Origin of the sequence: Streptomyces diastatochromogenes, from assembly GCF_002242805.1 — a bacterium.
In the GTDB taxonomy this organism is placed as follows: Bacteria; Actinomycetota; Actinomycetes; order Streptomycetales; family Streptomycetaceae; genus Streptomyces; species Streptomyces diastatochromogenes.
This window is the reverse complement of sequence record NZ_MCGQ01000012.1, coordinates 1-56,619: the sequence shown is the minus strand read 5'-3', so window position 1 is coordinate 56,619 and position 56,619 is coordinate 1. Positions and strand designations below refer to the sequence as shown.

The window sequence follows — 56,619 nt, the reverse complement described above, 5'->3', positions numbered from 1 at the left end:
GCCATGAACACCACCGTGTCGGCGACCTCGCGGGCGAAGGCGATCTCGTGCGTGACGACGATCATCGTCGTGCCCTGGCTCGCCAGGTCCCGGATGACGTCCAGGACTTCGCCGACCAGCTCGGGATCCAGCGCCGAGGTCGGCTCGTCGAACAGCAGCAGCTTCGGCTCCAGCGCGAGCGCCCGCGCGATGGCGACCCGCTGCTGCTGACCGCCGGACAGCTGCCGCGGGTAGGCGTCGGCCTTGTCGGCGAGCCCGACCCGCTCCAGCAGCCGGCGCGCGCTCTCCACCGCCTCCTTCCGGGGCCGCTTCAACGCCGAGACCGGTGCCTCGATGACGTTCTCCAGCACGGTCAGGTGCGGGAACAGATTGAAGTTCTGGAAGACGAAGCCGATCCGTGTGCGTTGCCTGAGCACCTCGCGCTCGGGCAGCTCGTACAGCCTGTCGCCGGAGCGCCGGTAGCCGATCAGCGCGCCGTCCACACTGATCGCACCGTGGTCCACCTTCTCCAGGTGGTTGATGGCGCGCAGCAGTGTCGACTTGCCGGAGCCGGAGGGGCCGAGGACGACGGTGACCTCACCGGTGCGCACCTCCAGATCGATGCCCTTGAGGACCTCGAGCGAGCCGAAGCTCTTGTGGACGGACCTGATGTCGACCATGACGCTCATCGTGGAATTCCTTGGAGTCAGGGGGGTCATGCGGCCGCGCGGAGGGCGAGTTCGGCCAGGAACCGCAGCGCGGCCCGCGCCGTCGCGTCGTTCTGCCGGAACGCGGGCCCGCCGGTGCGCGGCCGGGTGAAGGCGCCGGGGGTGCGGCCGTCGGTGAAGGGGCCGAGGGCGAAGCGCCGGGGATGCGGCCGCCCCGCCCCGTCGAGGATCCGGCCGTCGGCGGGGTCGATGCGCAGCAGCCCGTCGGGGGTCTCGGCGGCCCCCTCGGCGTGCAGCTCCCGCAGCAGGGTGTCGCGGGCCCGTCCCACGGTCGGCTCGGGCAGCCGGGCCTCGACCAGCGCCCGCGCCTCGACGGAGAACCCCGGCACGGTGGGGCTGGCCGCCCGGAACACGCCGTCCTCGGCGGTGACGGTCATGTCGGCGCCGACGAACCGCAGGAGCCCGGCCCGGGACAGGGCGAGCAGCTGCCGCAGCCGGGGCCCGGGCGGCCCGGACGCCAGGTAGCTGAAGAAGCCGTGCCACCAGGGGCCGACGTTCCCGAGCCGCACCAGCTGCCCGTAGACGGAGAGCAGCCCGAGGAAGACGCCCAGGTCGGCGCTGTGTTCGGGATCGTGACGACGGCTCAGGTCACCCTCGACATAGCCGCGCAGGCCCTCCTGGAACTCCTCGTGCGAGGTGTACCGCACCCCGTCCAGGGGGTGGTCGAGCGCGGCGAGGTCGAGGCGGTCGGCCGGGTCGGGTACGGCGGCGGCGACGAGCGCCGCGGTCTCGGCGAGGTCGGCTGCGGCCGCGTATTTCTCCTCGAAGTCGGTCCAGGTCATCGCCGTACGCTCGGCATGGGCGGTGAACAGCCGGTGGTAGTGGGCGAAGCCCAGCTCCTTCTCCACCAGCGGCCACACATCGCTCCGGAAGTCGAAGCCTTCCGGCCTGGCCAGCAGCGCCTCGACCTCGGGCGGGCCGAAGAAGCGGGGCAGCCGCGGCCGGTCGCCGGTCCAGTCGTAGCCGATCTTCGAGTGGTACGGCACTCCGCGCCGCGAGCCGACGTACAGCACCGGCTCGCGGCCCGAGGGGACGTAGGTGTCACCCTCGTAGCGCCCGCCCCGGCCCTCGGTGAGCAGCACCATCAGGTCGACGAAGGCCAGCCCGAAGCCGCGTACCAGGACGGGTTCGCCGGCCCGCAGCGGGGACAGGTCGCTGTCGGCGGTGAAGTCGGGCGGCAGGTGGACCAGGTCGTGCTCCCGCGCGCACGCGGCCAACTCGGTCTGGTCGTCGTCGAGTTCGGAGTCGAGGTGGCCGAGGGCGAGGACGACCAGGTCGGCGAGCAGGGGGCGCGGGCGGCCCTCCAGCCACACCTGCTGGCGCCCCTCGCGCGGGCCGCTCACCCGCAGGGCACGCCGGGCGTGGTGGTGGACGGTGACGTCCGGGGGCAGCTCGGCGAGGGCCCGCTCGTACACGTGGCGCAGGTAGCGGCCCTGGATCTGCCGGTCGGCGAAGGTGCGGCCGTCCAGCTCCGCCCACTCGTGCAGGGTGGGGCCCTCGCGCACCGGGCCGGCCATCTGCACCGTCTCGTCGGTGAACATGGTGACGTCCTCGGCGTGCGAGTTCATCCACAGCAGCGGCGACTGCGCGGTGCGCCAGATGCGTCCGCCGCCCGGCGGATGGGGGTCGACCAGATGGATGTCGAGTCCCGAACCGGCATACAGGCCGGGTGCGTTGGCGGCGATGCGTTCGAGGAGTCCGGTCCCCCGCGGCCCAGCTCCCACGATCACCAGCTGCGGCCTCATCGGGCGGACTCCGTCCCGCGCGCGTAGTGCTTCTCGACGTAGTACTGCCCGACGCCGAGCACCGAGGTGACGAGGGTGTACCAGAGGGTGGCGACCATCAGCAGCGGGATGACCTGGTACGTGCGGTGGTAGATCAACTGCGCCGAGAACAGCAGGTCGTTGACGGCGATGACGCTGACGATCGAGGTGCCCTTGAGGGCGCCGATCAGCATGTTTCCGGCGGGCGGCACGATGGAGCGCATGGCCTGCGGCAGCACGATCCGCCGCCAGCGCCGCCAGCGGCTCAGGCCGAGCGCCTGGGCGGCCTCGATCTGCCCGCGGTCGACGGAGAGGATGCCGCCCCGGACGACCTCGGCGGCGTAGGCGGCCTCGTGCAGGGTGAGACCGACGACGGCGACGGCGACCGGGCTGAGCAGGTTGACGGTCTTCACCCCGAGGATCTGCGGGTACAGCGCCCCGATGTTGAACCACAGCAGCAGCTGCACCAGGATCGGGATCGACCGGAAGAGCCAGACGTACCCCCAACTGACCGCCCGCAGCACCGGGTTGGCGGAGAGCCGGAAGGCGGCGAGCAGGGCGCCGAGGGCGAAGCCGAGGACCATGACGACGGCGGTCAGCCACAGCGTGAGCCACAGGCCGCGCAGGACGGAGTCCGAGGTGAAGTAGTCGGCGACGACGTTCCACTGGAACGCCTTGTTGCGCAGGACCGAGTCGACGGCGAGGCCGAGCAGGACGAGAACGGCGACAGCGGCGATCCACTGGCCGAGCCGGCGCTGCGGGACGATCGTCAGGGCGTCCGCACGCTCGGGTATTTCCGGTGCGGCGGGGACTTTGGCGAGGGTTTCGGATGACATGGGAAGGCTCCGTGACGATGGGGGTCCCTCCCGCTCGAGCGAAGTCGAGAGTGGGGGACGAACACGGTGGGTGCCTTCACACGGCCGAGCCCCTCAGCAGGGCCGTTCATCGAGAGTACGTGGGCGTTTCGGTGCACTGTCAAGGCCGTCCACACTGTGAGCCGTACGTCTCAACTCAGTTGACGCAGAACCGGATGCCTGTTCCACTTGGCCCATGCATCCACAGCAGTGGCTGGTCACCCGCTCCCACATCGACTTCGGTCGCGTGTGGTCCTCCTCCTGTTGAGCTGACCCCCTGCGCGCCCGCCTCCGAGCGGGCCCATGCGTTCTTCCTGTTCTCTCTTTCGTCTTCGCCTTCACACGCGCACCCCCTCCCCTCGCGCTTCTTCACGCCTTCCGCTTCCAGGAGACCGCTTTCGATGCGTACGCCTGCCCATCGCCATTTCCTGCCCTTTGCCGTCATCACGTCGGCCGCTCTGCTGCTCACCGCCTGCGGCTCCGGGTCCGGTGGCTCGGGCGGGACGGACGCCGCCGACGTGGCGGCCGCCTCGGACAAGGTGCCCACCACGGACGTGATCTCCGCCGTCAAGAAGGACGACGCGGCCGCGAAGCTGCTGCCGGCGGGCGTCACGAGCCTCACCGTCGCGGTCAGCGTCGGCGGCACCCCGCCCGGCACCACCTACCTGAACGACGGCAAGACGCTGACCGGCCAGGACGTCGACTTCACCAAGGCGGTCGCCAGGGCGCTCGGTATCAAACTCAAGGTGGAGCAGGCGAGCTTCGAGGCGATCCTGCCCGCCCTGGACAGCGGCAAGTACGACTTCGGCGCGAGCAACTTCGGCGTCACCGACGAGCGCCGCAAGACCATCGACTTCGTCACCTACATCAACGACGGCCAGGGCTTCGCCGCCCGCAAGGACAGCAAGCTGTCCCGGATCACCGACCTGAAGCAACTGTGCGGCCTGAACGTCGCGACCGGCGCGGGCACGACCTTCGAGGCCACGCTGGAGGACAACAAGCACGTGTGCACCGACGCCGGCAAGAAGGCGTACCAGGTGCAGACGTACTCGGAGCAGGGCGCGATCTGGTCCTCGGTGCAGCAGGGGCGCAGCGACGTCGTGATGTCCACGATCAACGGCCTGCGTTACGCGGTCGCCCACCAGCAGGGGGTGAAATTCCTCAACGAGTACCACCGCCTCGACGTCGGCTTCGCCTTCAAGAAGGGCACCAAGCTGGCCCCGGCCTTCCAGGCGGCGGTCAACGAGCTGATCGCCGACGGCACGTACGACAAGATTCTCAACAAGTGGGGGACGACGGGTTCGGCGATCGGCAAGTCGCGGATCTCCCCGCCCGAGCTGAAGAACTGACGTTCATTCACCCGTACGCTCCGTGGCTCACCCATCCGCCTCCGACAATCATATTTCACTCTCAGTCAGCAGCCGTATGAGTCAGGACCCTTGGGACACAAGGACTCTCGACGGATCGCCTCTGCACCAGTACCGTCACAAACCCCCCGCGCGGCGTCTATCCACTTGGCGCGCCGTCCGCATCATGGATGACCATAGGGATGCGGAAGCAAGAAGGACCGCTGTGAGAGGAGGCGTCCATGGGATCGGTACGCAAGGCGAGTGCGTGGCTCGGCCTCGTCGACGACAACGATGACGAGCGCTACTACGACGACGACTACTCCGAGGGCACCGAGTCCGGAGACGCCTGGGTCACGGACCCGCGGGTGAAGGTGGCCACGGACACGGCCGAGGAGAAGGGCCGCCGGATCGGCACGGTCACCCCGGACAGCTTCCGGGACGCCCGCGCCATCGGCGAGCTGTTCCGGGACGGTGTCCCGGTGATCATGAACCTCACGGTGATGGAGCCCGCCGACGCCAAGCGCGTGGTGGACTTCGCGGCCGGACTGACCTTCGGCCTGCGGGGCACGATCGAGCGGGTCGCGAACCGGGTCTTCCTGCTGACGCCGGCGAACACGGAGATCATCAGCGGGGAGCCGGCGGCGCGGCGCGAGGACGGATTCTTCAACCAGAGCTGAGGCAGGGCCGCTCACCGGCCCTGCCCCGCTGCTCAGGTCAGCGGAAGGCGTCGAGCCCGGTGAGCGCCTTGCCCAGCACGAGCTGGTGCATCTCGACGGTGCCCTCGTAGGTGAGCACCGACTCGAGGTTGGTCGCGTGCCGCATCACGGGGTACTCGAGGGAGATCCCGTTGGCACCGAGGATCGTCCGCGCCGTACGGCAGATCTCGATGGCCTCGCGGACGTTGTTGAGCTTGCCGAAGCTGACCTGCTCGGGACGCAGGCGGCCGGCGTCCATCCGCCGCCCCAGATGGTGGGCGAGCAGGATTCCCTTGTGCAGTTCGACCGCCATGTCGGCGAGCTTGGCCTGGGTCAGCTGGAAGCCGCCGATGGGCCGCCCGAACTGCTCCCGCGTCTTCGCGTACTCCAGGGCCGCCTCGAAGCTGCTGCGCGCCGCGCCCATCGCGCCCCAGACGATGCCGTACCGGGCGTGCGAGAGACAGCTGAGCGGTCCGCGCAGACCGGTGACCTCGGGGAGGACGGCGGTGGCGGGCAGCCGTACGTCGTCCAGGACGAGTTCGCTGGTGACGGAGGCGCGCAGGGACCACTTGTGCTTGATCTCGGGCGCCGAGAAGCCGGGGCGGTCGGTCGGTACGACGAACCCGCGGATCCCGTCCTCGGTCTGCGCCCAGACGACGGCCACCCCGGCCACGGACCCGTTGGTGATCCACATCTTGCGGCCGTTGAGGATCCAGTCGTCGCCGTCGCGCTTGGCGTGGGTGCGCATGGCGGCGGGGTCCGAGCCGTGGTCGGGCTCGGTGAGCCCGAAGCAGCCGATCACCTCGCCGGAGGCCATGCGGGGCAGCCACTCCTGCTTCTGCTCCTCGCTGCCGAACCGGTGGATCGCGTACATGGCGAGCGAGCCCTGCACGGAGACCAGCGAGCGGATGCCCGAGTCGGCGGCCTCCAGCTCCAGGCAGGCGAGGCCGTACTGCACGGCCGACGCGCCCGCACAGCCGTACCCGGTGAGCGACATGCCGAGGGCGCCGATCCCGCCGAGTTCGCGCGCGAGTTCCCGGATGCCGGGCAGCTCGCCCTTCTCGTACCAGTCGGCGACGTAGGGCAGCACGCGGTCGGCCGCCCAGCTGCGGACCGTGTCCCGTACGGCCAGGTCCTCCGGCTCCAGGAGGTCGTCGATCCCGAGCGGGTCGGCGGCGTCGAACGGGGGCAACTTCGCGGACATGGAACACCCTCCGGCACACTGAGGCACGGTGAAAACTAGCAACGCTAGTTACGACTGTGCAGCCGACGTTACGGTGCGCTGTCCCGCACGTCCAGAGCCGCCACGGCGACCCTCGGCTTCTCGGCCTCCCTCGGGGCCGGCAGCTCCACCTCGGCGGGCTCCTCCCCGCACTGCATGATCCGGGGCAGCCGCAGCGCCATCACCGCGCCCAGCAGCAGCAGGCCCGCGCTCACCAGCAGGGTCACATGCAGCCCGTGCACGAAGGAGTCCCGCGCCGCCCGGCGCAGGGCTGCCCCCACCGGCCCGCCGAGCCGCCCGGCGACCTCGTAGGCCTCGCCCAGCGAGTGGCCCGCCGCGTCCGACGCGTGCGGGGGGACGCCCGGCACCGACGCGAGACCGGGCGCGTAGGCCGCGTTCATCACGCTGCCGAGCAGCGCGATCCCGATCCCGGCCCCGAGCTGGTACGACGTCTCGCCGATCGCCGCGGCTCCGCCGGCCTGCTCGGCCGGCGCCTCGCTCAGCATCGACTCGTACGCCCCGAAGAGGGTCATCTCCAGGCCGAACCCGAGCAGGACGAAGCCGAACAGCAGCAGGCCCGCGTTGTCGTTCGCGCCCATCGCCGTCAGCGTCAGCACCGCCGCGGCGGTCAGGCAGAAGCCGAAGCACACCATCCGGCGCGGTCCGAAACGGCGCAGCATCCGCGCGCCCGCGAGGCCCGCCGCCATCGCCGCGACGGTCAGGGGCAGCAGCCTGAGGCCCGTCTCCAGCGGCGACAGGCCGAGCACCAGCTGCAGATACTGCGCCGCGATCAGCTCCAGGCCCACCAGCGCGAGCATCGCCAGCACGATGCAGCCCACCGACGTGCTGAACGCCGGGCGTCGGAACATCCGCAGGTCCACCAGCGGGTGCGGGCGCCGCGCCTGCCGCCGTACGAAGAGGAAGAGCAGCGCGGCACCGGCCAGCAGCGGCACCAGGGTGAACGGGCTCGCGGGCGGCTCACCGCCGCCGAGCCGCTTCACGCCGAGCACGACCCCGAACAGGCCGACCGCCGCCATCAGCGCGCCGACCACGTCCCACGGGCCGCCCCGGTCACCGCGCGACTCGGGCAGCAGCATCCGCCCGACCGGCAGGCTGACCAGCATCAGCGGGATGTTGACGAGGAAGACCGCGCCCCACCAGAAGTGCTCCAGCAGGAAGCCGCCGAGCAGCGGACCGACCGCCGCGCCGACGGCCGCGACCGCGCTCCAGACACCGATGGCCAGCGCGCGCTCGCGCCGGTCCGGGAAGACCTGGCGGAGGATCGACAGCGTCGCGGGCATGATCATCGCGCCGCCGACCCCGAGCAGCGCCCGGGCGAGGATCAGCGTCTGGGCGGTCGGTGCGAAGGCGGCCACGGCGGAGGCGACACCGAAGAGGGCGTAGCCGAGGAGCAGGATGCGCCGGCGGCCGACCCGGTCGCCCAGCGTGCCGAACAGGATCAACAGGGAGGCGCAGACCAGCGGGTAGATGTCGACGATCCAGAGCAGCTCTATCGCGTCGGGCCTGAGGTCCTCGGTGACGGCGGGAACCGCCACGTGCAGCACGGTCGCGTCGAGGGCGACGAGCAGCAGGCTGACGCAGAGGACGACGAGGACGACCCAGCGGTTGGCACCGGCCCCGGCCTCCCGACGGCGCGGCCGTACGGCAGCCGTGGTCGTCCCGGACATGTACTACCTCCCAGATGATCCCTCGCGAGCTGCGGATCGGCGGGGTGGGGACTCCCCGTCGTACGGCCGGAGAGGAGCGGTGTCTCCGGCCCGCGCAAACCCACGCGGGTGACTCGTCAGCGTACGCGAGTTCGTCGCGGGGGCACGTGGCGGACCTCTCACACGCAGGAGCGAACCCGTGTGGCGTACGCCACCCCGCCCGCTCTTGACCACGCCCCGGCGGGCGGCCCGGTTCCCCGTCCGGTCGATAATCGAGCCCGTGACCGATCTTGACACGTGCGTGGCACCACCCCGCACCCCCGCCCTGCGCCGGGCGGCGCCGGCCCTCCTCGGGTACGCGGCCGTCCGCGCCCTGGGCCTGGTCGTGCTGGCCGTGTGGAGCGGCGCGCGCGACAAGAGCGCGTACACGCTGCTGACCGCGCGCTGGGACTCCCTCTGGTACACCCGGGTCGCCGAGCTGGGCTACGGCTACGAGGTCCGGCTGCCGAACGGCGACGTCCACTCCAACCTGGCGTTCTTCCCGCTGCTGCCCTGGCTGGAGCGGCTGCTGCACGCGGTCACGCCGCTGTCGTACGCGGACGCCGGTTTCGTCGTCGCCCTGCTCGCCTCGCTCGCCGCGGCCTGGGGGATCTTCGCGGTCGCGGACCACGTGTACGGGCCGAGGGTGGGTGTCTGCGCGGTGCTGCTGTGGGCGGTGCTGCCGGTCGGGGTCGTGCAGTCGATGGCGTACAGCGAGTCCCTGTTCACGGCGCTGGCCGCGTGGTCGCTGTACGCGGTGCTGACCGGCCGGTGGGTGAGCGCGGGGGCGCTGGCCGCGCTGGCGGGGCTGACCCGGCCGGTGGGGCTCGCGGTGGTCGCGGCGGTGTGGGTGGCGGGCGTGGTCTCGTTCGTGCGAGATCGAAGCGCGCGAGGCGCGCACGGCGCGCGAAACGGCGAACGCGCCCCCACTCCGGCGGACACCACGCACGCCGAGCGCAGCCCTGCCACCGGCGCACCCGCCTGGCGTCGCGCCCTCGGCATGCTTCTCGCGCCCCTGGGCGCCGCCGGCTATGTCCTCTGGGTCGGCCACCGCACCGGCAAGGGTCCGCTCGGGTATCTCGATGTGCAGGCCGGGTGGCGCAACGGGTTCGACGGCGGGTACGCCTTCGCACGCTTCGTAATCGACAAGTTCACGTCATTTCCGTCGGCTCTCGCCGGCGCGGGCCTGATCATCGGTGTGGCCCTGCTGATCTGGCTCTACGTGACCGGCGTCCGCCAGGGCCAGCCCGTCCCGCTGCTGGTGTACACGGGTGTCGTCCTGGCCCTCGCCCTGTGCGCGTCGAGTTACTTCGGGTCGAAGCCGCGGCTGCTGATGCCGGCCTTCCCGGTGCTGTTCCCGCTCGCCCGCGCTCTGGCCCGGCTGCGGACGTCCAGGTCGGCGCTGGTCACAGTGGGTGTGGCGGTGGCGACGGCGGTCTACGGCGCCTTCTGGCTGAACGGCTCCGGTCCCCCATGATCAACTTCAGCGGTTCGATGAGCACGCTCTGAATTCCATCCCATGATTCGGTGAACGAATTCATAAGCGCCATAAAACCGGACCCCCCGGCATGATCAAAGGAATTGCAGGAAGCGACCCTCGCAGGATTCGGAATCCCAGGAATTCGGATGGCTCCTGAGAGGTTTCCCACATCACATCGTCATCACAAAGCCGCTGTTTCGACCGGGAACAGAGCTCACTCGCTGTAACGTCGATTGGGTGCGTACCGAACGAAACCTCACCCGGAGTCTGGACCGGGTGTTCGCCAGGCTGGACCGTGAGCCGGAACGACCGGCTCACATCGATGTGCCGCGGATGAGCCGGCACCGGGTCGTGCTGTTCACCGCGACCCTCGCCTTTTACCTGGCGATCGTGTGGGCCGTGGTGATCACCTCCTGGCTGGTCCGGCTCGACTGGCAGGTCATGTTCTTCCGGCCGTACCAGCAGTGGCCGCAGATCCACGCCTTCCTCGACTACTACGTGGTGCTCGGCCAGCGCGGCCCCACCGCCGTGATGGTCGCGGCCTGGCTCGGCTGGCGCTCCTGGCGGCAGCACACCCTGCGCCCGCTGCTGACCCTGGCCGCCTCGCTGCTGCTGCTGAACATCACGGTCGGCGCCGCCAAGCTCGGCATGGGGCGGCTCGGTCCGCACTACGCGACCGTGATCGGCTCGAACGAGATGGGTCTGGGCGGCGATATATTTCCCAGCGGCCACACCGCCAACGCGGTGGTGACCTGGGGAATCCTGGCGTATCTGGCCTCCTCCCCGAGGGCGCGCCGCTGGCTGTCCGCGCTCTCCGCGGTCACCTCGCTCGGCGTCGGCCTCACCACCGTCTACCTCGGTACGCACTGGCTGAGCGACGTGCTGCTGGGCTGGGCCGCCGGCCTGCTGATCCTGCTCGCCCTGCCCTGGTTCGAGCCGCTGATCACCATGGCCGAGACCGCGCTCTTCGACCTGCGCGACCGCTGGCGCGCCCGCCGCGGCCGTACGGTGCCCGCGCCGGCCGTCCCGGTCACGCCCTCGCCGGTGCTGCTCAAGCCGCGCCCCGCCGAGCGGGCCGCCGCCCCGGCGCGCGAGCCGGTGCGCGGCTCCCGGGCCCCGATCCATCTGGCCCCGGGCCCGCACACGGCCCGTTCGGAGCGCACCCCGGTCACCCCGGCGGGCAGCCGCCGCCCGCCGCACGCCGACCGCCTCCCGCGCGGCACCTCCCAGCCGGCCCGCCCCCTGACGGGCAACTGACGCTCCACCACGGCGGCGGGGCCGGTACGCACAGCCAACCCCCGCCATGACGAAGGCCCCGCTCCCGGCAAGAGGGAGCGGGGCCTTCGTCGTGCACGCGAGGAGTCTCAGCCCTTCCAGGCGCGGGTCACCCGGCCGTTCCGTACCTCGAAGTTGAGCCGGCCCACCCGGTACTCCATGGTGATGATCGTGCCCGGCGGCAGCGACCGTACCGTCGACCACCCGCGCTCCCGAGCGATCCGCTCGGCGCTGGCGGCGTCGAGGCCGACGTACCCGTCCGGACTGTCCTGGGGCTCCGCTGGCGGAGTGGGAATCGGTGGCATGCGGCCACGCTAGGCCGCATCGGCCGGCGACGGAAGCCGGAACCGGCGGACCACGTCATGGGTCCCCTTCCGGTCACGCTTCTGTCACAGGTTCCCGACACGCGTTTCCCTCGAACTCCGTCACACGTACGGGGGTTTCCATACCGCTCACCGGGGCAATCGAACAGAATTCCCGCGTGCCGGAGCAGCCCCTCGAATTGCCCCGCGGAATGCGACGCGGCCCGGATCGGAACGGGTCCGGGGTGCGATTCCCCGCGGAATCCGGCGCCATGCCGGACGAGCTGACACCGCATAGGAAATTCACGGATTCAGCACACAACCGACGTACACCCCGTCGTCACCCGGTGCCCGGGCCGGGTCCGGCGGCCCGCGCCAGTGCGGCGTCCAGCCGGTCCCGCACCCTCCTGATCACCTCGTTCAGCTCGACGGGCTCCAGCACCTCGAAGGGGACGCCCGTCATCATGATGTGAATGACCATCACCTCCAGGTTCGGCGCACCGCTGCGCAGGATGCACGCGTCCTCGCCGTCGGCCTCCAGCATCCCCGCGGACGGCGAGATCCGCTCGGCGGCCTCCCGCAGCGGGACCAGCAGCCGGACGGTGGAGTGCGTGGCGTACGCGCTCGTCGAGACGCCCTTCGACACATAGGCGGCGAGATCCTCGGCGGGCGGCTCGCGCGGGACGAAGCGCGGGCCGTGCGGCGGCTTCGGCGTGATCCGGTCGACGCGGAAGGTCCGCCAGCCCTCCCGGTCCACGTCCCAGGCGACCAGGTACCAGCGCCGCTCGGTGCACACCAGCCGGTGCGGCTCGACGGTACGGCGGCTGGCGGCGCCCGCGTGGCTCAGGTACTCGAAGCGCAGCCGCTCGGCGTCCCGGCACAGATGGGCGAGTTCGGTGAGCACGGCCGGGTCCACGGGGGTCGACGGCGGACCGCCGCGCAGCATCGGCACGGTGAAGGCGTTGAGGGCGCCCACCCTGCGGCGCAGCCGGTCCGGCAACACCTGTTCCAGCTTGGCGAGGGCACGTACGGAGGTCTCGCCGATGCCCTCGATGCCCTGTCCCGCCGCGGTGCGCAGCCCGACGGCGACGGCGACGGCCTCGTCGTCGTCCAGCAGCAGCGGGGGCAGTTCGGCACCCGCGCCGAGCTGGTAGCCGCCCCCGGTGCCGGGGCTCGCGTTGACCGGGTAGCCCAGCTCGCGCAGCCGGTCCACGTCCCGGCGGACGGTGCGCGGGGTGACGCCGAGCCGCTCGGCGAGTTCGGCGCCGGACCACTCGCGATGGGCCTGGAGCATCGAGAGCAGGCGCAGCAGTCGTGCCGAGGTCTCCAACATGGGGCCGAGTCTGCCAGCGGATGCGGACAGCCGCTGTCCTCATTCAGGACAGCGGCTGTACCGGTCAGGTGGCCGGGGTGACCGGCACCCGTCGCGTGCTTCAGAGCGCGAGGCGCTGGCCGGGCACGATCAGGTTCGGGTCGTCGCCGATGACCTTCTTGTTGACGGCGTAGACCCGCTGCCAGGTGGTCCCGTGCCGGGCGGCGATGGCGCTCAGGGTGTCGCCCTCGCGGACGGTGTAGTCACCGCGGGACGCGCTGCGGTCGGTGTGGCCCGCCGGGCGCTCCGGCGCCTTCGCCGGTACGGACTTCGCGGGGGCGGACTTCGTCGGCGCGGACTTCGTCGTCGCGCTGTTCTCCGAGGCGCTCGTACCCGAGGAAGCGGTCGTCGGGGCCGTGCCGGAGGCTCCGGCCCGGGCCGAGCAGACCGGCCAGGCGCCCCAGCCCTGGGCGTGCTGGACCTTGGTGGCGACGGCGATCTGCGCGCTCCTGGAGGCCTGGTCGGCCGTCGGGGCGTAGGCGGTGCCGCCGTACGCGCGCCAGGTGCCGGCGGAGAACTGGAGCCCGCCGTAGTAGCCGTTGCCGGTGTTGATGTGCCAGTTGCCACCGCTCTCGCACTGGGCGATGCGGTCCCACACTCCGTTGTCCGCCGCGGCGGCGTTGCCGGTCGCGGCCAGCAGCCCCAGCGGGGCCAGCAGCACTGCCCCGGCGAGGGCGGCCGTCGTACGGCCCTTGCGGGCGCTGTCGTGACGAGCGGTGTTGCGGGTGGTATCGGCACACTCGGACATGTAATTCCCTCTCCACGAACCCGGGCTCCCCCAGGCGGAGCGCGTCTCGCCGCGCAGGACCGCGGTTCCTCGCGCCCGCCCCGTCCGCCGCGGCCGGTGCCTGATCGTGCTCTGCCTGGTGCCGGCCGGCGGACGTACCCGAGCGGTGCTCGTTGCACACGGCGGAGGAATCTAGGGAGATCGGGCCGCCGATATCAACCAACTCCCTGTCATTCCAGGCCAGTTCGTGGTTACCCTCGGTATCGGCAATTTTCGGCCAGCCGTTTCATCCACTGATTTCCTGATTTTTCGACCACCCGTTCAGGCGATCTGTGACTCACTTCACCCTTTCAAGTTCCTTGACTACGAACACAGTTGACCGTGAGTGGCCAATTCCGTACCGAAGGTGACCCTGTGCGGTGGATGGTTCGATTCCGTTCTCCCCTGGGCGTGACCACCACCACAGGACGCCCGTTGTCTTCTTCATGAGCCCGGAACCCCGGGGCTCAGGGGCCGGGAGCCACCCGGCCGACCCAGCACCGCATCCCGAGGGAGCCACCGTGCCGCGCATGCTCGACGTCAGTGACGCCGTACGCGCCGAGATCGGCGACGAAGAAGCCGACCGGCTGCTCGCCGGAGAGAACGCCCCGGGCAGTTACGACTGCACCTCCTGCCGCACCCCGGGCGACTCCGAGCAGGAGCGCACCAGCACCGTTCTGTTCGTCGGCGACGAGACCGCCGTCCTCGCCTTCGCCCACGCCGGCTGCCTGCCCTCGCAGGTCGTCCAGGTCACCGAGGAGCAGCTGCAGGGCGCGGTGCGCTCCATCGGCGGCAGCGCCCCCGGCGTGGGCGAGTCGCACAGGGCGGTGCCCGAGCAGGCCGTGCTCGGCGTGACCAGCGGACTCGTCCTCATCGAGGGTGAGTTGCACCCCGCGCTCGTGGTCGAGCCGACCGCGCCCATCGTGCGTCCCGGCTCCACCGCGGCCGGCGACGACTTCCTTCCGCTCCTCATCGAGCAGGGCTACATGCCGGTGACCGAGCTGGTGACCGTTCCGCCGGTGCTGCACGGCTGGTCGGTGCTGCTCGCCGTCGGCCAGCTGCACGCGGTGCTGCAGCCGGGCACCAACGGTGGACAGCCGGTCGCCTGGTGGCAGGCGCATCAGCCGCTGCAGGTGACGGACAGCTGGCGGGCCGCCGCCAACAAGCACCAGCAGGTGCTGATGTTCGCGGCGCCGGTGGGGTCCATCGGGCGGCAGCCTCGGGAGGACCTGCTGCGGGCGTCTCTCGACAAGGCGGCGGCGAACGGGAAGTTGGTGGCGGCGGCGCTGCCGCTCGCGGGTACGTGACAGTCGCCCAAGGGGCGGGGGTCGCGGGTGTCCGGCGGCCGCGGGTGGTACGTGGCTTGTCGCGCCCACGCGGCGGAGCCGCAAATTGATGCTGCCCCGCGCCCCTATTTGTCGGACCGCATCTCTTTAGGGTGCCCGTCGTTTGGACATACGTGCACGCATACGACGCTCCCCCGCCTCTCCGGTCCGGCTTCTCCTCCATTCCGTCCGCGCGGGCGGGGCAGGAGGTTGTGGGCGCATCGGCCACGCCGATCTACGACTCGCTCTACGCGGAGTGGGTCAAGACCTTCCGTACGCTGCCGGGTGACCGCAGCGGTGAGGAGGGGCTGGACTTCACGGCCTTCGGGAACATGCCGCACAGCACGGGCTCGTACGGCGGACACCGGCCGGGGTCGTTCAGCAGTTCGTACAGTGCCTACAGCGCGGGGGCCTACAGCGCGCGGCAGCAGTCGCAGTGGCAGCGGGTCGGCACCCTCGGGCGGCAGCAGGACACCGGGATGCACCACGTTCCGGCGGGGCTGCCACCGGCTCCGCGCCGGAGTGTGTGACGTACGGCGAAGGGCGGCCCCTGGAGCAGGGGCCGCCCTTCGTCATGCGCCGGGGAGGTACTACTTCTTCTTCGCGCCGCGCTTCTCGCGCACCCGCACCGAGATGTGGATCGGCGTGCCGTCGAAGCCGAACTCCTCGCGCAGGCGGCGTTCGATGAAGCGGCGGTAGCCCGCCTCGATGAAGCCGGAGGCGAAGAGGACGAACCGCGGCGGCTTGGTGCCGGCCTGGGTGCCGAACAGGATGCGCGGCTGCTTGCCGCCCCGGACCGGGTGCGGGTGGGCCGAGACCAGTTCGCCGAGGAAGGCGTTCAGGCGGCCGGTCGGCACGCGGGTCTCCCAGCCGGCGAGCGCGGTCTCGATCGCCGGGACCAGCTTCTCCATGTGGCGGCCGGTGCGGGCCGAGACGTTGACGCGGGGTGCCCAGGCGACCTGGCCCAGCTCGGTCTCGATCTCCCGCTCCAGGTAGTAGCGGCGCTCCTCGTCGAGGTTGTCCCACTTGTTGTAGGCGATGACCATCGCGCGGCCGGCCTCGACCGCCATGGTGATGATCCGCTGGTCCTGCACGGAGATGTTCTCGGAGGCGTCGATCAGGATGACCGCGACCTCGGCCTTCTCCACGGCCGCGGCCGTGCGCAGGGAGGCGTAGTAGTCGGCGCCCTGCTGGAGGTGGACACGCTTGCGGATGCCGGCGGTGTCGACGAACTTCCAGGTGACGCCGCCCAGTTCGATCAGCTCGTCGACCGGGTCGCGGGTGGTGCCCGCCAGCTCGTTGACGACGACGCGCTCCTCGCCGGCCACCTTGTTGAGCAGCGAGGACTTGCCGACGTTCGGGCGGCCGATCAGGGCGATCCGGCGCGGTCCGCCGACCGCGCCGCCGAAGGTCTGCTCGGGTGCCTCGGGCAGCGCCTCCAGGACGGCGTCGAGCATGTCACCGGTGCCGCGGCCGTGCAGCGCCGAGACGGGGTGCGGCTCGCCGAGGCCGAGGTTCCACAGGTAGGCCGCGTCGGCCTCGCCGCTCGGGCCGTCGACCTTGTTGGCGCACAGCACGACCGGCTTGCCGGCCTTGCGCAGCAGTCGTACGACCGCCTCGTCGGTGTCGGTGGCGCCGACCTTGGCGTCCACGACGAAGACGACCGCGTCGGCCGCCTCGATCGCGTACTCGGCCTGGGCGGCGACGGAGGCGTCGATGCCGAGGACGTCCTGCTCCCAGCCGCCGGTGTCGACGACCTTGAAGCGGCGGCCGGCCCACTCGGCCTCGTAGGTGACGCGGTCGCGGGTGACGCCGGGCTTGTCCTCGACGACCGCCTCGCGGCGGCCGATGATCCGGTTCACCAGGGTCGACTTGCCGACATTGGGGCGGCCGACGACGGCGAGCACGGGCAGCGGGCCGTGGCCCGCCGCCTCGATGGCGCCCTCGACGTCCTCGATGTCGAAGCCCTCTTCGGCGGCGAGCTCCATGAACTCCGCGTACTCGGCGTCGCCGAGCGCCCCGTGCTCGTACTCGTGCTCGGCCGAGCCGTCGGGCTGGATCTGGTCGCTCATGAAGTCCGTACCTCGTCGTTCATCGTGGTGATCGGTGGAACGGCCCTTTATGGGCTGATCCACTACTCAAGTGTCGCCTAGCGCCCGGTCAGGCGCCTGGCGTTTTCCAGGTGGCTGGTGAGCTGCTTCTGGATGCGCTCGGTCGCCTCGTCCAGCGCCTTGCGCGTACGCCGTCCGCTGCCGTCGCCCGCCTCGAACGGGTCGCCGAAGACGACGTCGACGCGGGAGCGCAGCGGGGGCAGTGCCTTTATCAACCGGCCGGGCCGGTCGGAGCTTCCCAGGACCGCCACGGGCACGATCGGTGCCCCGCTGCGGACCGCGAAGTAGGCGAGCCCGGCGCGCAGCGAGGCGAAGTCGCCCTCGCCCCGGGTGCCCTCCGGGAAGATGCCCAGCACTCCCCCGTCCCCCAGGATGCCGAGGGCCTGGGTGATCGCCGTGCGGTCGGCCGAGGCGCGGTCCACCTTCACCTGGCCGATGCCGGTCAGGAAGGCGTCCAGCGGGCCGATGAACGCCTCCTTCTTGATCAGGAAGTGCGTCGGCCGGGGCGCCACCCCCATGACCATCGGGCCGTCGACGTTGTGGGAGTGGTTCACGGCGAGGATCACCGGACCGGTCGCGGGCACCTTCCAGGCGCCGAGCACGCGCGGCTTCCACAGCCCGTACATCAGGCCGACGCCGATGCGCCGGCCGACCTCGGCGCCCCGCTCGGACGGAAGGCTCACTTCCCGGCCCGCTTCTCCTCGACCAGGGTGACGACGCACTCGATGACCTGGGCGAGGGTGAGCTCGGTGGTGTCCACCTCGACGGCGTCGCCGGCCTTGGCTAGCGGCGAGGTCTTGCGGCTGGAGTCGGCCGCGTCCCGCTTGATCAGCGCCTCGCGGGTGGCGTGGATGTCCGCGCCCTTCAGCTCGCCGCTGCGGCGGGCCGCGCGGGCCTCCGGGGAGGCGGTGAGGAAGATCTTCAGGTCGGCGTCCGGCAGCACGGTCGTACCGATGTCGCGGCCCTCGACCACCATGCCGTACTCGGCGCCGGAGGCCAGCGAGCGCTGCAGCTCGGTGATCCGGGAGCGCACCTCGGGCACCGCGCTGACCGCGCTGACCTTGGAGGTGACCTCCTGGGTACGGATCGGGCCGGCCACGTCGATGCCGTCGACCGTGATGGTCGGGGCGGCCGGGTCGGTGCCGGAGATGATCTCCGGCTTGCCGGCGACGGCCGCGATCGCGGTCGGGTCCTCCAGGTCGATGCCGTTGCTCACCATCCACCAGGTGATCGCCCGGTACTGGGCGCCGGTGTCCAGGTAGCTCAGGCCCAGCTGGGCGGCCACGGCCTTCGACGTGCTCGACTTGCCCGTGCCGGAGGGGCCGTCGATCGCGACGATCACGGACTTGGCGGTCGGGGCGCCGTTTTCCACGAGGGGACACCTTCCTGGTGCGGTGCGGTGCGGTGAGCGGGGTTGGGGGAGCGAGAGCGCCCTGCACAAGGTTACTGGGTGCGGGTGACCCGAACGGACGACCGCCCGCCGGCGCCGGGCGCCCTACTGCCGCAGGGCCCACCCTCGCTCGCGCAGCGCCTCCTTCAGCACCGGCGCCGCCTTCGGCTCGACCATCAGCTGGACCAGGCCGGCCTGCTGTCCGGTCGCGTGCTCGATGCGCACGTCCTCGATGTTGACCCCGGCCCGTCCCGCGTCCGCGAAGATGCGGGCCAGCTGGCCGGGCTGGTCGTCGATGAGGACGACGACGGTGTCGTACACGCGCGGCGCGCTGCCGTGCTTGCCCGGTACCCGGACCTGCCCCGCGTTCCCGCGCCGCAGCACGTCCTCGATGCCCTGACCGCCCTCGCGCCGCTTGTCCTCGTCGGAGGACTGCAGGGCGCGCAGGGCGCGGACGGTCTCGTCCAGGTCGGCCGAGACGTCCGCGAGGAGATCGGCGACCGGGCCGGGGTTGGCCGAGAGGATGTCGATCCACATCCGGGGGTCGGAGGCGGCGATCCGGGTCACGTCCCGGATGCCCTGCCCGCACAGCCGTACGGCCGCCTCCTCGGCGTGCTCCAGGCGCGCGGCGACCATGCTGGAGACCAGGTGGGGCATGTGCGAGACGAGGGCGACGGCCCGGTCGTGGGCGTCGGCGTCCATGACGACCGGCACGGCCCGGCAGTGCGAGACCAGTTCCAGGGCGAGGTTGAGCACCTCGGTGTCGGTGTCCCGGGTCGGGGTGAGCACCCAGGGGCGGCCCTCGAAGAGATCGGCGGTCGCGGCCAGCGGGCCGGACTTCTCCCGGCCGGACATCGGGTGGGTGCCGATGTAGGAGGAGAGGTCGAGGCCACGGGCCTCCAGCTCGCGGCGCGGGCCGCCCTTGACGCTGGCCACGTCGATGTAGCCGCGGGCCACTCCCCGGGCCATGGCGTCCGCGAGGACACCGGCCACGTGGGCGGGCGGGGCGGCGACGATCGCGAGGTCCACCGGGCCGTCGGGGGCCGCGTCGGCGCCGGCGCCCAGCGCGGCCGCCGTACGGGCCTGCTCGGGGTCGTGGTCGTCGAGGTGGACGACGACGCCCCGCTGGGTCAGGGCGAGCGCGGCGGAGGTGCCGATGAGCCCGGTGCCGATGACGAGTGCGGTCCTCACTGGGCGATGTCCTTGCGCAGGGCGGCGGCGGCGCCGAGGTAGACGTGGGCGATGTCGGCGCGGGGCTTGTCCGACTCGATGTGCGCGAGCACCCGGACGACCCGGGGCATGGCGCCGTCGATGTCCAGCTCCTGGGCGCAGATCAGGGGTACATCGGCGAAGCCGATGCCGAGCTTGCGGGCGGCGGCCGCCGGGAAGTCGCTGTGCAGGTCGGGGGTGGCCGTGAACCAGATGCTGATCAGGTCGTCGGCGGTGAGTCCGTTCCGCTCCAGGATGGCGGTGAGCAGGGCGCCCACCTGCTCTTCCATGTGCCCGGCCTCGTCCCGCTCCAGTTGGACGGCCCCCCGGACCGCTCGTACCGCCACGGCGCTGCTCCTCGCTGACATGCGTATCGGCTCTTGGTCCGTCCAGCCTAGTCAGACCCGGTCGGCCGGGCGCGCGGCGACCGCCCGCTGAGACGGTTGATGCGAAGATGTCGCAAATTGGGACTTTCTTCCTGTCTGTGTTCTCTACGTTCTCTACGTTCGGAGTGACGGCATGACTTACGGCACGGCTTACGGCACGACGCGGCGCACGGTCCTCATGACGACGGGCGCGGTGGCGCTCGCCGCCGGCTGCGGCAGCGAGAGCACCAAGAGCGACACGTCCCCCGGCAGCCAGGACCTGACGAAGACCGGTGCCGTCCCGGAGGGCGGCGGCAAGATCTTCAAGGACCAGAAAGTCGTGGTCACCCAGCCGACGAAGGGCGAGTTCAAGGCCTTCTCGGCGATCTGCACCCACATGGGCTGCACGGTGAACCAGGTGGCGGACGGCACCATCGACTGCCCCTGTCACGGCAGCAAGTACCACATCGCCGACGGCTCGGTGGCGCACGGCCCGGCGACCAAGCCGCTGCCCCCCAAGACGATCAAGGTGGAGGGAAATTCGATCCGCCTGGCGTGAGCGGCCCCGTACGCTCCCGGCATGCAGCCCGAAGATCTCGTACGCGACCACACGATCTACGCCTGTGTCATGGGCTCGCGGGCCTTCGGTCTGGCCACGGACGCCAGCGACACCGACCGCAGGGGCGTCTTCCTCGCCCCCACCCCCCTGTTCTGGCGGTTCGAGAAGCCGCCGACGCATGTGGAGGGGCCGGGCGAGGAGCGGTTCTCCTGGGAGCTGGAGCGGTTCTGCGAGCTGGCGCTGCGCGGCAACCCGAACATTCTGGAATGTCTGCACTCCCCGCTGGTGGAGCACCTGGACGACACCGGCCGCGAGCTGCTGTCCCTGCGCGGCGCCTTCCTCTCCCGGCGCGCCTACGACACCTTCACCCGCTACGCCCTCGGCCAGCGCCGCAAGCTGGACGCCGACGTCCGTACGACGGGCGCCCCGCGCTGGAAGCACGCGATGCACCTGCTCCGCCTGCTGATGAGCGCCCGCGACCTGCTGCGCACCGGAGAGCTGCGGCTCGACGTCGGCGACCGGCGGGAGCCGCTGCTGGCGGTGAAGCGGGGCGAGGTCCCCTGGGCAGAGGTGGAGGCGCGGATGGCCCGGCTCGCGGCCGAGACCGAGGAGGCCCTGCACCGCACCCCGCTGCCGCCGGAGCCGGACCACGCGCGCGTGGCCGACTTTCTGCACCGGGTGCGCCGTGCGTCAGCCTGCGCGTCGGACGCGCACCACGAAGTCGTGCAGGGCGTCGTGCGCGCTGGGCGCGTCGGGCAGGGCTGAGGCGGCCTGCGCCGCGTCGAGCACGGCGTGCAGCCGCTCCACGTCGGCCTCCACGCGCGCGTGCTCGATGTCGGTGGTGCCGTGCTCGTGCTCGGCTTTGGCGGCTATCAGCTCGGGCAGATAGCCGGGCGCGTCCACCTGCTCCAGGAGTGTGGGCAGGTGGGCCTGCACCTCGCCGCTGCGCATCAGGTGGACGCCGGTGAGCAGCACGCGGAACGTGTAGAGCAGCGGCTTGAGTTCGCCGGTCTTCTCGAACAGCCGCCACTGGGTCACCGCGAACCCGCGGTAGTGGTGGGCGTGGTGGCCGGTGAGGACGCCCGGCACCAGTGCGATCAGCTCCCGGTGCTCCTCGGTGGTGTGCGCGACGAGGGGCGAGAGCAGCTGCTCCAGCACATAGCCGTTGCGCCGGAGCATCAGCCGTACGAACTTGCGCACGTCATGGGTGACGAGGTCCATCTCGACGCCGAACCGCACCCACGCCCGCGACCGGGTCTCCTCCGGCTCGCGCAGCCCGACCAGGTCGGCGGTGGGCAGCAGGTGGGCGCCGCGCAGGTCCAGGTCGGAGTCCTGGGACGGGAAGCCGTACAGGTGGGCTCCGGATACGGTCGCGAACAGCAGCGGGTCGGGCTGTTCGGCGATCACGGGCGCCAGGTCCAGGTCGAGGTCGTCGATCATGGGCCTAAGCGTCCCAGAGCGCTCCCAGGGCCAACAGGTCGCCCCGGTACTCGATCCGGTCGGCCCACTCGGTGGGCCAGGCGTCCGCGCCCAGCCAGGCGCCCGCGAAGGCGCCGGTGAGACAGGCGATGGAGTCCGAGTCGCCCGCGGTGCAGGCGGCCCGGCGCAGGGCGGTGACGGGCTCGTCGGGGAAGAGCAGGAAGCACAGCAGCCCGGTGGCGAAGGCCTCTTCGGCGATCCAGCCCTCGCCGGTGGCCAGGCACGGGTCGGTCTCTGGTGAGACCGTGCCCACAGCTTCCTGGACCCGGCCGAGGATCTCCAGGCACTCGTCCCAGCCGCGCGTGATGAAGTGCTCGGGGCTGGGGTCCTGGGAGCGGGTCCACAGGTCGCCGAGCCAGGTGTGGTGGTAGTGGCTGCGGTTGTCGTGGGCGTACGAGCGCAGCTGTCCGACGAGTCCGGCCGGGTCGGTGCCCCGGGCGAGCAGGTGGACCGCGCGGGCGGTCAGGTCGGAGGCGGCCAGCGCGGTGGGGTGTCCGTGGGTGAGCGCGGACTGCAACTGGGCGGCGCCGGCGCGCTGTTCGTCGCTCAGGCCGGGGGCGAGTCCGACGGGGGCGACGCGCATGTTGGCACCGCAGCCCTTCGAGCCGATCTGGCTGGCGTCCTGCCAGGCCCGGCTCTCCTCCTTCAGCAGGGCGCACGCGGTCAGGCAGGTGCGGCCGGGGGCGCGGTTGTTGTCCGGCGACTGGTACCAGTCCACGAACTCCTCGCGCAGCGGCCGTTCCAGCCGCTTCGGGGCGAGCACACCACGGTCCATGGCCGTCCTGAGGGCGCGGCCGACGGCGAGGGTCATCTGCGTGTCGTCGGAGACGAAGGCGCGCTGCGGCAGCTCCATCTCCCGCCAGGGCCCGCACTTGGCGAGGATCGAGGGCACGTCGTTGAACTCGGTCGGGAAGCCCAGGGCGTCCCCGAGGGCGAGTCCGGTCAGGGATCCGGAGGCGGCGCGCTTGCTCGTGTGGAACGTGGTCATGCGGGGCGTCCTTCCCGGGACGGTCGGAGCAGGGGCGGGTGCAGGCTGGTCGCGGCGCCCGCGCGGTAGAGGGCGGCCGGCTTGCCGCGGCCGCCGGTCAGCCGGGCGGCGCCGGGGACGGGTTCCACGAAGCCGGGCGTGGCAAGCACCTTGCGGCGGAAGTTGGGCCGGTCCAGGGCCGTGCCCCACACCGTCTCGTAGACCTGCTGCAGCTCGCCGAGGGTGAACTCGGGCGGGCAGAAGGCGGTGGCGACGCAGCTGTTCTCCAGCCGGGCGCCGATCCGTTCATGGGCGTCAGCCAGGATCCGGTCGTGGTCGAAGGCGAGCGGCCCGGCGGAGTCGTACGGCAGCCAGCGGGCCTGGGCCGCGTCACCGCCGCCGCGCGGCTCGGGGGGCTCGGGCAGCAGCGCGGTGAAGGCGACGGAGACGACCCGCATCCGGGGGTCGCGGTCGGGCTCGCTGTAGGTGCGCAGCTGCTCCAGGTGCAGCCCGGAGACGTCGTCGAGCCCGGTCTCCTCGGCGAGTTCGCGCCGGGCGGCCGTCTCCGCGGACTCGTCGGGCAGCAGGAAGCCACCGGGCAGCGCCCAGTGACCGGCGTACGGCTCCTGCCCGCGCTCGACCAGCAGCACGTGCAGGGCGCCTTCGCGGAGCGTGAGGACGGCGAGATCGACGGTGACGGCGAAGGGTTCGTAGGCGTACTTGTCGTAGCCCTCCATGACCCGGCACCCCCTTTTGTGGTCGGCTTCACGGCCAGTCCGACTAATAGTCGCTACGACCATAAAGGCCCGCGCGTTGATCCGCAAGCCCCTCAGCGCCCCCTGGAGCCCCGCTCGCGGATACGCCGACGGCCGGTCCCGGAATACCCGGAACCGGCCGCCAGAACGCCACGCAGACACCACGCAGACACCACGCAGGCGCTACGCGGACGCCTCCTAGAGGTCGACCTCCTTCATGAGCATCCCGACCTCGGTGTTGGACAGGCGACGCAGCCAGCCGGACTTCTGGTCGCCCAGGGTGATCGGCCCGAAGGACGTACGCACCAGCTTCTCGACCGGGAAGCCGGCCTCGGCGAGCATGCGGCGCACGATGTGCTTGCGGCCCTCGTGCAGGGTCACCTCGACCAGGTAGTTCTTGCCGGTCTGCTCGACGACCCGGAAGTGGTCCGCGCGCGCGTAGCCGTCCTCGAGCTGGATGCCGTCCTTCAGCCGCTTGCCCAGGTCGCGCGGGATCGGGCCGACGATGGCCGCGAGGTACGTCTTCTTCACGCCGTACTTGGGGTGCGTGAGGCGGTGCGCCAGCTCTCCGTGGTTGGTGAGCAGGATGACGCCCTCGGTCTCGGTGTCGAGCCGGCCGACGTGGAAGAGCCGGGTCTCGCGGTTGGTGACGTAGTCACCGAGGCACTGGCGCCCCTCGGGGTCCTCCATGGTGGAGACGACACCGGCGGGCTTGTTCAGCGAGAAGAACTGGTACGACTGGGTCGCGACGGTCAGGCCGTCGACCTTGACCTCGTCCTTCTCCGGGTCGACGCGGCGGCCCTGCTCGAGGACGATCTCGCCGTTGATCTCGACGCGGGCCTGCTCGATCAGCTCCTCGCAGGCGCGCCGGGAGCCGTAGCCCGCGCGCGCGAGGACCTTCTGCAGCCGCTCGCCCTCCTGCTCGGCGCCGGGGAAGGTCTTGGGCAGCTTGACGTCCTTCTTGCCCGCGTACCGCTCCCGGTTGCGCTCCTCGGCACGTGCCTCGTACTCGCGGGAGGTTCCCGGAGCCGTCCGCCCACTGCGCGGCTGGGCCTGCTTGGGGCCGCCCTTGGCACCGCCGCGCGCCGCGCCGCCCCGCCCGGACTTGGGGCCGTCCTGGGTGGCGCCGGGGCCCACGTCGTAGCGGCGCTCCTCCGGGCGCGGCTTCTTCGGCCGGCCGACCTGCTTGTCGTCGCGGGCGTTCCCGGCGCCGCGGTAATTACCGCGGCCACCGCTGCTCCCGCCGCGGCCGCCGCTGTTGCCACCACGGCTCCCGCCGTTGTTTCCGCTGCTGTTCCTGCCGCTGCTGCTTCGCATCAAAGTTCCGTCTTGTCGTCTGCGTCCTCGGAATCCGGAGCGTCCGGATCGAACGACGGCACACCCTCCTGGGTCTCGGCCTCGATCGCCTCCGCCTCCGGAAGGAAGGGCGCGAGCTCCGGGAGCTCGTCCAGGCCGCGCAGGCCCATCCGCTCCAGGAAGTAGTTCGTCGTCCTGTACAGGATCGCACCTGTTTCGGGTTCCGTGCCCGCCTCCTCGACCAGACCGCGCTGCAGGAGGGTGCGCATCACACCGTCACAGTTGACTCCGCGCACGGCGGAGACGCGGCTGCGGCTGACGGGCTGGCGGTAGGCGACGACCGCCAGGGTCTCCAGCGCGGCCTGGGTGAGGCGGGCCGTCTGGCCGTCCAGTACCAGCCGCTCGACGGCGGGCGCGTACTCGGCGCGGCTGTAGAAGCGCCAGCCACCGGCGACGAACCGCAGCTCGAAGCCGCGGCCCTGCACGGTGTAGTCGTCGGCCAGCTCCCGCAGCGCGTCCGCGATCTGCCGCTTCGGCCGCTCCAGGATCTTCGCCAGGTGCTCCTCGGTGGCGGGCTCGTCCACGACCATGAGGACCGCCTCCAGGGCGGGCTTGAGATCGAGATCGGCGACGGTACGGAGTCCCGCCGGGGGTTCCGCGGTCTCCTCGCTCATGCCTTCCTCTCCTCCTTGGACTCCTTGGGCTCCTCGGGCGGCCGGTCGAACTCGTCGGTGACCCTCGGCGCCGCGTCCGAGTCGCCGCCGGTCCAGCGCACGATCAGGTCCCCGAGCGCGGTCTCCTGGTCCAGGGCCACGGCCTTCTCCCGGTACAGCTCCAGCAGCGCGAGGAACCGGGCCACGACCGTGAGGGTGTCGTCGATGTCCTCCACCAGCACCCGGAAGCTGGCCTCGCCGAGTTCCCTCAGCCGTGCGACGACGATCCCCGCCTGCTCCTGCACGCTCACCAGCGGGGCGTGGATGTGGTCGACGTACACCTGGGGCTTGGCCTTGGGCTGCATCGCCTTGACGGCGAGCTTGGCGAAGCCCTCGGGCCCGATGCTGATGACGACCTCGGGCAGCAGCTCCGCGTGCTGGGGTTCGAGGCCGACGGTACGCGGATAGCGGCGGGCCTCTTCGTCCAGGCGCCGATTGAAGATGTCGGTGATCTGCTTGTAGGCGCGGTACTGCAGCAGCCGTGCGAACAGCAGGTCCCGGGCCTCCAGCAGCGCGAGGTCGGCCTCGTCCTCGACCTCGGCGGTGGGCAGCAGCCGGGCCGCCTTGAGGTCCAGCAGGGTGGCGGCGACGACGAGGAACTCGGTCGTCTGATCCAGGTCCCAGTCCGGCCCCATGGCCCGGATGTGCGCCATGAACTCGTCGGTGACCTTGGAGAGGGCGACCTCGGTGACGTCCAGCTTGTGCTTGGAGATGAGCTGGAGAAGCAGATCGAAGGGGCCCTCGAAGTTGGCGAGCCGAACCTTGAAGACGCCATCGGCAACGGGCTCGCCGGACTCCGGGACACCGGGCACGCCCGGATACCCGATCTCGTCCCTGGCCGGCCCCGCCGGTACGGCGCTGACCTCCTGCCCGTGCTCCGGTGCCACCGCCGGGGAAAACTCCACCTCGCGGGCTGCCGACCCCACCACAGACTCCGCCTCGCCTGCAGTCAGCCACGCCCCAGCCCCTGGCACAACGGCCTCCGGCGCCACACCGGACCCCAATACGACCGGCTGCACCACGGACTCCGCCTCGACAGCCGCAAGCCGCGCCCCAGCCTCCGGCTCAAGGGCCTCCGGCTGCCCCACGGACCCCGCCTCAGGGCCTACCGGCCGCACCAAGGACTCCGCCTCAACGGCCGTCGGCCCGCCCACAGGGTCCGTCTCAGGGCCTGTCGGCCGTGCCTCCGCCTCGGCAGCCGCAAGCCGCGCTGCCCCAGCCTCCGGCTCAACGGCCTCCGGCTGCCCCACGGACCCCGCCTCAGGGCCTACCGGCCGCGCCTCCGACTCCGGGTCGGCAGCCGCCGGTGGTGGCTCAGGGGTGACTGGTGGTGCCGCCGGCCCGGTGGCCGGCGTCGGCTCGGGTCGCGACGTTCCAGGTCCCCGGCCGAGCGCACGTCTGCGACCGGCGGCTGGGCCGGGGGCGGAAGCGTCGTTCGAGGTCATGGCCGTCGCAGGCTATCGCTTACGGCCCGCGGTGCCGACTAGCGACCCCGCAGCCGCCGTACCAGGATGCTCGCGTCCCCTCGGGACTCCAGGTCCGCCAGGACCACGGCGACCGCCTCGCGGACGATGCGGCCGCGGTCGACGGCGAGGCCGTGCTCGCCTCTGAGGACCAGTCGCGCGTGCTCGAGGTCCATCAGCTCCTCGGCGGACACGTACACGGTGATCTTCTCGTCGTGCCGCTCGCGCCCGCTGGGCCGCCGGTTGGCCGCCCGCCCGCGCTTGCGGGACTGTTCCGCCGCCGCGGGGGCGGAGGCGGCAGAAGAACCTTCCTGCGCCCGCCGGGTCGGCCGGGTACGGGACTCACCGGCCTCGGCCGGTTCCGCCTCCGCCGCGACATGCTCCGCGCCCTCGCCGTCACCGCCCTGGACGGGCACCGACGGCGGCACGTCCTCGGCGGCGGCCACATCGTCGCTCTCCCCCGCGGGAGCCGGCACCCGGGCCTCGCCGTTGGCCCCGCGCCGGGGCGTGGACGGCTGGAGCGCCATCCCCCCGGTCGTACGGAAGAGTTCGTCGGCCCCGGGCAGACTCACTCGGCGTGACACCGGGCGAGCACCTCCCTGGCGAGCTGGCGGTAGGCGGCGGCACCGACGGAGTTGGAGGCGTAGGTGGTGATCGGCTCACCGGCGACCGTGGTCTCCGGGAAGCGGACCGTGCGGCCGATGACCGTGTGGTAGACGTGGTCGTCGAAGGCCTCGACCACCCGGGCCAGGACCTCACGGCTGTGGACCGTGCGCGAGTCGTACATCGTGGCGAGGATGCCGTCCAGTTCCAGGTCGGGGTTGAGCCGCTCCTGGACCTTCTCGATGGTCTCGGTGAGCAGCGCGACACCGCGGAGGGCGAAGAACTCGCACTCCAGGGGGACGATCACCTTGTGGGCGGCCGTCAACGCGTTCACCGTGAGCAGGCCGAGCGAGGGCTGACAGTCGATCACGATGTAGTCGTAGTCGGGCAGCAGGGGCTTGAGCGCCCGCTGCAGGGTCGACTCGCGCGCGACCTCGGAGACCAGCTGGACCTCGGCGGCCGACAGGTCGATGTTGGACGGCAGCAGGTCCATGTTGGGGACCGCCGTCTTCAGCAGGACCTCGTCCGCGGACATCCCCCGCTCCATGAGCAGGTTGTAGACGGTGAGGTCCAGCTCCATCGGGTTGACGCCGAGACCCACCGACAGCGCGCCCTGCGGGTCGAAGTCCACGAGCAGCACGCGCCGGCCGTACTCCGCGAGCGCGGCACCCAGGTTGATGGTCGACGTCGTCTTGCCGACGCCGCCCTTCTGGTTGCACATCGCGATGATCTTCGCGGGGCCGTGGTCGGTCAGCGGGCCCGGGATCGGGAAGTACGGCAGCGGGCGTCCGGTCGGGCCGATGCGCTCACGGCGCTGGCGGGCCGCGTCGGGCGCGAGCGTGGCCGCGTACTCGGGATCGGGCTCGTACTCGGCGTCGGGGTCGTAGAAGTGCCCCTCGGGCAGTTCGTCGTAGTCGGCGAATTGGTTGTGGGGCGCGCCACTTCCGTCGCCGGCCATGGCGTTCACGTGATGGCCATCCATGCTCTGGTGTGCTGTCCGGACGGTCTGCCGACCCGGACTCTGGTGGGCTGCGAAGGTGCGCACAGCTACGGAGCCGACAGCCTCGAATCCCGCGGAGCCCTGGCCCCGTACAGGCATTCCTGGTTGACCACCCCCGGGAGAAAATGTCGACTCATTCACAAGTCGTCTTACCTCCTTGGTGACCAGGAAACTTCTAGACAAGGTCAGCGTGGCACCATGCCGACGGTTGGCGACTCTATGGCGTGTCGGCGGTCCGCAGCAACACAATCCGCCGGACCCGGCAGGATGTGTCGGCAATGAAACATCCCGCTGTCAAGGGCGTACGGCCGTCGCACAGCAGGTTTCACCGGTGTGCGAATCGGTCGAAGGGTTACGTTCGAGGCGAGTTGACCGAGAGTCGCAAAGTGACCATACACACATCCGGCCGGACCTTGTCGGGCAAGGTCCGGCCGGGTGCGCGGTGTTGACGAGGCGTGTTGACGAATCGCCTTTTACCTGTCGGTGACTTAGCGACTCACCAGGTCGGAGGGGTCAGTCGAGCAGGGAGTCCAGCTCCACGTGCTCCAGGCCGTGGGCCTCGGCGACCTCCTTGTAAACGACCTTGCCGTCATGGGTGTTGAGACCCTTGGCGAGCGCGGCGTCGCGGCGCAGCGCCTCCACCCAGCCGTTGTTGGCCAGCGAGACGATGTACGGCAGCGTGGCGTTGGTGAGGGCGTTGGTGGAGGTGTTCGGCACCGCGCCCGGCATGTTGGCGACGCAGTAGAAGACCGAGTTGTGCACCCGGAAGGTCGGCTCGGCGTGCGTGGTGGCACGCGAGTCCTCGAAGCAGCCGCCCTGGTCGATCGCGATGTCGACAAGAACACTTCCGGGCTTCATGCGGGACACCAGCTCGTTGGTGACCAGCTTCGGGGCCTTGGCGCCCGGGATGAGGACGGCGCCGATGACGAGGTCGGCGTCGAGGACGGCCTTCTCCAGCTCGAAGGAGTTGGACATGATGGCCTTGACCTTGGTGCCGAAGACCTTGTCGGCCTCGCGCAGCTTGTTGATGTCGCGGTCGAGCAGGGTCACGTCGAAGCCCATGCCGACGGCGACCTGGGTGGCGTTCCAGCCGGAGACACCGCCACCGATGACGACGGCCTTGGCCGGGGTCACGCCCGGGACACCGCCCGGCAGCACGCCACGGCCGCCGGCCGGACGCATCAGGTGGTAGGCGCCGACCTGCGGGGCCAGCCGGCCCGCGACCTCGGACATCGGGGCGAGCAGCGGCAGCGCGCGGTTCGGCAGCTCGACCGTCTCGTAGGCGATGGCCGTGGTGCCGGACTCGATGAGCGCGTCCGTGCACTCCTTGGAGGCGGCCAGGTGCAGGTAGGTGAAGAGGATCTGGTCCTTGCGGAGGCGGTGGTACTCCTCCGCGATGGGCTCCTTGACCTTCAGCAGCAGGTCCGCGGCGGCCCAGACCTCGTCCGCCGACCCGAGGATCTCGGCACCGGCGGAGACGTACTCGTCGTCCGTGATCGAGGAGCCGACGCCGGCGCCCCGCTCGATGACGACCTGGTGCCCGTTGCGCACCAGCTCGTGCACACCGGCGGGGGTGATGGCCACCCGGAACTCGTTGTTCTTGACCTCGCGGGGGATGCCGACCTTCACGTGGATCACGGTCCTTGGCTCAGAGGGTATGGGGGGTGCATTACAAGACATACCCAGGCATGCAGGGGCATACCGGGAGACACCGCAGGAGAACGAGCGGCAGAGCCAGTTTAATGAAGGTGTTCCGACTGTCTAGCCTTTCATTGCATCAATCTTCGCTGGATGCGCTACGGATTTCGCAGGCGTTAGCGTCCTGTTCCCCGCTGGAGTCGTCCTCCGACTGCTCCTCGTTCAGCATGCGCTCGGCCGCCGCCCGGTGCAGGCGGGCGGCCGTGGGGTCGCCGAGCCGGTCCAGGGTGTCGGCCAGCCGGAGCTGCAGCGCGGCCTGCAGCCGGACCTCGTCGGCGCGCCGCGCCCACTCCGCCGCCTCCTGGCAGGTGCGCAGCGACTCCTCGGGCCGCCCCGCGTACTCCTGGACCCGGGCCAGTTCGCTCAACGCCCGCGCGTAAGCGGCGACATCACCTTCCTTGCGGTACCCGGCGGCGGCCGCCCGCCAGTTCCTGAGCCCCTCGCCGTAGCGGCCCGCGTAGGTGTGGGCGGTGGCGATCCGGCCGTAGAGCCGGGCGGCCTCGGTGCGCTCGCCCCGGGCCAGCCGCTCGGCGAGGGCCCGGCCGAACCAGTCGGCGGCCCGGTCGTAGTCCCCCAGCTCCTGGTGCGCGCCGCCTACGGATTCCATCGCGCGGCGGGTCGCGTACGGGTCATTTGCTTCGCGTCCGGCGTCCAGGGCGGCCCGATAGCGGGCCAGTGCGTCCCGGGTGCGGCCGGTCTGCGCGTCCAGATCGCCCAGGTTCAGCAGGGCCGCGGCCCGCTCCCGGTGCAGCCCGCGCCGCTCGGCGACATCCAGCACCAGGCCGTGGACGCCGTACAGGTCGGGCGCGGCCGCCTGGGTGCCGAAGTGTGCCGCCATGGCCCTGACCAGCTGGGACATCAGCCGGCGGGCGAGAGTGTCCAGCTCCCCGTCGGCCACGGCCACGCGGACGGCGGCCAGCAGGGCGGGCCGGCGCACGCGCAGCCACTCCTCGGCCGCCCGGGGGGTGGGGAAGCGGAGCGCCGGGGGCGTCTCCTGCAGCTTCTCCCGGGCCTGCGGGCTGTCCGTCTCGGTGATCGCCCGGCACGACTGCAGCAGCCGTACGGTCCGCTCCAGCATGCGCGCCCGGGCCAGCTGCAGCTCCGCCGGGCGTTCCTGGCTCTCGGCGAAGGAGCGCAGCAGCGGGTGCAGACAGCCGGGGACGTCGTACTCGGGCAGCGGGGAGTCCACCGCGCGCAGCAGGCCGAGGAGGACGAACTCGTCCAGGGCGGCGCGGGCCGCGCCCACCGAGCAGCCGGCCAGGGCCGAGGCGGTGTGCGGGTCGATCAGGCCGGCCGGGGCCAGCGAGAGCAGTCGCAGTATCCGGGCGGCGGGGGCCGGCAGCTGGTCGTGGACGAGCCGGAAGACCCGGGCGAGCGGGGTGGCGTCGGCGCCCTCGGCGCCCTCGACGGCATCCGTGTGCATCCGCTTGGCGAGGTCGGAGACGGCCGCCTGGGGCCGGGAGGCGAGCCAGCCGCCGGCCAGGGTGAGCGCGGCCGGGTGGCCCTGGCAGGCCTCGGCCAGGCTCTCGGCGGAGCGCGGGTCGACGGTGATGCGCACCGAGCCGGTGTAGCGGGCGAGGAGTTCCACCGCCGACTTGGTGTCGAGGCCGCCCAGGGTGCACGGGCGGACGTCCGCGATGCCGGTGAGCGGGCCGCCGGAGACGGCGACCACCAGGCAGTCCGGGGTGTCCGGCAGCAGCGCGTCGACCTGCTCGGCGCCGGCCGCGTCGTCCAGCAGGAGCAGCGCGCGCCGCTCGGCGAGGGCCGCGCGCAGCGCCTCGGTCAGGTCGTCCTCGGCGGCCCCGGCGGGTGCCTGCACGTCCAGCGCGGCGAGCAACTCGCGGGCGGTGCGCTCGATCGGTACGGGGGTGCCGTCGGGCTCGCTGAGCCGGGCCCGCAGCACGCCGTCGGGGTAACGCTCGGCGACCTGTCGTACGAGTTCCTCGGCGACGGCTGTCCGGCCGGAGCCGGGGCGGCCCGCGATGAGGAGCACGCGCGCGCGGGGGGCCTTGCGGCCGGAGAGGGTGTCCAGGCCCGCGCGCTCGATGTCGGCGCGCAGCTCCTTCAACTCCCGTGTGCGGCCCAGGAAATGGTCCGCCGTGGCCGGGTGCGCGGACAGCCGCCCGCCGCCTGTGTCCACCGCCTGATCCGTCACGGGCCACGCTCCCGTCCCACCGCACGCGCAAGCCCGCCGGATCTTCCGGTACGGGCGTTTTCCAGAGCCTAGTTCACGCTCTGCGACGTTCCGGGAAGAGCACGGCGGGCACGTCCCCCGATCGGATCAGGCGATCGTCACACCAATGTGCGCACGGGTGGGTTCAGGACTCGAACGGGCGCGCGGGCCACGGCGCGTCGGCCGGGCGCAGGGCGTCCAGACCGCCCTCGGACCGCGCCGCCACCAGCGAGAGGACGCCGACGACGAGGCAGTTGTTGTGCACGTCACCGGCGAGCACCAGGCGCACCAGCTCGTCGACCGGCACGCGCGCGTACTCCATGTCGGTCTCCTCGTGCTCCGTCTCGAACCGCTCCCCCTCGGCCTCGGACAGATCGCGGGCGAGGAAGATCCGTACGGCCTCGTCACAGCCGCCGGGGGTGGTGTAGACGTCGGTCAGCACCCGCCAGTTCTCGGCCTTGACGTGCGCCTCCTCGTACAGCTCGCGCTGGGCGGCGTGCAGCGGGTTCTCGCCGGGCACGTCGAGCAGGCCGGCCGGGATCTCCCACAGCTTCTGCCGCACCGGGTGGCGGTACTGGCGGATCAGCAGGACGCGGTCCTCCTCGTCGAGGGCGAGGACGGCGACCGAGCCGGGGTGCACCTGGTAGTCGCGGCGGACCACGGAGCCGTCGGGCATGACCACGTCATCCGTGCGAACGGAGGTCTTGTTGCCCCTGAAGGGGGTCTCCGTCGCCCGGATCTCCCACTCCTCGGGGGTGTCCTTGATCGTCATGCCCTGTCCTTCCACACACGCTTTAAGGAGACCAGCCAAAAAAGACCGGCCACAGTGAAACCGGGGTGCGCACCTTTGAAGGTATGCACCCCGGCCACCGTACAACTGGTGTGTTACTTGGAATTCTTCCGCTCGACCGAGGCCTTCACCAGGCCGGCGAAGAGCGGGTGCGGACGGGTCGGCCGCGAGCGCAGCTCGGGGTGCGCCTGCGTGGCGACCAGGTACGGGTGGACGTCGCGCGGGTACTCGACGTACTCGACGAGCTTGCCGTCCGGGGAGGTGCCCGAGAAGAGGATGCCGGCCTTCTTCTCCAGCTCCGCGCGGTAGGCGTTGTTCACCTCGTAGCGGTGACGGTGCCGCTCCTCGATGTACTCCTTGCCGTCGTACACCTCGCGCACGATGGAGCCCTCGGCCAGCTTCGCCGGGTACATGCCGAGCCGCATCGTGCCGCCCATGTCGCCCTCACCGGCGACGATGTCCATCTGCTCGGCCATGGTGGAGATGACCGGGTGGCCGGTGGCCGGGTCGAACTCGGTGGAGTTGGCGTCCGGGATGTCGGCGAGGTTGCGCGCGGCCTCGATCACGATGCACTGGAGGCCGAGGCAGAGGCCGAGCAGCGGGATCTTGTTCTCGCGGGCGTAGCGGATGGCGCCGACCTTGCCGAGCACACCGCGGTCGCCGAAGCCGCCGGGGATGCAGATGCCGTCGACGTCGCCGAGAGCCGCCTTGGCGCCCGCCGGGGTCTTGCAGTCGTCGGAGGTGACCCACTTGATCTTCACGCGGGCCTTGTTGGCGAAGCCGCCCGCGCGCAGCGCCTCGGTGACCGACAGGTAGGCGTCGGGCAGGTCGATGTACTTGCCGACGAGGGCGAGGGTGATCTCGTGGTCGGGGTTGTGGACGCGGTCGAGCAGGTCGTCCCAGGTCGTCCAGTCCACGTCACGGAACGGCAGGTCGAGCTTGCGCACGACGTAGGCGTCCAGGCCCTCGGAGTGCACGACCTTCGGGATGTCGTAGATCGAGCGGGCGTCCGGGCAGGCGACGACGGCGGCCTCGTCGACGTCGCACATCAGCGAGATCTTGCGCTTGATCGCGGTCGGGACCTCGCGGTCGCAGCGCAGGACGATCGCGTCCGGCTGGATACCGATGTTGCGCAGGGCGGCGACGGAGTGCTGGGTCGGCTTGGTCTTCAGCTCGCCGGAGGGGCCGATGTACGGCAGCAGCGAGATGTGCACCACGAAGACGTTGTCCCGGCCGACCTCGTGGCGGACCTGGCGGACGGTCTCCAGGAACGGCAGCGACTCGATGTCGCCGACCGTGCCGCCGACCTCGGTGATGACGACGTCCACCTCGTCGGTGGCCATGCGCCGGATGCGGTGCTTGATCTCGTTGGTGATGTGCGGGATGACCTGCACGGTGTCGCCCAGGTACTCGCCGCGCCGCTCCTTGGCGATCACGGTCGAGTACACCTGGCCGGTGGTGACGTTGGCCGAGCCGTCCAGGTCGCGGTCGAGGAAGCGCTCGTAGTGGCCGATGTCCAGGTCGGTCTCGGCGCCGTCGTTGGTGACGAACACCTCACCGTGCTGGAAGGGGTTCATCGTGCCCGGGTCGACGTTCAGGTACGGGTCCAGCTTCTGCATCACGACGCGCAGGCCGCGGGCCTTGAGCAGCATGCCCAGGCTGGAGGCGGTGAGGCCCTTGCCGAGCGAGGAGGCGACACCCCCGGTGACGAAGATGTGCTTGGTCGTCGTAGATTTCGGCGGCATGGCCAAGAGGGGGCTCCCGTGGTCGCTGTCTGTGATGCGGTCCGGCTACCCGCCCGGAGATTTCCGGAGGCGCCGTCGCTGCGGTTCGGGGGTTTGTCGCCCACCGGTCCACGGGCTACCAGCGTATCAGCGCCCGGAGGGGATGGCTTCCGGCCACGCTCCGCGCTCGCGCCGACACGACACCCGTCACGTGCGTATACACAGGTGCGCACCGGTCACATCGATATCACCCGCTGCTCACTCGTTCGGCCCACACGGGTTGCCCGGAGCGGCACGCAGATCATCTACGTGCGTCGTATCCTGCTCGGACACTCGCTGCCGAGCCCGGCCGGAACGACGGCACACCCCCGCCTGCATCACCCGGAACAACGAGAGCGCGGCAGTTCGTTGAGCAAAGACTGTCGTTTTGCCTCAGGGCTCGGCGGGCTGCTTTGCTTCACCGCTCAACGACGCATAACAACGACCCCTTGACCGCACTAGCGACAGCCCCCTTGTGTGGGGGTGACGTGGCCGTTCGACTGGAGTTGCACGTGGCCGGGCGCATCGAAGACTACGCACTCATCGGAGACATGCAGACCGCGGCACTGGTCTGCCGGGACGGCACAGTCGACTGGCTGTGCCTGCCCCGCTTCGACTCGCATGCCATCTTCGCCGGCCTGCTGGGCACCGAGGAGCACGGCTTCTGGCGGCTCGGCCCGGCACACGCGGCCGACGCGCAGCCCCCCACGGCCGCCCGGCGCAGCTACCGCGGCGACTCGCTGATCCTGGAATCGGAGTGGGACACCCCGCGCGGCACCGTGCGCGTGACGGACTTCATGCCCCCGCGTGACGGCGCGCCGCAGCTGATCCGGATCGTGGAGGGCGTCACCGGCCGGGTGCCGATGCGCTCCGCGCTGCGGATGCGGTTCTCCTACGGCCGGATCGTGCCCTGGGTGCACAAGCACGAGGGCCGGACGGTGGCGGTCGCCGGGCCCGACTCTGTGTGGTTCGACACGGAGGCCGAGACCTACGGCAAGGCGCTGACCACCTACGCCGACTTCACCGTCGCCCCGGGCGACCGGATCGCGTTCACCATCTCGTGGCAGCCCTCGCACAAGGAGCCACCGCAGCTGCCGGAGCCCGAGCAGTCGCTGGAGGCGACGGAGGAGTTCTGGCGCGAGTGGGTCGAGCACTGTACGTACCACGGTCCGTACCGCGAAGCGGTGATCCGCTCGCTGATCACCCTGAAGGCGCTGACGTACGCCCCCACGGGTGGCATCGTCGCGGCCCCGACCACCTCCCTCCCCGAGGACATCGGCGGCGTCCGCAACTGGGACTATCGCTACACCTGGCTGCGCGACGCCGCGATCACCCTCTCCTCCCTGCTGCGCACGGGCTACCGCGAGGAGGCCCGGGCCTGGCGCGAGTGGCTGCTGCGCGCGGTCGCGGGCGACCCGGAGAACCTGCAGATCATGTACGGCCTCGCGGGCGAGCGGGAGCTGGGTGAGGCGGAGCTGGACTGGCTGCCGGGCTACGAGAACTCGGGGCCGGTCCGGGTCGGCAACGGTGCGGCCCACCAGCTCCAGCTGGATGTGTACGGCGAGGTCACCGAGGCCCTGCACCTGGCCCACATGACCGGCCTGGCCCGCCACGACTACGCCTCCCTGCTCCAGCTCAAGCTGATCCGCTACCTGGAGGACCACTGGCAGGAGCCGGACGAGGGCATCTGGGAGGTGCGCGGCCCGCGCCGGCACTTCGTGCACTCGAAGGTGATGGCCTGGGTGGCGGTGGACCGCACCATCAAGCTGATCGAGTCCGGTGACGCGGACGGCCCGCTGGAGCGCTGGAAGGAACTGCGCGACGACATCCACCGGGACGTGTGCGAGAAGGGCTACGACCAGGAGCGCAACACGTTCACCCAGTCCTACGGCTCCAAGGAGCTGGACGCCTCGCTGCTGCTGATCCCGCAGATGGGCTTCCTGCCGCCGGACGACAAGCGGGTGATCGGCACCATCGAGGCGATCCAGCGCGAGCTGTCCACCACGGACGGGTTCATCCTGCGCTACCCGACGGAAGGCGAGGACGAGGGCGTCGACGGCCTTCCGGGCGACGAGGGCGCCTTCCTGGCCTGCTCCTTCTGGATGGCCGACGACCTGGCGATGATCGGCCGCGTGGACGAGGCCCGCAAACTCTTCGAGAAGCTCCTCGCCCTGCGCAACGACCTCGGCCTGCTCGCCGAGGAGTGGGACCCGCGCCTGCAACGCCAGGTCGGCAACTTCCCCCAGGCCTTCAGCCACGTTCCGCTGATCGACACGGCACTGCGGCTGACGGCTTCGGGGGCGTACGGCGGCTGAGCGCCACCCCCGCCCCGGCCGTCATCCATGCGTACGGCCGGGGCGGGGCTTCTCAGCGGTGGGCCGCCGCGACGAGGCGTCGCAGGGCGGCATGGGCGGGTGGGCCCCAGGTGGGCTTGCCGCCGGGGCGGCCGCGGACGCCGGCCTCTCCGACGAGGATGCCGCCGAGGGCGCGCCACACGGCCCAGCCGCGGGCGCGACGCAGGGTCGCGGCGTCCGCGGTCGGCCGGTACGCGCGATGGAAGCGGTCGGCGGCGCCGTCCGGCAGCAGTGTCCACGGGGCGGCGAGGTCGCAGGCCGGATCGCCCGCGCAGAGGTCGCCGAAGTCGATCACGCCGCAGAAGGTGCCGTCCGCGGTGAGGACGTTGGCCGGGTGCAGGTCGCCGTGGAGCCACACTGGTGGGCCCGCCCAGTCGGGCGCGGCGACGGCGTCCTCCCAGACCGCGCGGACGGCGTCCGGGTCGGGGATCAGCCCCATCTCGGTGGCCGAGGCGAGTCCCTCGGCGAACTGCTCGGCGCGGTCGGCCAGCGGCCCCCCGCGGTCACGGCCGACGGGCGCGCCGTCGGGAGCGGGTCGGTGAAGAGCGGTCAGGAAGACGGCCAAGCTGTCGGCCGCGTCCGCGGCGCGCGTGACCGGGGCACGGTCGGCAGGAGCGCCCGGCACCCAGGTGGTCACGATCCAGGGCCGCGGGAACCGCTCGGAGGGCTCCCCGAGGCGCTGCGGGACGGGGACCGGCAGGGGGAGGCGCGGGGCCAGGGCGGGCAGCCAGGCGTGCTCCTTGCGCAACAGCGCATCGGCGGACTGCGTCGCCCAGGGCAGCCGGACGGCGAGGTCGTCGCCGAGTCGCCACAGTTGGTTGTCCCAGCCACGTGCGCCGAGCCTCACAGGCCGATCGGCCAGGTCGGGATGCTGGTCACGCAGCAGATCCCGGACCAACTCCGCGGTGATCTCGATCTCGGTGTGGGTCATGCGGAGAACCCTCACACATGCGGAATGTCGTGCGGGGTGTCCGGGGCGGCGGCTTCCAGATCGGCGATGCTGCCCGACATGATCGCCCGCACGTGCTCGGTGATGTGCTCCGCGGGCCAGTCCCACCAGGCCACCGCCAGCAGTCGGGCGATGTCCTGGTCGTCGTAGCGGGTGCGGATGAGGCGGGCCGGGTTGCCGCCGACGATGCCGTAGTCGGGCACGTCCGCGGTGACCACGGCGCCGGTGGCGATGATCGCGCCATGCCCGATGCGGACGCCCGGCATGACCGTCGTGCCGTGGCCGAACCAGACGTCGTTGCCGACGACGGTGTCCCCTCGGCCGGGCAGGCCGGTGAGCAGGTCGAAGTGTTCGGCCCACGAGCCACCCATGGTGGGGAAGGGGAAGGTCGAGGGACCGTCCATCCGGTGGTTGGCACCGTTCATGATGAACCGCACTCCCGTACCCAGCGCGCAGAACCTGCCGATGATCAGCTTCTCCGGCCCGTAGTGGTAGAGCACGTTGCGCGTCTCGAACGCGGTCGGGTCGTCGGGATCGTCGTAGTAGGAGTACTCCCCGACCTCGATCAGCGGGGACTTCACCAGCGGCCTGAGCAGCACCACCCGCGGCTGCTCGGGCATCGGATGGAGAACGGTCGGATCAGCCGGGACGGGCATGGGGAGCGCTCCCTCATCGGTCGCGGGTCGGTGACCGGTCCATGATCGCGACACCGAGCGGTCCGGGACAGTCATTTGCGGCACGGGCAACGAACGCACTGCACCCTCGACCCGGCCCACCTAGGCTGGAAGCGGAGTGCGGCCCCTGTGCGGAAGGGGGCGGCCATGGCTCCCCTCTCGAAGGCGCACGCGGCCCTCGCCGCGCTGCGCGAGGATCTGGTCGGCGAGGTGTTCGCCCCCGGGGACGCGGGCTACGACGCGGCGCGTGCGGTCTTCAACGCGGTGATCGACAAGCGTCCGGCCGTGATCGCGCAGTGCGCGGACGCGGCCGACGTGGTCCGGGCGGTGCGCTTCGGGCGGGATCTCGACCTGCACATCGCGGTGCGCGGCGGCGGGCACAGCGTGGCCGGCACGGCCCTGGGCGACGGCGCGCTCGTGGTGGACCTGCGCCGGATGCACGGGGTGACCGTGGACCCCGCGGCCGAGGCGGTCCGGGTCGAGGGCGGTGCCACGATGAGCCATCTGGACCGGGCCACCCAGCCGTACGGCCTCGCGACCACCGGCGGCCGGGTCTCGTCCACGGGCGTCGGCGGGTTCGTGCTGGGCGGCGGCACCGGCTGGCTGGACCGCGCCTTCGGCCTGGCCGTCGACAACCTCATCGCGGTGGAACTGGTGACCGCCGACGCCGAGCGGGTGCACGCGAACGCCGACGAGAACCCCGAGCTGTTCTGGGCCCTGCACGGCGGCGGCGGCAACTTCGGCGTCGCCACCGCGCTCACCCTGGAGCTGCACGAGCTGCCGGAGTTCGCCGTCGCCCTGCTGCTGTACCTGCCGGAGGTGGGCCCCGACGCGGTCCGCGCCTTCCGGGAGGTCATCCGCACCGGCCCCGACGAGCTGGGCGGCGCGGTGCTGTACATCACCGGCCCGCCCGCGGAGTTCGTACCGGAGCACCTGGTCGGGAAGCTGGTGTGCGCCGTGCTGCTGACGTACACCGGCGGCGAGGAGGAGCTGCGCAAGCCGGCCGAGCCGCTGCTGGCGCTGCCGCACGAGTCGGAGCTGGTCGGCGCGCTGCCCTACGTGGACCTGCAGTGCATGCTGGACGTTCCGCCCGGCCTGCGGAACCACTGGTCGGCGGAGTATCTGACCGGTCTGCCCGACGAGCTGGTGGACGTCTTCTGCGCCCGTGCCGCGGACATGCCCGTGCCGACCTCCACCCAGCACATCGTCTTCCCGCAGGGCGGTGCGATCGCGGCCGGTCCGCACACGTACCCGGTGCCGTACCGGGACGCGCCCTGGGCCGTGCATCCCTTCGCCGTCTGGGCGGACCCGGCCGACGACGAGCGGGCCGTCGCCTGGGTGCGGGACGTCCGCACGGGCGTCCGGCCGTGGAGCACGGGGGACGTGTACCTGAACTTCATCGGCGCGGAGGGCGCCGAGCGAGTGCGGGCGGGCCTGGGCGCCGGGAACCTTCTGCGGCTGGAAAAGGTGAAGCGGGCGTACGACCCCGACAACGTGTTCCGCTTCAACCACAACATCCGTCCGCTGTAGCCGGCGCCCGAGCTGTCGTCCGGGCGTTTGCGCAGGTAGCGTCCGCTCCATGGACAGCGGTACGGAGAGCAGATTCGCCACTCAGGGCGCCGGGATCACCGTTCAGCGGGCGCTGGAGCTGCCGGGACTGCGCAGCGGGCTCCCGGAGATCCTGGCGGGTGCCGACCGGCTGGGGCGCACGGTCCGCTGGGTGCACGCGGGCGAGGTGCCGAACATCGCCTCGCTGCTCAAGGGCGGCGAGCTGCTGCTGACCACGGGCTACGGCCTCGGCACCCGCCCGGCCGAGCAGCGCGCGTTCGTGCGGACGCTCGCCGAGCGCGGGATCGCGGCGCTGGTGGTGGAGCTGGGCCCGCGCTTCACCCGGCTGCCCGCCGCGCTGGTGGACACGGCCCGCGGCGCGGGGCTGCCGCTGGTCCAGCTGCACCGCGAGGTGCCGTTCGTGACCGTCACCGAGGAGATCCACACCGAGATCGTCAACGGGCACTACGCGCTGCTGCAGCGCGCGGAGGAGGTGCACCGGCGGTGTACCGAGGCGCTGTTGGGCGGTGGCGGGGTGCCGCAGGTGCTGGGCATCCTGGCCGACTTCAGCGCCAACCCGGTGTTCCTGGAGACCGCGGACGGCCGGCTGCTGTACGCCGCCGGGTCCGGACCCGAGGGCGCGGATCCGCTGCAGGTGTGGGAGGGGCTGCGGGGTCCGCAGAAGGACGCGCCGCCGCCCGCCGGCTCGGTGCTGGTGGACGTGCCCGGCGGCGGGCCCGGGGCGGGGCCGGGGTCGGTACGGGCGCGGCTGGTGCTGCTGCCGGTCCGCTCGCCGCTGGCTCCGGTGCACCGGATCGCCGCCGAGCGGGCCGCGGGCATCCTGGCCGTGGTGCTGATGCAGGCCCGGCAGGAGGAGGAGCTGGCGGCGCGCGGCCGGGGCGACTTCCTCACCGACCTCGCCGAGGGCCGCATCACGGCGGAGGACGCCCCGGCGCAGGCCCGGGTGCTCGGCTTCAAGCCCGGCAGCAGCCCGCTGCTGCCCGTGGTGATGCGGGTCGGGGACTCCCTGTCCCCCGGCGGCGGCTGGGCGGTGCTGGCGCGGGCGGTCGCCGAGGAGCTGGCCTCGGTGGGCGTGCCGGTGCTGCTGGGTGTGCGGCCGGTCGAGGGCCGGGTGCCGGTGCTGCTCGGGCTGCGCTCGGAGTCGGAGCGTTCGGCTGTCGCGGACCGGGTGGCGACGGCGCTGCGGGCGGGCGTCGAGCGGGCCGGGATGCAGCGGCCGGGTGCTCCGCCGCCGGTCGTGGTGGTCGGGGTGGCCGGTGGCTGGGCGGCCGCGTCGGCGGGCCTGCGGCACGCGGCGGAGACGGCGACGGCGGCGCAGGGCCTGACCGACCGCCCCTGGTACGACGCCCGCCGCCTCGATATCGACCTCCTCCTGTGGCGGCTGCGCGACCACCCGGACCTGGCGGCCTTCGTGGACCGTGCGATCGGCCCGCTGCGCGACCACGACCACCGCTCCAAGCCGCCGCTGCTGCCCACCCTGGAGACCTATCTGGCGCACGCGGGCCGCAAGGCGGAGACCGCCCGCGAGCTGCACCTCAACCGCCAGACCCTGTACAACCGGCTCGCCCGCATCGGGGAGTTGCTGGGCACCGACCTCGACGACCCGCAGACCGTACTCGCGTTGAGCCTCGCCCTGCGGGCCCGCCGGCACGTGCCCTAGGCGGAACGTGCCCGCGCCGGGCCCTAAGCCAGCGGCTGGGGCTGGGTCAACTCGTCGTAGACGCTGAGCACTTGGGCGACGGTCTCGTCCTCCGTCGGCCAGGTCGCCGCCTGCCGCGTGCCCCGTTCCCGCAGCAGCTCGCACCGGTCCGGATCCGCGAGCAGCCGTACGACGACGTCCGCGAGCGCCTCCGCATCGCCGTACGGGACGAGTTCGGCCGCGTCGCCGACGAGGTCGGGGATGCCGCCGACGCGTGTCGCGACGAGGGGCACGCGCGCGTGCAGGGCCTCCTGGGCGAGGACGGAACGCGACTCCCAACTGCTGGTCAGCAGCGCGAGATCGGCGGCCGCGAGCAGCTCGGGCACGTCCTCGCGCCGTCCGACGAGCCGTACCGGCAGCTCCTCGTCCTCGATCCGCCGCTGCAGCACCGGCCGCAGCGGCCCCTCCCCCGCCACGACGACCAGCGGTACCGGGTCGAGGTCCCGCCAGGTCCGGGCCGCGTCCAGCAGGACGTCGTAGCCGCGCTGCGGGTCGAGGGAGCCGACCGCCATGAGCAACGGGCGTCCGGTGGCGCCGAGTTCGGCGCGGATCTTGGGCCACAGCCGGTCGGGGTCGTCGTGGTCGGCGGGCCGGCGCCGCCCGGGCAGGGGCACGGCCGCGAGCCGGGCGTCCCGGGCCCCCGTCCGGCGCGCCCGGTCCACCAGGTCGGAGGTGGTGCCGAGCACCACGGCGGCCGTCCGGACCACACGCCGCTCCAGCAGCCGCAGCAGATGCGCCCGTGCGCCCTCGGCCCGGGCCCGGTTGTGCCAGGTGACCACCAGCGGGGTGCCGCGCCCGCTGAGCGCGAGCACGGCACGGAAGGAGGCGTGCAGCCCGTGCGCGTGCACCAGGTCGGCGTCCGCGCAGGCCGCCCGGAGCGCGGCCACGGAGCCCGGGTCGCTGCTGCGCGGCACATGCACATGATCGGCGCCGGCCCCGGTGAAGTCGTAGGCGCGATCGGCCTCGGCGGGGGCGCACACCGTGACCCGCACACCCCGGGCGACGAGCCCCTCGGCCAGGGAGCGTACGTGCGCACTGCTGCCGGCGTTGCCTCCGCCCAGCACCTGCACGGTGCGCAGCGGCGACTGGCCGTGCGGTGCGTTGCTGCTCACGGGGCTCACGGGGCCGGGGCTCCTGACTCGGCGCGGGTGGTCACGAAGAAACGTACTGAAGGTAGCGGGCGGAGAGGGGAGGAAGGACATACCGCGCGCCTCTCGCGCGGACCGCGTCCGACCCGCCACCCACCCCGTGTTCTCTGCCAAGCATGCCAGCAGGTACGGCCGTTCCGGGAAATCCGGGGAGGCGCACAGCGCGGCGGCCCGGAGCAGTGCGCCGGAGCACGTCACCCACACGGGTGAGGGGAACCGCGGCTCGGCGGAACGGCCCGTGCGCCCGTACCGGGAGGTCAGAGGCTCATAACGCGCGCACCCGGTCACTCACCCGGTCCCCGTACACCGCGGCCGCCACCACCGCGACGGCGTGCGCGAGCAGCCCCGCGCGCCGGTTGCACGCGACCACGGCGGCACCGAGCGCCGCTCCGAGGGCGTGCGCCCCGGCGTCACCGATCATCACGCGCTCCGCGAGGTCGTCGGGCAGCACGGCCGTGGCACCGCCCAGGGCCGCCGCGGTCAGTTCCCCGCCCGGCCCGTTCCGCAACAGCCCGGGCGCCCCGAGCGCGAGCACCGCTGCGGCCGCACGTCCCGGCCGTACGTCGACCAGGTTCACGAAGTGCGCGGCCCCGGCGATCACGACACCCGCCAGCACCTTGTCGAGGAGCCGCTCCTTCATCAGGGCGCCCGCCACCAGCCCGGCGGCGGAGATCCCGAACAACTTCACGGCCCCGCTGGTGACTTCCCCGTCCCGCAAGGCCCCCAGATGCGCCCGAAACCCGCGCCGCGGATCTCCGGCCCCGGCGACGTCGTCGTACGCCCCGCAGACCCCGGCGGCCAGCACCGCGAGCCCGGCCCCGGGGTGCACCCGCCCGGCGGCGACCGCCGTACCAAGAGCCGAGGCGGGCCCGGCGTACAGCCCGACGGCCCGCCCCGCGTAGTTCTTCCGCTCCCAACGCGCGCGGCCACCGGGCGACTCGGCGCGCAGGAGTGCCTGGCCGGCCCGGGTGAGCGCGGCGGACAGCAGGAACGAGCGGGACCTTGGAGCGCGGTTGATCATCCGGCCATCGTCACAGATCCGCGCGCGCCGTTGCCAGCAGTTCCTCCGCGTGCGCGCGGGCCGTCTCCGAGTCCTCCTGGCCCGCCAGCATCCGGGACAGCTCGCGGACCCGCTCCTCGCCCTCCAGGACCTTCACACCGGAGCGGGTGACCGAGCCGTCGTTGGTCTTCTCGACCAACAGCTGGCGGTCGGCGAAGGCGGCGACCTGGGGCAGGTGGGTGACCACGACGACCTGTGCGGTCCTGGCGAGCTTCGCCAGGCGCCGCCCGATCTCCACCGCGGCCTTGCCGCCGACACCGGCGTCGACCTCGTCGAAGAGGTACGTCGGCACGGGGTCGGTCCCCGCGAACACGACCTCCACGGCCAGCATCACGCGGGACAGCTCACCGCCGGACGCGCCCTTGGCGATGGGCCGCGGCGGCGCGCCCGGGTGCGGGGCCAGCAGCAGCTCGACCTCGTCCGCGCCCGACGGCCCGTACGCGACCGTGCGCCCGTCGACCTCGACGCCCTCCGGGTCCTCGGCCTGCCGGATGTCGAAGGACACGCGCGCGTGGGGCATCGCCAGCGAGGCCAGCTCGGCGGTCACGGCGGCGGCGAACCGCTCGGCGGCCTCCCCCCGCGCGTCCGTCAGCGCCTGCGCCAGCCCGCCCAGTTCGGAACGCAGCGCGTCCCGCTCGGCGGTCAGCTCGCCGATCCGCTCGTCGTCGCCGTCCAACTCGCCGAGGCGCGCGGCGCTCTGCTCGGCCCAGGCGAGCACGGCGTCGATGTCGTCGCCGTACTTGCGCGTGAGGGCGGTCAGCGCGGCCCGGCGCTCCTCCACGGCGGCCAGCCGCAGCGGATCGGCGTCCAGGTCGTCGGCGTACCCGGCCAGCTCACCGGCCACGTCACCCAGCAGGATCCCGATCTCACCGATCCGGTCGGCGAGGGCGGCGAGCGCCGGATCGTGGGACCGGACGGCCTCCAGGGCCCGGTGCGCGCCCGCGACGAGGGTCGCGGCGTCGATGCCCTCGGGGTCCTCGGGATTGCCCGCGAGCGCGGCGTGCGCGGCGGTCGCGGCGGACGACAGTGCCTCGGCGTGCCCGAGCCGCTCCGCCTCCTCGGCCAGCTCCACGTCCTCCCCGGCCCGCGGCTCCACGGCCGCGATCTCCTCGAGCCCGTACCGGAGCATGTCGGCTTCCTGGGCGCGCTCACGCGCGCGCGTGACGATCTCCTCCAGCTCGGTGGAGACCGCCCGCAGCCGCCGGTAGGCCTCGGAGTACTTGGCCAGCGGCACGGCGACGCCGTCGCCCGCGTACCGGTCCAGGGCCTGCCGCTGCCGGGACAGCTTCAGCAGTCCCTGCTGGTCGGTCTGCCCGTGCACGGCCACCAGGTCGTCGGCCAGCTCGGCGAGCAGCCCCACGGGCACGCTGCGTCCGCCCAGGTGCGCCCGTGAGCGCCCCTCGGCGGAAACGGTACGGCTGATCAGCAGGGCCCCGTCGTCCAGCTCGGCCCCGGCCTCCTCGGCGCGTACGACGGCGGCAGCGCCCGCGGGAACGGCGATCCGCCCCTCCACGACCGCCTTCCCGGCCCCGATCCGCACGAGGGCCGGGTCCGCCCGCCCACCGAGCAGCAGCCCCAGGCTGGTGACCACCATGGTCTTGCCCGCACCCGTCTCACCGGTGACGGCGGTGAACCCCGGCGACAACTCGACGACAGCATCGTCGATGACCCCGAGCGACCGTATCCGCATCTCCTCCAACACGGAACAGACCATACGAGGTCCGGGGCGGGGAGTGCACACGGCCCGCCTAACCGCACTCTCACGGATGCCTAGTGCGGCGCCCCCCGCCACCCGTGCGTCGGCAGCGCGAACTTCGCCACAAGCCGGTCGGTGAAGGACGAATGGTGCAGCCGTGCCAACCGCACCGGCACAGCCCCCCGCCGCACCTCCACCCGCGCCCCCGGCGGCAACTCGATGGTCCGCCGCCCGTCACACCACAACACCCCGGGCGGAATATGAGGCAGAACCTCCACGGCAAGCACGGAATCCGGCGACGTGACCAACGGCTTCGCGAACAGCGCATGCGCACTGATCGGCACCATCAGCAGGGCCTCCACCTCGGGCCACACCACCGGCCCCCCGGCGGAGAACGCGTACGCCGTGGACCCGGTCGGCGTCGACAGCACGATCCCGTCGCACCCGAAAGCGGTAACCGGCCGCCCGTCGATCTCCAGCACGACCTCGAGCATCTTCTCGGCGCCGGCCTTCTGCACCGCCGCCTCGTTCAGCGCCCAGTCCGTGTGCACGATGTCCCCGTTGCGGTGCACGACGACATCGACGGTCATCCGCTCCTCGACCTCGTACGACCGCGCCACCACCCGGTCGACCACCCGATCGAGGTCGTCCCGCTCGGCCTCCGCGAGGAACCCCACCCGTCCGAGGTTGACGCCGAGCATCGGCACCCCGGACGCCCGGGCGAACTCCGCGCCGCGCAGCAGCGTGCCGTCGCCGCCCAGCACTATCAGCAGCTCACAGCCGTCGAGGCACTGCGGGGTCGCTTCCTTGACCAGCTGGACCTCTTCGGGCAGCGGCAGGTCGCGCGCCTCCTCCTCCAGCACCCGCACCCCGATGCCCTGCCCCAGCAGTCCCTTGACCACGAGTTCCGCACTGCGGATCGCCGCGGGACGCCCGGTGTGGGCGAGCAGGAAAACAGTACGCGCTCGGTTCTGTGTCAACGCGGCCCCTCCGCCACTGCACGGTCAACATCGGCCGGGTCCAGTTCGGGGGCACCGGACCGCAGCCAGAGAAAGTACTCGACATTGCCCGAGGGACCGGGCAGCGGACTGGCGGTGACTCCACGCACCCCGAGCCCCAGCTCCCAGGCCTTCTCGGCCACCCCCCGCACGGCCTCCGCCCGCAGCTGCGGACTCCGTACGACACCCCCGCTGCCCAGCCGTTCCTTCCCCACCTCGAACTGCGGCTTGACCATCATCACCAGGTCGGCGTCCGGCTTCACGCACCGCTTCAGGGCGGGCAGCACCAGCCCCAGCGGGATGAAGGACAGATCACCCACGACAAGATCCACAGGTTCCCCATCGATCGCATCGAGCGTCAACTCGCGTACGTTCGTACGGTCCTTGACGGTGACGCGTTCATCGTTCTGGAGAGACCACGCGAGTTGGCCGTATCCGACGTCCACGGCGACCACGTGCGCGGCACCCGAGCGCAGCAGGACGTCGGTGAAGCCTCCGGTGGACGCGCCGGCATCCAGCGCGCGCCGACCCTCGACCACGAGCCCCTGCGGTACGAAGACCTCCAGCGCGCCCGCGAGCTTGTGCCCACCCCGCGACACGTAGTCGGGATCGCTGTCGTCGTCCTGGACCACGATCGCCGCCGCGGTCTCCACCTGCGTGGCCGGCTTGGTCGCCACGGTCCTGCCGACGGTGACCCGTCCGGCGACGATCAGCTGGCTGGCGTGCTCGCGCGAGCGCGCGAGCTTCCGGCGGACCAGCTCCGCGTCCAGACGGCGGCGTGCGACTCCTGCCACGTTCGGTTCAGCTCCTGCTTTCGTACGGCCGTGGGGGCGCCGGAGGTCCCGGGCGGGCGTCGAGCGCGGTGAGCGCGTCGCGCAGCCCCCGATGTACATCCTCGTACACCTCTAGGTGTCCGTCGGTGGCCAGGTGGTCGGTGTCACCCAGCCGCTCCAGCTGGGCGTCGACCTCGGCGTTGCCGGTGGAGGTGCGGGGGACGTCCAGGGGTGCGGGGGCGGCGGGGTCGTACTCGGCTTCGACGCCGGCCGCGGCCTCCGCCCCGGCCACGAACTCGGTGCCGACCTCGGCCTCTGACACGGACTCGCTCATGCCCAGACGCTACCCCGAACCGGTCGGGTACCGTCGTTCGCGATGGCCACGATCGAGGAGTGCCGCGCCGCACTGGGAAAGCTCTCGGACAACATGCAGGGCGCCGAGGGCGACGTTCGCGCGGCCGCCGCCCTGGACCGCTCCGTGAGCTGCCACATCACCGACCTGGACGTCACCTTCGAGGGTCGCCTGACCGGCGGCCGGATCGAGGTGGACGAGACCCACCCGGGGCCTCCGCGCGAGAAGGCGCAGATCAGACTCGCCATGGCCGGCGACGACCTGGTCGCCCTGGTGCACGGCCGGCTGAACTTCGCGACCGCCTGGGGCTCGGGCCGGGTGCGGCTGGAGGCGAACCTGCTGGACCTGTTCCGGCTCAGGAAGCTGCTGTGAGCCTGGCCTTGCGCGCGGCCGGCACCACCAGCGGGGTCCCCGTCTCCGGGTCGTCGATGACCTGGCAGCGCAGCCCGAAGACCTCCTCGACCAGGTCGGCCGTCACGATGTCGTTCGGGGCGCCCTCGGCGATCACCCGGCCGCCGCGCAGGGCGATGAGGTGGGTGGCGTACCGGGCGGCGTGGTTGAGGTCGTGCAGGACGGCGACCAGCGTGCGGCCCTGGGTCTCGTGCAGCTCCGCGCACAGGTCCAGGACGTCGATCTGGTGCTGGATGTCCAGGTAGGTGGTCGGCTCGTCCAGGAGCAGCAGCGGGGTCTGCTGGGCGAGTGCCATCGCGATCCACACGCGCTGGCGCTGGCCGCCGGACAGCTCGTCCACGTACCGGTCGGCGAGTTCGGCGACACCCGTCTGCGCCATGGACTCCTGGACGACCCGCTCGTCCGCGGCGGACCACTGCCGCAGGATGCCCTGGTGCGGGTAGCGGCCGCGGCCGACGAGGTCGGCGACGGTGATCCCGTCCGGCGCGACGGACGACTGCGGCAGCAGGCCGAGGGTGCGCGCGACCTTCTTGGCGGGCATCGACTGGATGACCTGCCCGTCGAGGAGCACCCGGCCCTCGGCCGGCTTCAGCATCCGCGACAGCGCCCGCAGCAGCGTCGACTTGCCGCACGCGTTCGGGCCGACGATCACCGTGAAGGAGCTGTCGGGGATCTCGACCGACAGCTGTTCGGCGATGACGCGCTGGTCGTAGGCGAGGGTGACGTTCTCGGCGGACAGGCGGTTCACGGTGCTCCTTCGGGTGTTCTTGATCGCTGAGCCGCTCGTGTCCGGCTGCCCCGAGCCGCTCATATCCGGCCCGCCCTGCGTTCGGTGACCAGCAGCCACAGCAGGTAGACGCCGCCGAGGACTCCGGTGACCACGCCGACGGGCAGCTGGTCGGCGCCGAAGGCCCGCTGCGAGGCCCAGTCGGCAGTGACCAGGAGGGCGGCACCCATGCACAGGGACGGCAGCAGGTTCGGGCCGGGGGACCGGGTCAGACGCCGGGCGAGCTGGGGGGCGGTGAGCGCCACGAAGCTGACGGGCCCGGCGGCCGCGGTGGCGGTCGCGGTGAGCAGGACGGCGGCCACCATCAGCAGCGCCCGCACGCGCTCGACGCGCACGCCGAGGGCGTTCGAGACGTCGTCGCCCATCTCCATCATCCGCAGCCCGCGCGCGTTGGCGAGGACGAGCGGCAGGAGTACGGCGCACAGTCCGAGCAGCGGCCAGACCTGGTCCCAGTCACGGCCGTTGAGGGACCCCGTCATCCAGACGACGGCACGGGCCGCGTCGACGATGTCGGACACGGTGAGCAGATAGCCGTTGATCGCGGTGACGATCGCGGAGACGCCGATTCCGACCAGGACCAGTCGATATCCGTGCACGCCCCGCTTCCAGGCGAGCAGATAGATGGCGAGCCCGGTCACCAGCCCGCCCACGAGCGCGCCCACGGTGACCTGGGCCGCGTTCCCGGAGAACAGCACGATCATCACGAGCGCCCCGGCGGTCGCCCCCTGCCCGAGGCCGAGCACGTCCGGGCTGCCGAGCGGATTGCGGGTGACGGCCTGGAACAGCGCCCCGCCGAGCCCGAGGGAGGCGCCGACCAGCAGCCCGACCAGGACCCGCGGCAGCCGCAGTTCGTTGACGATGAACTCCTGGCCGGCGTTGCCGTTGCCGAGCAGCGTCTTCACCACGTCGCCCGCCGAGATCGGGAAGTCGCCGGTGCCGATCAGCACGACGCCCGCGGCGAGCGCGACCAGCAGCAGGAGGACGACGACGGTGACGGCCCGGACGTCCAGGCCCAGCGAGAGCCCGCCCGGCGTCCTGATGACACGGTTGGTCTTCACAGCTGGGCCGTCCTCCGCCGTCGTACGAGAAAGATGAAGACCGGGCCGCCGATGATCGCGGTGACGATGCCGACCTGCAGCTCCGAGGGACGCGCCACGACCCGGCCGATGACGTCGGCGCCGAGCAGCAGCACGGGGGACAGAGCCGTCGCGTACGGCAGGATCCAGCGCAGGTCGGGGCCGGTGAAGGAGCGCACGACGTGCGGGACCATCAGGCCGACGAAGACGATCGGACCACAGGCGGCGGTCGCGGCGCCACAGAGCACGGTGGCGGCGAGCATGGCAAGGGCGCGGGTGCGGTTGAGGTTCGCCCCGAGGGCGCGCGCGGTGTCGTCGCCCATCGCCACGGCGTTCAGCGGCCGGGCCAGGACGAGCGCGAGGAGCGTGCCGGCCGCGAGGAACGGCAGCACCTGCACGATGGTCGAGTTGGTCGCCGAGGCCAGCGAACCGACCGTCCAGAAGCGCATCTTGCCCAGCGCCGCGTCGTCCATGATCATCACGGCCTGGAGATAGCCGTACAGCGCGGCGCTGATCGCCGTACCGGCGAGCGCCAGCCGCACCGGTGTGGCGCCCCGGCTGCCGCCGAGGAACCAGACCAGCGCGCCGACCGCCGCCGCCCCGCCGAAGGCGAACCACACATAGCCGCTGGGGCTGGTGACGCCGAAGTAGGTGAGGGCCGTGACAACGGCGGCGGAGGCACCCGCGTTGATGCCGAGCAGTCCCGGGTCGGCCAGCGGATTACGGGTGAGCGCCTGCAGCACCGCCCCGGACAGGCCGAGCGCGGCACCGGCCAGCAGACCGAGGACCGTACGCGCGAGCCGCTCGTCGACGACGACGTCGCCGTACGTCCCCGTGTCGTGGAACAGGCCGTGCCAGACCTGGTCCGGCGTCAGCGCTTTCGCCCCGATCGCGATGCTCGCCAGGGCGACGAGCACCAGGATCGCGGCGGAGAGCAGGAGCCCAAGGGCCCGTACCGCCCGACGGGTTGGGGGCGCGGGGGCGGTCTCCGCGCGCTGTTCCGGAGGACTGTCGACCAACACGAGGTTAGGTTAGCCTACCCTCGCATACGAACTCGATCCCAAGGCCGGTCAGCGGTCGGAGCCCGAGCCGCTGTGTGTCAGAGCCCGAGCCGCGCCAGCGCCTTCCCTCCGTCCAGCTCGCAGGAACCGTCCCCGGCCGCCGTCCAGGCCGCCGCGCACAACGCCCGCAGCCCGTCGAGTGCTTCGCCGTCACCCTCCAGCTCCAGCCGGTCCGCCCCGGCGGTCGCCGTCCACCCCCCGCAGCGGAAACCGTCACCCTCCTCGGTGACCTCCGGCTGGCCGGTGAGCAACCCGCGCAGATCGGCGTCCACATACGTCGGCCGGTGCTGCGGCGGCGCGGCGAGCAGCTGGGGGCCGTCCGTGACGCCGGTCAGCACCAGCAGCGAGTCCACCCCGCCGTTGAACGCGCCCTCGATGTCCGTGTCCAGCCGGTCTCCGACCACCAACGGCCGCTTCGCGCCGGTACGCAGGATCGTCTCCCGGTGCATGGGCGGCAGCGGCTTGCCCGCCACCTGAGGCTCCGCGCCGGTCGCGATCCGGACGACCTCCACGGCCGCTCCGTTGCCCGGCGCGATGCCCCGCCCGCTGGGAATCGTCAGGTCGGTGTTGGACGCGAACCACGGCACCCCACGCGCCACGGCGTACGACGCCTCCGCGAACCGCCCCCACGTCAGATCGGGCCCGCCGTACCCCTGCACCACCGCCGCCGGATCGTCGTCCGCCGACTCCACCGGCGTCAGGCCGCGCTCGCGCAGCGCCACCCGCAGCCCCTCACCGCCGATCACCAGCACCCGCGCCCCGGCCGGCACCTGCTCGCTGATCAGCCGCGCGACCGCCTGTGCGGAGGTGATGACGTCGTCCGCCCCCGTCGGTATCCCCAGTTCCGTCAGATGCTCCGCCACCGCGTCCGGCGTACGCAGCGCGTTGTTGGTGACGTACGCCAGATGCATCCCGCCCGCGCGGGCCGTCGCCAGCGAGTCGACGGCGTGCACGATCGCGCTGCCGCCCGCGTACACCACCCCGTCAAGATCGAGCAGCGCCGTGTCGTACGCCTCGCTCAGGGCCTGCCCACTGCCCTCGGGCCTCGTCCTGACCGCCTGGCTCATTCCACATCGCTCCTCGTTCACTCGCCTTTCCCCCGATCATCCCCCACGCCACTGACACACGTACGATGCCGGGATGAAGACTGCAGGTCACTCGGAAGCAACGGTGCGCCGAGGCCTGGAACTCACCCCGTTCCGAGGCCTTCGTTACGACCCCGACCGGGTCGGCAGCCTGGCCTCCGTCACCTCCCCGCCCTACGACGTCGTCGTCCGCCCCGATGGCCTGCACCACCTCGAGGCCGCGGACCCGTACAACATCGTCCGTCTGATCCTCCCCCAGGCCGGCACCCCCAGCGCCCGCAACGAACAGGCGGCCGACACCCTGCGCCGCTGGCTCGCCGAGGGCGTCCTGACCACCGACCCGGACCCCGCCCTGTACGTGTACGAACAGCGGGACGGCAACGGCATGCTCCAGCGCGGTCTCATCGGCGCTCTACGCGTGTCAGAGCCCGCGGAGGGCGTGGTGCTGCCGCACGAGGACGTCATGCCCCCGGTGGTCGCCGACCGCGCGGCCCTGATGCGCGCCACCCGCGCCAACCTCGAACCCCTGCTGCTGACCTACCACGGCAACGGCACGGCGGCCGAGGTCGTCGAGCGCACCGCGGAACAGCCCCCGCTGCTGGCCACGACCACCGAGGACGGCTTCCACCACAGCCTGTGGTCGGTCACCGACCCCGCCGACGTGGCCCGCATCCAGACCGACCTGGCGAACCACCAGGCCCTCATCGCCGACGGCCACCACCGCTGGGCCACCTACCGGCTGCTGCGCGCCGAGCACCCCTCCCCCAGCCCCTGGGACCACGGCCTGGTCCTGCTGGTCGACACCGCCCGCTACCCCCTGCGGGTCCGCGCCATCCACCGCCTGCTGCACGGCCTGCCGGTGGCGGACGCGCTGGCAGCCCTGGAGGGCCTGTTCCGGGTACGACACCTCGACGTGTCGCTGGCCGAGGCCCTGGAGGTGCTGGCGGACGCGGCCTGCGCCGGCAACGCCTTCCTGCTGGCCGGCGACGGCTCCTTCCACCTCGTCGACCGCCCGGACCCGGACCTGCTGGCCCGCACGATCCCCGAGGACCGCCCGGCCGCCTGGCGCTCCCTGGACGCCACGGTCCTGCACGCCGCACTCCTCGACCACGTCTGGCACATCCCCGAGGACTCCCCGGCCCACATCGCCTACATCCACGACACGGCCGCCACGGTCGCGAAGGCCGAGCGCGACGGCGGTACGGCCGTCCTGCTGCACCCGGTCCACGAGGAGGTCGTACGCGACCTGGCCCGCCAGGGCGTGACGATGCCCCGCAAGTCGACGTCGTTCGGCCCGAAGCCGGCGTCGGGGCTGGTGCTGCGGGCGCTGGAGATCTGACCGCGCGCATACGAACACATACGAAAGGGCGGGACCCCCGGGGGTCCCGCCCTTTCGTATGTCGTGACGTCGTCACTCGCTCGGGTCAGTCCTTGTCGTCGTCCTGAGCGGCGGTCGCGTCCGCGGAACCGGCGCTCTCTTCGCGCGGGTCCTCGCTGTCGCCCGTGTCGTCGCCCTCGTTCTCACCGTCGTTCTCGTTCTCGGTCTCGTCGAGGGCGTCGACGAACTCCACGCCGTCCAGCTCGGCGAGCCGGTCGGAGGCGTCCGTGCTGCCGTCCCGGTCCGCCTCGACGGCCTTCGCGAACCACTCCCGCGCCTCGCTCTCCCGGCCCGCGGCCAGCAGCGCGTCGGCGTAGGCGTAGCGCAGTCGCGCGGTCCACGGCTGGACGGAGTTGGAGGCCAGCTCCGGGCTCTGCAGGGTCACGATGGCCGCGTCCAGCTGGTCCATGTCACGCCGGGCACCCGCCGCGACGAGCCGCATCTCGACCTGCCCGGCCTTGTCCAGCTTGTGCACCTCGGGGGCGCCGGCCATGTCCAGCGCCTTCTCCGGCCGCCCGAGCCCACGCTCGCAGTCGGCCATCACCGGCCACAGGTCGACCGTGCCGGTCATGCGCCGCGCGGCCCGGAACTCGGCGAGGGCCTCGCTGTACTTCTGGTTGGCGTACGCGGCGAACCCGGCGGCCTCGCGTACGGCGGCCACACGGGACGCCAGGCGCAGGGCCACCCTGGAGTAGCCGTAGGCACCCTCGGGGTCCTCGTCGATGAGCCGCGCGACCATCACCAGGTTCTTGGCGACGTCCTCGGCGAGCGTCTTGGGCAGGCTCTGCAGCTCCTGCCGGACGTCCTTGTCGATCTCGTCACCGGTGACGTCCTCCGGGATCGGCAGCCGCTTGATCGGCTCACGGTCCCGGTCCCGCTCGTCGCGGAAGCGGCTGCCACCACGACGGTCGTCGCGGCGGTCGTCCCGCCCGTCACGCCCACGGAAGCCGCCCGGCCGACCACCGCGGTCGTCCCTACGGGGCCCGCGGCTGCCTCGGTCGTCGCGCTGGAACGCCGGGCGGGAACCGCGGTCGCCCTCACGCCGGTCGTCACGCTGGAACGCCGGACGGGAACCCCGGTCACCCTCACGCCGGTCATCACGGCGACCGTAGCCACCGCGGTCGCCGTGGCCACCGCCACGGCTGTCGTCACGCCGGTCGTCACGACGGAAACCACCGCGATCACCGCGGTCGCCGTAACCGCCACCACGGCTGTCATCACGACGGTCGTCACGACGGAAACCGCGGTCGCCTCGGTCGTCCCGGCGCGGTCCACGGTCACGGTCGTCACGCTGGAACGCCGGACGGGAACCGCGGTCACCCTCACGCCGGTCGTCACGGCGACCGTGACCACCACGATCGCCGTAGCCACCACCACGGCTGTCATCACGCCGGTCGTCACGACGGAAACCACCGCGATCACCGCGGTCGCCGTAGCCACCACCACGGCTGTCATCACGTCGGTCGTCACGACGGAAACCGCCACGATCACCGCGGTCGCCGTAACCACCACCACGGCTGTCATCACGTCGGTCGTCACGTCGGTAGGCGGGTCGGTCGTCACGGCGGTCATCACGGCGGTCGTCACGACGGAAACCGCGGTCGCCTCGGTCGTCCCGGCGCGGTCCACGGTCACGGTCGTCACGCTGGAACGCCGGGCGGGAACCGCGGTCACCCTCACGCCGGTCGTCACGCTGGAACGCCGGACGGGAACCCCGGTCACCCTCACGCCGGTCATCACGGCGACCGTAGCCACCGCGGTCGCCGTGGCCACCGCCACGGCTGTCGTCACGCCGGTCGTCGCGACGGAAACCACCGCGATCACCACGGTCACGGTCATCACGACGGTCGTCACGTCGGTCGTCGCGGCGGAAACCGCCACGGTCACCGCGGTCACTACGGTCATCGCGCCGGCCGTAACCGCCGCGGTCGTTACGGTCGTTGTCCCGACGGAAGCCACCACGGTCCCCGCGGTAGCCGCCGCGTTCGCCGCGGTCACCACTGTCCCGTCGCCGCTGGTCGCGCTCCGGCCGGTCTTCGGGAGAGTTGGTGGACATCGGTGACTCCTGTCTTCGGTACCGCAAGCATTGTAAAAACAAAAGGACCCCTGGTCCCAGCTGAACGCTGGGACCAGGGGTCCTCCAAAGATTGTTCGGCGGCGTCCTACTCTCCCACAGGGTCCCCCCTGCAGTACCATCGGCGCTGTGAGGCTTAGCTTCCGGGTTCGGAATGTAACCGGGCGTTTCCCTCACGCTATGACCACCGAAACCCTAATGGTTTCGAGCGAACAAGCACACTTTTCTTTTGTGTTCATGTGTTCAACTCAAAGTCGGCAACCGTTCGTTGCCTCAGAACATACACAGTGGACGCGAGCATCAATGGACAAGCCCTCGGCCTATT

The 56,619-nt window shown here is 71.9% G+C and carries 52 protein-coding genes and 1 rRNA gene (1 of these 53 only partly in view); 13 read left to right on the top strand and 40 right to left on the bottom strand.

The window, feature by feature from the left end:
- The 3 genes in view from BEK98_RS13260 to BEK98_RS13250 are tightly spaced (at most 26 nt apart) and all read right to left on the bottom strand, a layout consistent with a single transcriptional unit that may run on beyond the window.
- Positions 1-668 carry the 5' portion of an amino acid ABC transporter ATP-binding protein gene (locus tag BEK98_RS13260; protein WP_094216694.1) on the bottom strand. 94 nt of this gene lie to the left of the window's left edge, so 668 of the gene's 762 nt are visible here — the first part of the coding sequence; its start codon is at positions 666-668; its stop codon lies off the left edge, out of view.
- A gap of 26 nt (positions 669-694) precedes the next feature.
- Positions 695-2,452 carry an FAD/NAD(P)-binding protein gene (locus tag BEK98_RS13255; RefSeq protein WP_094216693.1) on the bottom strand — a complete coding sequence of 586 codons (1,758 nt, stop codon included), beginning with the start codon at positions 2,450-2,452 and terminating at the stop codon, positions 695-697.
- Positions 2,449-3,306, bottom strand: coding sequence for an amino acid ABC transporter permease (locus BEK98_RS13250; RefSeq protein WP_094216692.1), 858 nt, complete (start codon positions 3,304-3,306; stop codon positions 2,449-2,451). Before BEK98_RS13250 ends, BEK98_RS13255 begins: the two co-directional genes overlap by 4 nt.
- A gap of 419 nt (positions 3,307-3,725) precedes the next feature.
- On the opposite strand from BEK98_RS13250, the gene BEK98_RS13245 reads away from it, so the two are divergent.
- Together BEK98_RS13245 and BEK98_RS13240 are read left to right on the top strand one after the other, a co-directional pair.
- Positions 3,726-4,673: an ABC transporter substrate-binding protein gene (locus BEK98_RS13245; protein ID WP_094216691.1), complete on the top strand. Its 948-nt coding sequence runs from the start codon at positions 3,726-3,728 to the stop codon at positions 4,671-4,673.
- 239 nt (positions 4,674-4,912) lie between these two features.
- A complete protein-coding gene (locus BEK98_RS13240) occupies positions 4,913-5,350 on the top strand; it encodes a cell division protein SepF (protein WP_094216690.1) in 438 nt (145 codons plus the stop codon).
- A gap of 37 nt (positions 5,351-5,387) precedes the next feature.
- On the opposite strand, the gene BEK98_RS13235 is transcribed toward BEK98_RS13240, so the two are convergent.
- Positions 5,388-6,572: an acyl-CoA dehydrogenase family protein gene (locus tag BEK98_RS13235; RefSeq protein ID WP_094216689.1), complete on the bottom strand. Its 1,185-nt coding sequence runs from the start codon at positions 6,570-6,572 to the stop codon at positions 5,388-5,390.
- Positions 6,573-6,640: 68 nt separating this feature from the next.
- On the bottom strand, positions 6,641-8,278 hold the full coding sequence (locus tag BEK98_RS13230) for an MFS transporter (RefSeq protein WP_094216688.1): 1,638 nt from the start codon (positions 8,276-8,278) through the stop codon (positions 6,641-6,643).
- 259 nt (positions 8,279-8,537) lie between these two features.
- Here BEK98_RS13230 and BEK98_RS13220 point away from each other — a divergent pair, with 259 nt between their 5' ends.
- Both BEK98_RS13220 and BEK98_RS13215 read left to right on the top strand, forming a co-directional pair.
- Positions 8,538-9,773 carry a glycosyltransferase family 39 protein gene (locus BEK98_RS13220; protein WP_094216686.1) on the top strand — a complete coding sequence of 412 codons (1,236 nt, stop codon included), beginning with the start codon at positions 8,538-8,540 and terminating at the stop codon, positions 9,771-9,773.
- Between the two features lie 240 nt (positions 9,774-10,013).
- The gene (locus BEK98_RS13215) at positions 10,014-11,033 is read left to right on the top strand and encodes a phosphatase PAP2 family protein (RefSeq protein WP_094216685.1); all 1,020 of its coding nucleotides are present in this window, start codon (positions 10,014-10,016) and stop codon (positions 11,031-11,033) included.
- Between the two features lie 107 nt (positions 11,034-11,140).
- On the opposite strand, the gene BEK98_RS13210 is transcribed toward BEK98_RS13215, so the two are convergent.
- From BEK98_RS13210 to BEK98_RS13200, 3 genes are all read right to left on the bottom strand, one after another.
- A complete protein-coding gene (locus BEK98_RS13210; protein WP_094216684.1) occupies positions 11,141-11,356 on the bottom strand; it encodes an I78 family peptidase inhibitor in 216 nt (71 codons plus the stop codon).
- A gap of 337 nt (positions 11,357-11,693) precedes the next feature.
- On the bottom strand, positions 11,694-12,686 hold the full coding sequence (locus BEK98_RS13205) for a helix-turn-helix transcriptional regulator (protein WP_094216683.1): 993 nt from the start codon (positions 12,684-12,686) through the stop codon (positions 11,694-11,696).
- Positions 12,687-12,786: 100 nt separating this feature from the next.
- A complete protein-coding gene (locus BEK98_RS13200; RefSeq protein WP_094216682.1) occupies positions 12,787-13,473 on the bottom strand; it encodes a transglycosylase family protein in 687 nt (228 codons plus the stop codon).
- A gap of 539 nt (positions 13,474-14,012) precedes the next feature.
- Between BEK98_RS13200 and BEK98_RS13195 the strand changes: the two genes are divergently transcribed.
- Both BEK98_RS13195 and BEK98_RS13190 read left to right on the top strand, forming a co-directional pair.
- Complete coding sequence (locus BEK98_RS13195; protein WP_094216681.1) at positions 14,013-14,798, top strand: hypothetical protein; 786 nt, start codon at positions 14,013-14,015, stop codon at positions 14,796-14,798.
- Positions 14,799-14,950: 152 nt separating this feature from the next.
- On the top strand, positions 14,951-15,346 hold the full coding sequence (locus BEK98_RS13190) for a hypothetical protein (protein WP_094216680.1): 396 nt from the start codon (positions 14,951-14,953) through the stop codon (positions 15,344-15,346).
- A gap of 60 nt (positions 15,347-15,406) precedes the next feature.
- Here the strand turns inward: BEK98_RS13190 and der are convergent, their stop codons facing one another.
- From der to aroH, 5 genes are all read right to left on the bottom strand, one after another.
- Positions 15,407-16,888 (bottom strand): ribosome biogenesis GTPase Der, encoded by a 1,482-nt coding sequence (gene der / locus BEK98_RS13185; RefSeq protein WP_094216679.1) that lies wholly within the window; start codon positions 16,886-16,888, stop codon positions 15,407-15,409.
- 77 nt (positions 16,889-16,965) lie between these two features.
- Positions 16,966-17,553, bottom strand: coding sequence for a lysophospholipid acyltransferase family protein (locus BEK98_RS13180; protein WP_167444163.1), 588 nt, complete (start codon positions 17,551-17,553; stop codon positions 16,966-16,968).
- 53 nt (positions 17,554-17,606) lie between these two features.
- The gene (gene cmk / locus BEK98_RS13175) at positions 17,607-18,299 is read right to left on the bottom strand and encodes a (d)CMP kinase (protein ID WP_094216677.1); all 693 of its coding nucleotides are present in this window, start codon (positions 18,297-18,299) and stop codon (positions 17,607-17,609) included.
- Between the two features lie 123 nt (positions 18,300-18,422).
- Positions 18,423-19,508, bottom strand: a complete 1,086-nt coding sequence (locus BEK98_RS13170) for a prephenate dehydrogenase (RefSeq protein WP_094216676.1) — start codon at positions 19,506-19,508, stop codon at positions 18,423-18,425.
- A complete protein-coding gene (gene aroH / locus BEK98_RS13165; protein ID WP_094216675.1) occupies positions 19,505-19,873 on the bottom strand; it encodes a chorismate mutase in 369 nt (122 codons plus the stop codon). Before aroH ends, BEK98_RS13170 begins: the two co-directional genes overlap by 4 nt.
- 172 nt (positions 19,874-20,045) lie before the next feature.
- Here aroH and BEK98_RS13160 point away from each other — a divergent pair, with 172 nt between their 5' ends.
- A complete protein-coding gene (locus BEK98_RS13160) occupies positions 20,046-20,450 on the top strand; it encodes a Rieske (2Fe-2S) protein (protein ID WP_094216674.1) in 405 nt (134 codons plus the stop codon).
- 21 nt (positions 20,451-20,471) lie between these two features.
- A complete protein-coding gene (locus BEK98_RS13155; protein ID WP_094216673.1) occupies positions 20,472-21,215 on the top strand; it encodes a nucleotidyltransferase domain-containing protein in 744 nt (247 codons plus the stop codon).
- Here the strand turns inward: BEK98_RS13155 and BEK98_RS13150 are convergent.
- The 12 genes from BEK98_RS13150 to BEK98_RS13095 all read right to left on the bottom strand — a co-directional run bounded on the left by BEK98_RS13150 (position 21,141) and on the right by BEK98_RS13095 (position 35,132).
- The gene (locus BEK98_RS13150) at positions 21,141-21,890 is read right to left on the bottom strand and encodes a nucleotidyltransferase domain-containing protein (protein ID WP_094216672.1); all 750 of its coding nucleotides are present in this window, start codon (positions 21,888-21,890) and stop codon (positions 21,141-21,143) included. The genes BEK98_RS13155 and BEK98_RS13150 overlap by 75 nt on opposite strands.
- A 4-nt stretch (positions 21,891-21,894) precedes the next feature.
- Complete coding sequence (locus BEK98_RS13145) at positions 21,895-22,917, bottom strand: ADP-ribosylglycohydrolase family protein (protein WP_094216671.1); 1,023 nt, start codon at positions 22,915-22,917, stop codon at positions 21,895-21,897.
- Positions 22,914-23,633 carry an NUDIX hydrolase gene (locus BEK98_RS13140; RefSeq protein ID WP_094216670.1) on the bottom strand — a complete coding sequence of 240 codons (720 nt, stop codon included), beginning with the start codon at positions 23,631-23,633 and terminating at the stop codon, positions 22,914-22,916. Before BEK98_RS13140 ends, BEK98_RS13145 begins: the two co-directional genes overlap by 4 nt.
- Positions 23,634-23,849: 216 nt before the next feature.
- Positions 23,850-24,968: a pseudouridine synthase gene (locus tag BEK98_RS13135; protein WP_094216669.1), complete on the bottom strand. Its 1,119-nt coding sequence runs from the start codon at positions 24,966-24,968 to the stop codon at positions 23,850-23,852.
- The gene (gene scpB / locus BEK98_RS13130) at positions 24,968-25,621 is read right to left on the bottom strand and encodes an SMC-Scp complex subunit ScpB (RefSeq protein ID WP_094216668.1); all 654 of its coding nucleotides are present in this window, start codon (positions 25,619-25,621) and stop codon (positions 24,968-24,970) included. The genes BEK98_RS13135 and scpB overlap by 1 nt, the downstream gene beginning before the upstream one ends.
- On the bottom strand, positions 25,618-26,586 hold the full coding sequence (locus BEK98_RS13125; RefSeq protein ID WP_425276606.1) for a segregation and condensation protein A: 969 nt from the start codon (positions 26,584-26,586) through the stop codon (positions 25,618-25,620). The genes scpB and BEK98_RS13125 overlap by 4 nt, the downstream gene beginning before the upstream one ends.
- Before the next feature lie 557 nt (positions 26,587-27,143).
- Positions 27,144-27,707, bottom strand: coding sequence for a hypothetical protein (locus BEK98_RS13120; protein ID WP_167444151.1), 564 nt, complete (start codon positions 27,705-27,707; stop codon positions 27,144-27,146).
- Entirely contained in the window at positions 27,692-28,825 is a 1,134-nt protein-coding gene (locus BEK98_RS13115) for a ParA family protein (protein WP_094216665.1), read from the bottom strand. Before BEK98_RS13115 ends, BEK98_RS13120 begins: the two co-directional genes overlap by 16 nt.
- Positions 28,826-29,239: 414 nt before the next feature.
- On the bottom strand, positions 29,240-30,364 hold the full coding sequence (gene ald / locus BEK98_RS13110) for an alanine dehydrogenase (protein ID WP_094216664.1): 1,125 nt from the start codon (positions 30,362-30,364) through the stop codon (positions 29,240-29,242).
- Between the two features lie 139 nt (positions 30,365-30,503).
- Positions 30,504-32,579 (bottom strand): tetratricopeptide repeat protein, encoded by a 2,076-nt coding sequence (locus tag BEK98_RS13105; protein WP_094216663.1) that lies wholly within the window; start codon positions 32,577-32,579, stop codon positions 30,504-30,506.
- A 163-nt stretch (positions 32,580-32,742) separates the two neighbouring features.
- Positions 32,743-33,369, bottom strand: coding sequence for an NUDIX domain-containing protein (locus tag BEK98_RS13100; RefSeq protein ID WP_094216662.1), 627 nt, complete (start codon positions 33,367-33,369; stop codon positions 32,743-32,745).
- A gap of 113 nt (positions 33,370-33,482) precedes the next feature.
- The gene (locus BEK98_RS13095; protein ID WP_094216661.1) at positions 33,483-35,132 is read right to left on the bottom strand and encodes a CTP synthase; all 1,650 of its coding nucleotides are present in this window, start codon (positions 35,130-35,132) and stop codon (positions 33,483-33,485) included.
- 530 nt (positions 35,133-35,662) lie between these two features.
- Between BEK98_RS13095 and BEK98_RS13090 the strand changes: the two genes are divergently transcribed.
- Entirely contained in the window at positions 35,663-37,465 is a 1,803-nt protein-coding gene (locus tag BEK98_RS13090; RefSeq protein WP_094216660.1) for a glycoside hydrolase family 15 protein, read from the top strand.
- 52 nt (positions 37,466-37,517) lie between these two features.
- On the opposite strand, the gene BEK98_RS13085 is transcribed toward BEK98_RS13090, so the two are convergent.
- Both BEK98_RS13085 and BEK98_RS13080 read right to left on the bottom strand, forming a co-directional pair.
- A complete protein-coding gene (locus BEK98_RS13085; RefSeq protein ID WP_094216659.1) occupies positions 37,518-38,435 on the bottom strand; it encodes an aminoglycoside phosphotransferase family protein in 918 nt (305 codons plus the stop codon).
- Positions 38,436-38,446: 11 nt separating this feature from the next.
- On the bottom strand, positions 38,447-39,109 hold the full coding sequence (locus tag BEK98_RS13080; RefSeq protein WP_094216658.1) for a CatB-related O-acetyltransferase: 663 nt from the start codon (positions 39,107-39,109) through the stop codon (positions 38,447-38,449).
- Positions 39,110-39,274: 165 nt separating this feature from the next.
- Between BEK98_RS13080 and BEK98_RS13075 the strand changes: the two genes are divergently transcribed.
- Entirely contained in the window at positions 39,275-40,657 is a 1,383-nt protein-coding gene (locus BEK98_RS13075; RefSeq protein WP_094216657.1) for an FAD-binding oxidoreductase, read from the top strand.
- Positions 40,658-40,706: 49 nt separating this feature from the next.
- Positions 40,707-42,356, top strand: a complete 1,650-nt coding sequence (locus BEK98_RS13070; protein WP_094216656.1) for a PucR family transcriptional regulator — start codon at positions 40,707-40,709, stop codon at positions 42,354-42,356.
- 23 nt (positions 42,357-42,379) lie between these two features.
- On the opposite strand, the gene BEK98_RS13065 is transcribed toward BEK98_RS13070, so the two are convergent.
- The 6 genes from BEK98_RS13065 to BEK98_RS13040 all read right to left on the bottom strand — a co-directional run bounded on the left by BEK98_RS13065 (position 42,380) and on the right by BEK98_RS13040 (position 48,404).
- A complete protein-coding gene (locus tag BEK98_RS13065) occupies positions 42,380-43,516 on the bottom strand; it encodes a glycosyltransferase family 4 protein (RefSeq protein ID WP_167444150.1) in 1,137 nt (378 codons plus the stop codon).
- Positions 43,517-43,808: 292 nt separating this feature from the next.
- Positions 43,809-44,564 (bottom strand): hypothetical protein, encoded by a 756-nt coding sequence (locus BEK98_RS13060; RefSeq protein WP_094216654.1) that lies wholly within the window; start codon positions 44,562-44,564, stop codon positions 43,809-43,811.
- A gap of 10 nt (positions 44,565-44,574) precedes the next feature.
- Entirely contained in the window at positions 44,575-46,317 is a 1,743-nt protein-coding gene (gene recN, locus BEK98_RS13055; protein WP_094216653.1) for a DNA repair protein RecN, read from the bottom strand.
- A 56-nt stretch (positions 46,318-46,373) separates the two neighbouring features.
- Positions 46,374-47,279 (bottom strand): NAD kinase, encoded by a 906-nt coding sequence (locus BEK98_RS13050; protein WP_094216652.1) that lies wholly within the window; start codon positions 47,277-47,279, stop codon positions 46,374-46,376.
- A complete protein-coding gene (locus BEK98_RS13045) occupies positions 47,276-48,091 on the bottom strand; it encodes a TlyA family RNA methyltransferase (RefSeq protein ID WP_094216651.1) in 816 nt (271 codons plus the stop codon). The genes BEK98_RS13050 and BEK98_RS13045 overlap by 4 nt, the downstream gene beginning before the upstream one ends.
- A 7-nt stretch (positions 48,092-48,098) precedes the next feature.
- Positions 48,099-48,404, bottom strand: a complete 306-nt coding sequence (locus BEK98_RS13040; RefSeq protein WP_094216650.1) for a hypothetical protein — start codon at positions 48,402-48,404, stop codon at positions 48,099-48,101.
- A gap of 42 nt (positions 48,405-48,446) precedes the next feature.
- Between BEK98_RS13040 and BEK98_RS13035 the strand changes: the two genes are divergently transcribed.
- Positions 48,447-48,794 (top strand): SCP2 sterol-binding domain-containing protein, encoded by a 348-nt coding sequence (locus tag BEK98_RS13035; protein ID WP_094216649.1) that lies wholly within the window; start codon positions 48,447-48,449, stop codon positions 48,792-48,794.
- On the opposite strand, the gene BEK98_RS13030 is transcribed toward BEK98_RS13035, so the two are convergent.
- From BEK98_RS13030 to BEK98_RS13015, 4 genes are all read right to left on the bottom strand, one after another.
- A complete protein-coding gene (locus BEK98_RS13030; protein WP_094216648.1) occupies positions 48,778-49,644 on the bottom strand; it encodes an ABC transporter ATP-binding protein in 867 nt (288 codons plus the stop codon). The two genes, BEK98_RS13035 and BEK98_RS13030, sit on opposite strands and share 17 nt — an antisense overlap.
- Positions 49,641-50,678: a FecCD family ABC transporter permease gene (locus BEK98_RS13025; protein WP_094216647.1), complete on the bottom strand. Its 1,038-nt coding sequence runs from the start codon at positions 50,676-50,678 to the stop codon at positions 49,641-49,643. The genes BEK98_RS13030 and BEK98_RS13025 overlap by 4 nt, the downstream gene beginning before the upstream one ends.
- Positions 50,675-51,718, bottom strand: coding sequence for a FecCD family ABC transporter permease (locus BEK98_RS13020; RefSeq protein ID WP_094216646.1), 1,044 nt, complete (start codon positions 51,716-51,718; stop codon positions 50,675-50,677). The genes BEK98_RS13025 and BEK98_RS13020 overlap by 4 nt, the downstream gene beginning before the upstream one ends.
- A gap of 77 nt (positions 51,719-51,795) precedes the next feature.
- Positions 51,796-52,824, bottom strand: a complete 1,029-nt coding sequence (locus BEK98_RS13015; protein WP_094216645.1) for an HAD-IIA family hydrolase — start codon at positions 52,822-52,824, stop codon at positions 51,796-51,798.
- Positions 52,825-52,897: 73 nt separating this feature from the next.
- On the opposite strand from BEK98_RS13015, the gene BEK98_RS13010 reads away from it, so the two are divergent.
- Positions 52,898-54,181 carry a DUF1015 domain-containing protein gene (locus BEK98_RS13010; RefSeq protein WP_094216644.1) on the top strand — a complete coding sequence of 428 codons (1,284 nt, stop codon included), beginning with the start codon at positions 52,898-52,900 and terminating at the stop codon, positions 54,179-54,181.
- An 85-nt stretch (positions 54,182-54,266) separates the two neighbouring features.
- Here BEK98_RS13010 and BEK98_RS50840 read toward each other — a convergent pair whose 3' ends face one another.
- The 3 genes from BEK98_RS50840 to rrf all read right to left on the bottom strand — a co-directional run bounded on the left by BEK98_RS50840 (position 54,267) and on the right by rrf (position 56,486).
- Positions 54,267-55,067, bottom strand: a complete 801-nt coding sequence (locus BEK98_RS50840; protein WP_279635465.1) for a tetratricopeptide repeat protein — start codon at positions 55,065-55,067, stop codon at positions 54,267-54,269.
- A complete protein-coding gene (locus BEK98_RS50835) occupies positions 54,959-56,182 on the bottom strand; it encodes a hypothetical protein (protein ID WP_208643110.1) in 1,224 nt (407 codons plus the stop codon). Before BEK98_RS50835 ends, BEK98_RS50840 begins: the two co-directional genes overlap by 109 nt.
- Positions 56,183-56,369: 187 nt before the next feature.
- Positions 56,370-56,486: ribosomal RNA gene (rrf, locus tag BEK98_RS13000) — 5S ribosomal RNA — on the bottom strand.
- Positions 56,487-56,619 lie beyond the last annotated feature (133 nt).

Coding starts and splice junctions, on each gene's coding strand:
- BEK98_RS13255 (WP_094216693.1), bottom strand. CDS start 2,452: ATGAGGCCGCAGCTGGTGATCGTGGGAGCTGGGCCGCGGGGGACCGGA.
- BEK98_RS13250 (WP_094216692.1), bottom strand. CDS start 3,306: ATGTCATCCGAAACCCTCGCCAAAGTCCCCGCCGCACCGGAAATACCC.
- BEK98_RS13245 (WP_094216691.1), top strand. CDS start 3,726: ATGCGTACGCCTGCCCATCGCCATTTCCTGCCCTTTGCCGTCATCACG.
- BEK98_RS13240 (WP_094216690.1), top strand. CDS start 4,913: ATGGGATCGGTACGCAAGGCGAGTGCGTGGCTCGGCCTCGTCGACGAC.
- BEK98_RS13235 (WP_094216689.1), bottom strand. CDS start 6,572: ATGTCCGCGAAGTTGCCCCCGTTCGACGCCGCCGACCCGCTCGGGATC.
- BEK98_RS13230 (WP_094216688.1), bottom strand. CDS start 8,278: ATGTCCGGGACGACCACGGCTGCCGTACGGCCGCGCCGTCGGGAGGCC.
- BEK98_RS13210 (WP_094216684.1), bottom strand. CDS start 11,356: ATGCCACCGATTCCCACTCCGCCAGCGGAGCCCCAGGACAGTCCGGAC.
- BEK98_RS13205 (WP_094216683.1), bottom strand. CDS start 12,686: ATGTTGGAGACCTCGGCACGACTGCTGCGCCTGCTCTCGATGCTCCAG.
- BEK98_RS13200 (WP_094216682.1), bottom strand. CDS start 13,473: ATGTCCGAGTGTGCCGATACCACCCGCAACACCGCTCGTCACGACAGC.
- der (WP_094216679.1), bottom strand. CDS start 16,888: ATGAGCGACCAGATCCAGCCCGACGGCTCGGCCGAGCACGAGTACGAG.
- BEK98_RS13180 (WP_167444163.1), bottom strand. CDS start 17,553: ATGTACGGGCTGTGGAAGCCGCGCGTGCTCGGCGCCTGGAAGGTGCCC.
- BEK98_RS13160 (WP_094216674.1), top strand. CDS start 20,046: ATGACTTACGGCACGGCTTACGGCACGACGCGGCGCACGGTCCTCATG.
- BEK98_RS13155 (WP_094216673.1), top strand. CDS start 20,472: ATGCAGCCCGAAGATCTCGTACGCGACCACACGATCTACGCCTGTGTC.
- BEK98_RS13150 (WP_094216672.1), bottom strand. CDS start 21,890: ATGATCGACGACCTCGACCTGGACCTGGCGCCCGTGATCGCCGAACAG.
- BEK98_RS13145 (WP_094216671.1), bottom strand. CDS start 22,917: ATGACCACGTTCCACACGAGCAAGCGCGCCGCCTCCGGATCCCTGACC.
- BEK98_RS13140 (WP_094216670.1), bottom strand. CDS start 23,633: ATGGAGGGCTACGACAAGTACGCCTACGAACCCTTCGCCGTCACCGTC.
- BEK98_RS13135 (WP_094216669.1), bottom strand. CDS start 24,968: ATGCGAAGCAGCAGCGGCAGGAACAGCAGCGGAAACAACGGCGGGAGC.
- scpB (WP_094216668.1), bottom strand. CDS start 25,621: ATGAGCGAGGAGACCGCGGAACCCCCGGCGGGACTCCGTACCGTCGCC.
- BEK98_RS13115 (WP_094216665.1), bottom strand. CDS start 28,825: ATGCCTGTACGGGGCCAGGGCTCCGCGGGATTCGAGGCTGTCGGCTCC.
- BEK98_RS13100 (WP_094216662.1), bottom strand. CDS start 33,369: ATGACGATCAAGGACACCCCCGAGGAGTGGGAGATCCGGGCGACGGAG.
- BEK98_RS13095 (WP_094216661.1), bottom strand. CDS start 35,132: ATGCCGCCGAAATCTACGACGACCAAGCACATCTTCGTCACCGGGGGT.
- BEK98_RS13085 (WP_094216659.1), bottom strand. CDS start 38,435: ATGACCCACACCGAGATCGAGATCACCGCGGAGTTGGTCCGGGATCTG.
- BEK98_RS13080 (WP_094216658.1), bottom strand. CDS start 39,109: ATGCCCGTCCCGGCTGATCCGACCGTTCTCCATCCGATGCCCGAGCAG.
- BEK98_RS13075 (WP_094216657.1), top strand. CDS start 39,275: ATGGCTCCCCTCTCGAAGGCGCACGCGGCCCTCGCCGCGCTGCGCGAG.
- BEK98_RS13070 (WP_094216656.1), top strand. CDS start 40,707: ATGGACAGCGGTACGGAGAGCAGATTCGCCACTCAGGGCGCCGGGATC.
- BEK98_RS13060 (WP_094216654.1), bottom strand. CDS start 44,564: ATGATCAACCGCGCTCCAAGGTCCCGCTCGTTCCTGCTGTCCGCCGCG.
- recN (WP_094216653.1), bottom strand. CDS start 46,317: ATGGTCTGTTCCGTGTTGGAGGAGATGCGGATACGGTCGCTCGGGGTC.
- BEK98_RS13040 (WP_094216650.1), bottom strand. CDS start 48,404: ATGAGCGAGTCCGTGTCAGAGGCCGAGGTCGGCACCGAGTTCGTGGCC.
- BEK98_RS13035 (WP_094216649.1), top strand. CDS start 48,447: ATGGCCACGATCGAGGAGTGCCGCGCCGCACTGGGAAAGCTCTCGGAC.
- BEK98_RS13030 (WP_094216648.1), bottom strand. CDS start 49,644: ATGAGCGGCTCGGGGCAGCCGGACACGAGCGGCTCAGCGATCAAGAAC.
- BEK98_RS13015 (WP_094216645.1), bottom strand. CDS start 52,824: ATGAGCCAGGCGGTCAGGACGAGGCCCGAGGGCAGTGGGCAGGCCCTG.
- BEK98_RS13010 (WP_094216644.1), top strand. CDS start 52,898: ATGAAGACTGCAGGTCACTCGGAAGCAACGGTGCGCCGAGGCCTGGAA.